Annotated in this window: 53 protein-coding genes (2 of these 53 cut by a window edge); 15 read left to right on the plus strand and 38 right to left on the minus strand. The window is 63.8% G+C overall.

Going from position 1 to position 56411, the window contains the following annotated elements; genetic code table 11:
- The 3 genes in view from SM753_RS18890 to SM753_RS18900 are tightly spaced (each overlapping or abutting the next) and all read right to left on the minus strand, a layout consistent with a single transcriptional unit that may run on beyond the window.
- A protein-coding gene (locus SM753_RS18890; protein ID WP_135535562.1) for an NADH-quinone oxidoreductase subunit D crosses the window boundary here: on the minus strand, window positions 1–1616 show its 5' portion. It extends 49 nt beyond the left edge of the window; only the first 1616 of its 1665 coding nucleotides appear in the window; the start codon lies at window positions 1614–1616; its stop codon lies off the left edge, out of view.
- Window positions 1613–2320 (minus strand): NADH-quinone oxidoreductase subunit B, encoded by a 708-nt coding sequence (locus tag SM753_RS18895; RefSeq protein WP_135535561.1) that lies wholly within the window; start codon window positions 2318–2320, stop codon window positions 1613–1615. Before SM753_RS18895 ends, SM753_RS18890 begins: the two co-directional genes overlap by 4 nt.
- Window positions 2307–2720: an NADH-quinone oxidoreductase subunit A gene (locus SM753_RS18900; RefSeq protein ID WP_135535560.1), complete on the minus strand. Its 414-nt coding sequence runs from the start codon at window positions 2718–2720 to the stop codon at window positions 2307–2309. The genes SM753_RS18895 and SM753_RS18900 overlap by 14 nt, the downstream gene beginning before the upstream one ends.
- 184 nt (window positions 2721–2904) lie before the next feature.
- Here SM753_RS18900 and SM753_RS18905 point away from each other — a divergent pair, with 184 nt between their 5' ends.
- Window positions 2905–3435 (plus strand): SRPBCC domain-containing protein, encoded by a 531-nt coding sequence (locus SM753_RS18905; protein WP_323192693.1) that lies wholly within the window; start codon window positions 2905–2907, stop codon window positions 3433–3435.
- On the opposite strand, the gene purE is transcribed toward SM753_RS18905, so the two are convergent.
- From purE to SM753_RS18920, 3 genes are all read right to left on the minus strand, one after another.
- Window positions 3432–4073: a 5-(carboxyamino)imidazole ribonucleotide mutase gene (gene purE / locus SM753_RS18910; protein WP_323192694.1), complete on the minus strand. Its 642-nt coding sequence runs from the start codon at window positions 4071–4073 to the stop codon at window positions 3432–3434. The two genes, SM753_RS18905 and purE, sit on opposite strands and share 4 nt — an antisense overlap.
- 30 nt (window positions 4074–4103) lie before the next feature.
- Window positions 4104–5273, minus strand: coding sequence for a 5-(carboxyamino)imidazole ribonucleotide synthase (locus SM753_RS18915; RefSeq protein ID WP_323192695.1), 1170 nt, complete (start codon window positions 5271–5273; stop codon window positions 4104–4106).
- Window positions 5274–5338: 65 nt separating this feature from the next.
- Window positions 5339–7261: a flippase activity-associated protein Agl23 gene (locus SM753_RS18920; RefSeq protein WP_323192696.1), complete on the minus strand. Its 1923-nt coding sequence runs from the start codon at window positions 7259–7261 to the stop codon at window positions 5339–5341.
- A gap of 228 nt (window positions 7262–7489) precedes the next feature.
- Between SM753_RS18920 and ribH the strand changes: the two genes are divergently transcribed.
- Window positions 7490–7897 (plus strand): 6,7-dimethyl-8-ribityllumazine synthase, encoded by a 408-nt coding sequence (gene ribH / locus SM753_RS18925; protein WP_138797213.1) that lies wholly within the window; start codon window positions 7490–7492, stop codon window positions 7895–7897.
- Entirely contained in the window at window positions 7894–9045 is a 1152-nt protein-coding gene (locus SM753_RS18930) for a pyridoxal phosphate-dependent aminotransferase (protein WP_323192697.1), read from the plus strand. The genes ribH and SM753_RS18930 overlap by 4 nt, the downstream gene beginning before the upstream one ends.
- 6 nt (window positions 9046–9051) lie before the next feature.
- Here the strand turns inward: SM753_RS18930 and SM753_RS18935 are convergent, their stop codons facing one another.
- From SM753_RS18935 to SM753_RS18955, 5 genes are all read right to left on the minus strand, one after another.
- The gene (locus SM753_RS18935) at window positions 9052–10641 is read right to left on the minus strand and encodes a PQQ-dependent sugar dehydrogenase (protein ID WP_323192698.1); all 1590 of its coding nucleotides are present in this window, start codon (window positions 10639–10641) and stop codon (window positions 9052–9054) included.
- Between the two features lie 47 nt (window positions 10642–10688).
- Window positions 10689–11393 carry a 5-formyltetrahydrofolate cyclo-ligase gene (locus SM753_RS18940; protein ID WP_323192699.1) on the minus strand — a complete coding sequence of 235 codons (705 nt, stop codon included), beginning with the start codon at window positions 11391–11393 and terminating at the stop codon, window positions 10689–10691.
- Between the two features lie 57 nt (window positions 11394–11450).
- Complete coding sequence (locus tag SM753_RS18945; protein ID WP_323192700.1) at window positions 11451–12182, minus strand: hypothetical protein; 732 nt, start codon at window positions 12180–12182, stop codon at window positions 11451–11453.
- Between the two features lie 90 nt (window positions 12183–12272).
- Window positions 12273–12701 carry an adenylyltransferase/cytidyltransferase family protein gene (locus SM753_RS18950; protein ID WP_135535550.1) on the minus strand — a complete coding sequence of 143 codons (429 nt, stop codon included), beginning with the start codon at window positions 12699–12701 and terminating at the stop codon, window positions 12273–12275.
- A gap of 2 nt (window positions 12702–12703) precedes the next feature.
- Window positions 12704–13222, minus strand: a complete 519-nt coding sequence (locus tag SM753_RS18955; protein WP_135535549.1) for a Mov34/MPN/PAD-1 family protein — start codon at window positions 13220–13222, stop codon at window positions 12704–12706.
- A gap of 111 nt (window positions 13223–13333) precedes the next feature.
- Between SM753_RS18955 and SM753_RS18960 the strand changes: the two genes are divergently transcribed.
- Complete coding sequence (locus SM753_RS18960) at window positions 13334–15226, plus strand: OB-fold nucleic acid binding domain-containing protein (protein ID WP_323192701.1); 1893 nt, start codon at window positions 13334–13336, stop codon at window positions 15224–15226.
- 111 nt (window positions 15227–15337) lie between these two features.
- On the opposite strand, the gene SM753_RS18965 is transcribed toward SM753_RS18960, so the two are convergent.
- From SM753_RS18965 to SM753_RS18975, 3 genes are all read right to left on the minus strand, one after another.
- Window positions 15338–17023: a phospholipase D-like domain-containing protein gene (locus tag SM753_RS18965; RefSeq protein WP_323192702.1), complete on the minus strand. Its 1686-nt coding sequence runs from the start codon at window positions 17021–17023 to the stop codon at window positions 15338–15340.
- A 51-nt stretch (window positions 17024–17074) separates the two neighbouring features.
- A complete protein-coding gene (locus SM753_RS18970; RefSeq protein ID WP_323192703.1) occupies window positions 17075–18373 on the minus strand; it encodes a HEAT repeat domain-containing protein in 1299 nt (432 codons plus the stop codon).
- Between the two features lie 89 nt (window positions 18374–18462).
- Entirely contained in the window at window positions 18463–19176 is a 714-nt protein-coding gene (locus SM753_RS18975) for a protein sorting system archaetidylserine synthase (RefSeq protein WP_135535546.1), read from the minus strand.
- Between the two features lie 112 nt (window positions 19177–19288).
- Between SM753_RS18975 and SM753_RS18980 the strand changes: the two genes are divergently transcribed.
- Window positions 19289–19720, plus strand: a complete 432-nt coding sequence (locus SM753_RS18980) for a plastocyanin/azurin family copper-binding protein (RefSeq protein ID WP_323192704.1) — start codon at window positions 19289–19291, stop codon at window positions 19718–19720.
- Window positions 19721–19800: 80 nt separating this feature from the next.
- On the opposite strand, the gene SM753_RS18985 is transcribed toward SM753_RS18980, so the two are convergent.
- The 5 genes from SM753_RS18985 to SM753_RS19005 all read right to left on the minus strand — a co-directional run bounded on the left by SM753_RS18985 (window position 19801) and on the right by SM753_RS19005 (window position 25894).
- Window positions 19801–22641 (minus strand): vWA domain-containing protein, encoded by a 2841-nt coding sequence (locus tag SM753_RS18985; RefSeq protein ID WP_323192705.1) that lies wholly within the window; start codon window positions 22639–22641, stop codon window positions 19801–19803.
- 170 nt (window positions 22642–22811) lie between these two features.
- The gene (locus tag SM753_RS18990) at window positions 22812–23804 is read right to left on the minus strand and encodes a glutathione S-transferase family protein (protein ID WP_323192706.1); all 993 of its coding nucleotides are present in this window, start codon (window positions 23802–23804) and stop codon (window positions 22812–22814) included.
- Between the two features lie 300 nt (window positions 23805–24104).
- The gene (locus SM753_RS18995) at window positions 24105–25277 is read right to left on the minus strand and encodes a hypothetical protein (protein WP_323192707.1); all 1173 of its coding nucleotides are present in this window, start codon (window positions 25275–25277) and stop codon (window positions 24105–24107) included.
- An 11-nt stretch (window positions 25278–25288) separates the two neighbouring features.
- On the minus strand, window positions 25289–25414 hold the full coding sequence (locus tag SM753_RS19000) for a hypothetical protein (RefSeq protein WP_259371292.1): 126 nt from the start codon (window positions 25412–25414) through the stop codon (window positions 25289–25291).
- Between the two features lie 105 nt (window positions 25415–25519).
- Complete coding sequence (locus SM753_RS19005) at window positions 25520–25894, minus strand: hypothetical protein (protein WP_323192708.1); 375 nt, start codon at window positions 25892–25894, stop codon at window positions 25520–25522.
- A gap of 222 nt (window positions 25895–26116) precedes the next feature.
- Between SM753_RS19005 and SM753_RS19010 the strand changes: the two genes are divergently transcribed.
- Window positions 26117–29206, plus strand: coding sequence for a methyl-accepting chemotaxis protein (locus SM753_RS19010; protein WP_323192709.1), 3090 nt, complete (start codon window positions 26117–26119; stop codon window positions 29204–29206).
- Here SM753_RS19010 and SM753_RS19015 read toward each other — a convergent pair.
- The 8 genes from SM753_RS19015 to SM753_RS19050 all read right to left on the minus strand — a co-directional run bounded on the left by SM753_RS19015 (window position 29203) and on the right by SM753_RS19050 (window position 38003).
- The gene (locus SM753_RS19015) at window positions 29203–30006 is read right to left on the minus strand and encodes a protein-glutamate O-methyltransferase CheR (protein ID WP_323192710.1); all 804 of its coding nucleotides are present in this window, start codon (window positions 30004–30006) and stop codon (window positions 29203–29205) included. The two genes, SM753_RS19010 and SM753_RS19015, sit on opposite strands and share 4 nt — an antisense overlap.
- Complete coding sequence (locus SM753_RS19020; protein WP_323192711.1) at window positions 30003–30524, minus strand: chemotaxis protein CheD; 522 nt, start codon at window positions 30522–30524, stop codon at window positions 30003–30005. Before SM753_RS19020 ends, SM753_RS19015 begins: the two co-directional genes overlap by 4 nt.
- Window positions 30521–31768, minus strand: a complete 1248-nt coding sequence (locus SM753_RS19025) for a chemotaxis protein CheC (RefSeq protein WP_369335382.1) — start codon at window positions 31766–31768, stop codon at window positions 30521–30523. The genes SM753_RS19020 and SM753_RS19025 overlap by 4 nt, the downstream gene beginning before the upstream one ends.
- Before the next feature lie 34 nt (window positions 31769–31802).
- A complete protein-coding gene (locus SM753_RS19030) occupies window positions 31803–32405 on the minus strand; it encodes a chemotaxis protein CheC (protein ID WP_135535537.1) in 603 nt (200 codons plus the stop codon).
- Between the two features lie 22 nt (window positions 32406–32427).
- A complete protein-coding gene (locus SM753_RS19035) occupies window positions 32428–35640 on the minus strand; it encodes an Hpt domain-containing protein (RefSeq protein ID WP_323192713.1) in 3213 nt (1070 codons plus the stop codon).
- Window positions 35633–36931, minus strand: coding sequence for a chemotaxis-specific protein-glutamate methyltransferase CheB (cheB, locus tag SM753_RS19040; protein ID WP_323192714.1), 1299 nt, complete (start codon window positions 36929–36931; stop codon window positions 35633–35635). Before cheB ends, SM753_RS19035 begins: the two co-directional genes overlap by 8 nt.
- On the minus strand, window positions 36928–37290 hold the full coding sequence (cheY, locus tag SM753_RS19045; protein ID WP_121816088.1) for a chemotaxis protein CheY: 363 nt from the start codon (window positions 37288–37290) through the stop codon (window positions 36928–36930). Before cheY ends, cheB begins: the two co-directional genes overlap by 4 nt.
- 143 nt (window positions 37291–37433) lie before the next feature.
- Complete coding sequence (locus SM753_RS19050) at window positions 37434–38003, minus strand: chemotaxis protein CheW (RefSeq protein WP_323192715.1); 570 nt, start codon at window positions 38001–38003, stop codon at window positions 37434–37436.
- Between the two features lie 117 nt (window positions 38004–38120).
- Here SM753_RS19050 and SM753_RS19055 point away from each other — a divergent pair, with 117 nt between their 5' ends.
- From SM753_RS19055 to queC, 5 genes are all read left to right on the plus strand, one after another.
- Window positions 38121–38552 (plus strand): chemotaxis protein CheW, encoded by a 432-nt coding sequence (locus SM753_RS19055; RefSeq protein WP_323192716.1) that lies wholly within the window; start codon window positions 38121–38123, stop codon window positions 38550–38552.
- Between the two features lie 66 nt (window positions 38553–38618).
- On the plus strand, window positions 38619–38978 hold the full coding sequence (locus SM753_RS19060) for a helix-turn-helix domain-containing protein (RefSeq protein WP_135535532.1): 360 nt from the start codon (window positions 38619–38621) through the stop codon (window positions 38976–38978).
- A 34-nt stretch (window positions 38979–39012) separates the two neighbouring features.
- Window positions 39013–39468: a 6-pyruvoyl tetrahydropterin synthase family protein gene (locus SM753_RS19065; protein ID WP_138797228.1), complete on the plus strand. Its 456-nt coding sequence runs from the start codon at window positions 39013–39015 to the stop codon at window positions 39466–39468.
- A 1-nt stretch (window position 39469) separates the two neighbouring features.
- Entirely contained in the window at window positions 39470–40234 is a 765-nt protein-coding gene (locus SM753_RS19070; RefSeq protein ID WP_323192717.1) for a 7-carboxy-7-deazaguanine synthase QueE, read from the plus strand.
- Window positions 40235–40259: 25 nt separating this feature from the next.
- A complete protein-coding gene (gene queC / locus SM753_RS19075; protein WP_138797229.1) occupies window positions 40260–41000 on the plus strand; it encodes a 7-cyano-7-deazaguanine synthase QueC in 741 nt (246 codons plus the stop codon).
- 15 nt (window positions 41001–41015) lie between these two features.
- Here the strand turns inward: queC and SM753_RS19080 are convergent, their stop codons facing one another.
- The 7 genes from SM753_RS19080 to SM753_RS19110 form a co-directional block, all read right to left on the minus strand.
- Window positions 41016–41915 carry a DMT family transporter gene (locus SM753_RS19080; RefSeq protein ID WP_323192718.1) on the minus strand — a complete coding sequence of 300 codons (900 nt, stop codon included), beginning with the start codon at window positions 41913–41915 and terminating at the stop codon, window positions 41016–41018.
- A gap of 156 nt (window positions 41916–42071) precedes the next feature.
- Window positions 42072–42617 (minus strand): FAD-dependent oxidoreductase, encoded by a 546-nt coding sequence (locus tag SM753_RS19085; protein WP_323192719.1) that lies wholly within the window; start codon window positions 42615–42617, stop codon window positions 42072–42074.
- Window positions 42618–42667: 50 nt separating this feature from the next.
- Complete coding sequence (locus tag SM753_RS19090; RefSeq protein ID WP_323192720.1) at window positions 42668–43507, minus strand: hypothetical protein; 840 nt, start codon at window positions 43505–43507, stop codon at window positions 42668–42670.
- A gap of 3 nt (window positions 43508–43510) precedes the next feature.
- Window positions 43511–43993 carry an SRPBCC family protein gene (locus SM753_RS19095; protein ID WP_138797233.1) on the minus strand — a complete coding sequence of 161 codons (483 nt, stop codon included), beginning with the start codon at window positions 43991–43993 and terminating at the stop codon, window positions 43511–43513.
- A gap of 146 nt (window positions 43994–44139) precedes the next feature.
- Entirely contained in the window at window positions 44140–44568 is a 429-nt protein-coding gene (lrpA1, locus tag SM753_RS19100; RefSeq protein WP_135535524.1) for an HTH-type transcriptional regulator LrpA1, read from the minus strand.
- A gap of 161 nt (window positions 44569–44729) precedes the next feature.
- Entirely contained in the window at window positions 44730–45665 is a 936-nt protein-coding gene (locus SM753_RS19105; RefSeq protein WP_135535523.1) for a thiamine pyrophosphate-dependent enzyme, read from the minus strand.
- 2 nt (window positions 45666–45667) lie between these two features.
- Window positions 45668–47563 carry a 2-oxoacid:acceptor oxidoreductase subunit alpha gene (locus SM753_RS19110; RefSeq protein ID WP_135535522.1) on the minus strand — a complete coding sequence of 632 codons (1896 nt, stop codon included), beginning with the start codon at window positions 47561–47563 and terminating at the stop codon, window positions 45668–45670.
- A 198-nt stretch (window positions 47564–47761) separates the two neighbouring features.
- Here SM753_RS19110 and SM753_RS19115 point away from each other — a divergent pair, with 198 nt between their 5' ends.
- The gene (locus tag SM753_RS19115; protein ID WP_323192721.1) at window positions 47762–48808 is read left to right on the plus strand and encodes a hypothetical protein; all 1047 of its coding nucleotides are present in this window, start codon (window positions 47762–47764) and stop codon (window positions 48806–48808) included.
- A 4-nt stretch (window positions 48809–48812) separates the two neighbouring features.
- Here SM753_RS19115 and aroC read toward each other — a convergent pair whose 3' ends face one another.
- From aroC to aroA, 3 genes are all read right to left on the minus strand, one after another.
- Window positions 48813–49961, minus strand: coding sequence for a chorismate synthase (aroC, locus tag SM753_RS19120; RefSeq protein ID WP_323192722.1), 1149 nt, complete (start codon window positions 49959–49961; stop codon window positions 48813–48815).
- Window positions 49962–50047: 86 nt separating this feature from the next.
- Window positions 50048–51295 (minus strand): alkaline phosphatase family protein, encoded by a 1248-nt coding sequence (locus SM753_RS19125; protein ID WP_323192723.1) that lies wholly within the window; start codon window positions 51293–51295, stop codon window positions 50048–50050.
- A 66-nt stretch (window positions 51296–51361) separates the two neighbouring features.
- Window positions 51362–52651, minus strand: a complete 1290-nt coding sequence (aroA, locus tag SM753_RS19130; protein ID WP_323192724.1) for a 3-phosphoshikimate 1-carboxyvinyltransferase — start codon at window positions 52649–52651, stop codon at window positions 51362–51364.
- Window positions 52652–52796: 145 nt separating this feature from the next.
- Here aroA and SM753_RS19135 point away from each other — a divergent pair, with 145 nt between their 5' ends.
- Complete coding sequence (locus SM753_RS19135; protein ID WP_323192725.1) at window positions 52797–53972, plus strand: Xaa-Pro peptidase family protein; 1176 nt, start codon at window positions 52797–52799, stop codon at window positions 53970–53972.
- Window positions 53973–53997: 25 nt separating this feature from the next.
- Here the strand turns inward: SM753_RS19135 and SM753_RS19140 are convergent, their stop codons facing one another.
- Window positions 53998–54798: a hypothetical protein gene (locus SM753_RS19140; RefSeq protein ID WP_323192726.1), complete on the minus strand. Its 801-nt coding sequence runs from the start codon at window positions 54796–54798 to the stop codon at window positions 53998–54000.
- 97 nt (window positions 54799–54895) lie between these two features.
- On the opposite strand from SM753_RS19140, the gene SM753_RS19145 reads away from it, so the two are divergent.
- Both SM753_RS19145 and SM753_RS19150 read left to right on the plus strand, forming a co-directional pair.
- On the plus strand, window positions 54896–55651 hold the full coding sequence (locus tag SM753_RS19145; RefSeq protein ID WP_323192727.1) for a prephenate dehydrogenase/arogenate dehydrogenase family protein: 756 nt from the start codon (window positions 54896–54898) through the stop codon (window positions 55649–55651).
- Window positions 55648–56411, plus strand: partial view of a methyltransferase gene (locus SM753_RS19150; protein WP_323192728.1) — the 5' portion only. The gene runs 643 nt beyond the window's last position; the window shows 764 of its 1407 coding nt (coding positions 1–764); the start codon lies at window positions 55648–55650; its stop codon lies off the right edge, out of view. The genes SM753_RS19145 and SM753_RS19150 overlap by 4 nt, the downstream gene beginning before the upstream one ends.

A 56411-nucleotide genomic window follows, 5' to 3' on the forward strand; every position in this document is an offset into this window, starting at 1 on the left:
ATCATGTCGGCGAGGAACTCGCCGTTTGCCATCTCCGGCAGGGTCGAGAGGTTGTGGAAACACGGGCTCCGGATCTTGAACCGGGCCGGTTTGTCCGTCCCGTCGCTCCGGATGTAGATGCCGAGTTCACCCTTCGCTCCCTCGACCGCTCGGTAGATCTCCGTGTCCGGGTCGGGTTTGAGCGTTCGCGGGACGTTGCTCTGGATGTCGCGGTCCTCTTCGGGCCAGTCCTCCAGCAGGTCGATACACTGCTGGATGATCTTCGCGGACTGCTCGACTTCCTGCAGTCGGACGAGGACGCGCGAGTAGTTGTCGCAACCGTCCTCGGTGACGACGTCCCAGTCGAGTTCATCGTAGTAGCCGTACGGGTCGTCCCGGCGCAGGTCGTAGTCGATGCCGGACCCGCGTGCGACCGGTCCGGTCGCGCCGAGGGACTTGGCGGCCTCGGGTTCGAGGATGCCGGTGTCGAGACAGCGCGACTGGAATATCTCGTTGCCGGTCATCAGGTCGTGGTACTCCTCCAGCGCCTCCGGCAGGTCGTCGAGGAAGTCCCGCGTCTTCTCGAAGAACTCGTCCCGTGGCTCGGGCAGGTCCCAGGCGACCCCGCCGAGTCGGAAGTAGTTGAACATCATGCGCTGGCCGGTCAGGTCCTCCAGGATGGTCTGTACCTTCTCCCGGTCGCGCATGGCGTACATGAAGATCGCGGTGAAGTCGCCGTACACGTCCAGCGCGAACGTTCCGACCGCGAGCATGTGACCCGCGATGCGACAGAGTTCCGCTCCCATGGTCCGGATGACCTGTGCGTACTCCGGCACGTCGAGGTCAGCCAGATCCTCCGCGGCGCGCGCGTAAGCCCACTCGTTGAGCAGGCCGGCCGAGGAGTAGTCCCAGCGGTCGGGGTACGGCATGATCTGGTGGCGGTAGGTCCCCTGCTGGGCCATCTGCTCCTCGCACCGGTGGAGATACCCGACGTCGGGGTCGACGTCGGCCACCGTCTCGCCGTCCAGCGTCGTTTCGAGGTGGAGCACGCCGTGTGTCGCCGGATGGTGCGGCCCGATGTTGACGAACATCGTGTCGGACTCGGCGTCCGCGTGGTCTTCCTGTAGCGGGTTGGCGTGCTCGTCGAAGGAGACGAGTTGCGGCTTGTCCTGGTCGTAATCCTTCCCGAGCGGGTGTCCCTGCCAAGTCTCGGGCAGGAGGATCCGACGAAGGTCCGGGTGACCGTCGTAGTCGATCCCGATCAGGTCGTACGCCTCGCGCTCGTGCCAGTCAGCCGTGCGGTAGACGGGTTCGGCCGTCTGGCTGACGGGCTCTTCTTTCGATGTCGGTACGACGACGCTGACCTCCTCGGTCGGGTCGTCGTACTTCTTCAGGTGGTAGATGGACTCGTAGCGGTCCTCGTACTCCTGAGCGGTGAGACAGGAGAGGTGGTCGAACCCCGCCTCGTCGCGGAGCGTAAAGAGCGCGTCCTGGACCTCGTCGGGACGGACGACGAACCCCTCTGCGTTGAGGTGGGATTCGCGGTCTATCACCGTCTCGCCGAGCAGGTCCTCTAGCGCATCGTAGTCGACGCCCTCGACGACCGGTTTGTCGGGGGTTTCCTTCTGCGTGCTCATGGCGAATCAGCCCAGTTGTAACGCATGACGAGCGTTTCCTCGTCGATCTCCTTTGCGAGTTCGTCGACGATCTCGTCCTGTTCGAGGTCGCCGAACTGCTCGAGTTCGTAGGGCTTGACCGTCACGGGTGCGGACTCGCCGTTTGCGATGCGCTCTTGAAGCTTGACGACGCCGTAGACCAGCGCCTCGGGTCGCGGCGGACAGCCGGGGACGTGAATGTCGACCGGGATGACCTCCTCGGCCCCCTTGACGACGTTGTACCCCTCCTGAAACGGACCGCCGGAGATGGTACACGAGCCCATGCCGACGACGAACTTCGGTTCGGGCATCTGGTCGTAGACGCGCTTCATCCGGGGAGAGAACTTCGAGACGATAGTTCCCGGAACGATCATCACGTCCGCCTGTCGCGGCGAGGCGCGCGGCACGCCGGAGCCGAAGCGGTCCAGGTCGTGTTTCACCGCGTACGTGTGCATCATCTCCAGACTACAGCAGGCGATGCCGAACTGGAGCATGAACATCGACGACCCCCGCACCCAGTTCATGAACTTGTCGAACTTCGTCAGGATGAACGGCGACGCGCCGAACGCCTCCCGAAGCTTCGAGTTGAAGCGGTCGTCGACGCCCTCGCCCATCCGAGCCTCTTGCGTATTTGTCTGTGCGGCTGTACTGTCGACGATCGACTCCCGCGGGTTATCGCTGCTCATTGGTGATATTCCGTGCTTGCTCGGGGCTTCGAGCCCACTCGACTGCGCCATTGCGCCAGGCCCACGCGAGTGCGACGACGAGGATACCGATGAACGCGAGCATCGGGGCAAGAACCTGCATCAGACTGGCCCCGTTCTCGAGTGCGTTCCGATACATGACCGTCCACGGGAAGATGAGGACGGTCTCTATGTCGAAGACGAGGAACAACAGTGCGACCATGTAGTACTGTATGTTGAATCGAACGTGTGTCGTCCCCGTCGGAATCTCGCCGCTCTCGTAGGTGGCGCGTTTACTGTCTTCCGGCACGGTCGGCCGGAGGAGACTCGACACCGCCATCATTCCGAGCGGAATGAGGAGCCCCACCAGACCTAGCGCGCCGACTGCTATCCACTGGTTCATACCGTATTCTCCGTAACGTCCTGAGGTTAGAAACGCACCCATATAAGGGTTGATTCTTGTGGTTTTGCGTCCGTTCGCGCCCGTCGCGGCGTCTACGCCGCCGATCGGCGTCTCGGGAGACGCGTATCACGCCACAGAGCGACGCTGACAGGGTACTATCACCCTGGCGTCCGTCAGTTCGCCCATGAGAACGATAGAGGCCGAAACGACAATCGACGCGCCGCCGGAGTCGGTTTGGGCCGTCCTGACCGACTTCCGGTCGTACCCGGCGTGGAACCCGTTCATCACGCGAGTCGAAGGCGAACCGCGTCCGGGGAAGCGATTCAAAGTCCGCGTCGAACCGCCGGGATCGCGGGGGATGACGTTCCGTCCGCGCGCGCTGGCACTGGACCAACCCGAACAGTTCGTTTGGAAGGGCTCGCTGCTGGTTCCAAACCTCTTCGACGGTCGACACGAGTTCGTGTTGTCCCCGGACGACGGCCGGACGCGGTTCGTCCAGCGCGAGACGTTCGGCGGTCTGCTCGTCCCGCTACTACTGGACGAGGAGAGCGTCCGCCGCGGGTTCGAGGCGATGAACGCGGCGTTGAAACTCCGCGTCGAGGAACGGGACGGGAAACCGGAGGAAGCGTCGAGCGACGGAACGGAACGCGACTCGGCGGACGAAGCGGAAGAAGAGCCGTCAGACGGGGCGGTATCGGGGGCGGGAGCGGTTTAGCGGTCCCGCTCGCGAAAGCGGGGCGTGCCGAGTTCGTGGAGGTCGCGGGACACCTCGCCCACGGACTGCTGGAGGCCGTCGTGGTACTCGACGAGTCGCTCGCGGAGTTCGTCGTACTCGCGGGCGAGCATCTGCGCCGCCGACAGCGCCGCGTTGAACGACTTGCCGGCGTCCACCGCGACCAGCGGCGCGCCGGTCGGCATGCCGATGACCGAGTCGACGGATTTCTCCTGGACCGGGACGCCGATGACGGGGACCGGGTACGCGATGGAGGCGGTCATGTTCGGGAGGTCGGCTGATTTCCCGCCTGCACCGGCGATGATCACGTCGACGCCCCGATCGGCGGCCGTCTCGGCGTAGGCGTACATCAGTTCGGGCGTCCGGTGGGCGGAGACGACGTACGTCTCGAACGTGAACCGGGCCTCCGGCGGGTCGTCGTAGTCGGTCAGTTCCTCGAAGCCGAGTTCCGTCAGCGCGTCGTACGCGCCGGCGTCGTCGTCGGTACCCATCATCACGTCGAGGTCCGAGTCGCTCCCCATCACGATGCCCACGTCGGGCGTGTCCGTGGGATCACGGTCCCGTTCGGCCTCGGCTTCCAGCGATGCGATCAGTTCTGAAACGGAGTCTGCCTGTGTCATAGTTTCGTCGAGTCCTCAGTCCGGTCGCGGTCAGGTGTCGAACGAGAGTTCGTCGCGTGCGTCGCGGGCTTTGCGAAGCAGTTCGTCGGGATCGCTGCTGCCCCCGAAGGCCGTCACGTGGCCCATCTTCCGGAGGGGGTACACCTCCTGCTTGCCGTACCAGTGGAAGCCGATTCCGGGCGTCGCGAGGGCGTCGTCGACGCCGTGGAGTTCGGCGGTCTGGCGCTCGTCGACATCCCCGAGGATATTCGCCATCGCCGTCGTCGACCGAAGGTCGGTCGCGCCGAGCGGCCGCCCGGTGACGGCGCGGACGTGTTGCTCGAACTGCGAGGTCGACGCCCCTTCGATTGTCCAGTGCCCGGAGTTGTGCGGCCGCGGGGCGATCTCGTTAACCTGGATGTCGCCTTCGCTCGTCTCGAACAGTTCGATCCCGTACACGCCGCGGCCGTCGAGAAACTCCAGTACGTCGCGGGCCACCGCCTCGGCGCGCTCTCGCACTGCGTCGCTCGTCCGCGCCGGGACGACCGTCTCGCGGAGGATCTCCGCCTCGTGGACGTTCTCGCCCACGGGGAACGTCGCGACCTCGTCGTCGCCTTTGACGCCGATGACCGAGACCTCGCGCTCGAAATCGACGAGTTCCTCGACCATCGCGCCGCCCACGTCTGCCCCGACGGCGTCGAGGACGGCCTCGGCCTCGTCCGGGCTCTCGACCGGCGCGTTGCCGCGACCGTCGTATCCGCCGGTCCGGGCCTTCACCATGGCAGGCGCGCCGAGTTCATCCAGCGCGTCTCGCAGGTCGTCGGCGTCGTCGGCGCGGCGGAACGCCGGCACCGGGATCCCGGCCTCGGCCAGTTCGCGCTTCTGGACGAGCTTGTCCTGAATCGTCCGGAGCGTGTCGGGTGAGGGATGGACGGGAACGTCCGCGGTCTCGCTGACCTCCTCCAGGAGGTCGGGGTCCGCGAGTTCGATCTCGAAGGTGAGGAAGTCGGCGCGGTCGGCCAGTTCACGCACCGCGTCCGGGTCGTCGAATTCGCCGACGATCTGTTCGCGGACGACTGGCGATGCGGGACAGTTCGGTGTCGGATCGAGAACGACGAGTTCGACGCCCAGCGGCGCGGCGGCCTCGGCCATCATTCGGCCCAACTGGCCGCCACCGACTACGCCGAGCGTCGGACCTGGCGTCGAAAGCGGCGGGTTCATCGTTGGGCGAGCGTTCCGGTCGCCGGCGCATAAGGGTTGTTACATCGGATCGCTGTGAGGCGCTCTTACGAGGACTCGACGGCCTCGGGATCGACGTATATCACTATCTCGGTCCCCGGTGACGTGAGCTCGTACGTCCGCGCCTCGTACCCGTCGGCGTGTGCCTCGACCAGATCCGCGTCTTCGGCCCGGGCGACCACGACCGGCGGCGACTCGTTCTCGATCGTCCGGGCCAACGCGGACTCGTTGTCGACGCTCGCCGTCTCCGCGCCGTGCGCTTCGAAATACCAGGGGAGCGGCAGGCGGTGATACCAGCCGGAGTTGTCCTCGGTCTGGATTCCGTTTTCGTCGGTGGCGTTTTCGACCGGTAAGCGGGCGGCTCGGCTCTCGTTGTCCACGTGGAAGAACTCGCCGTAGTACAGCACGTCCTGGCCCTCGTTGGCTTCGATGGCAACGCCGGCGTCGTCGAGCGCCGGCCGCATCTCGCCGGCCGGCTGTCCGTACTGTACCATCGGGTTGTCCGCGGACTGGGGAGCGAGAACGCCGAAGTAGACGCCGGAGCCGGCGGCCGCGACGATGACGGTGACGAGCAGGAGAGCGGTCAGTCCGGTGCTCACCGGGTCGTCGTCTGCGACGGCCTCCGCACCATAGCGGACGGCCGCGGCCAGACCGACCGCGGCCGGAATCGCTAGCGGGACGACGACGTGGACCAGCGTCCACGGGGCTTTCGTCGCGCTGACGATAGGGTAGAATATCAGGCTCGCGCCGGCCCAGTATGCGCCCAGTGCGACGAGGTCTCTGGGGCCGTCTTCGGCGTAGCGGTCGGCGAGAAAGCCGACGAGAGCGAACGCCGTCACTGGCGCGGCGGCGACCAGCAGCGTTTCGCCGTAGTAGATCAGCCAGGACGTGTAGGGGTGGCTGAGCTGGACGCCGCTGATCCAGAATCCGATCCGGTCCCACGTCCCGGCCAGCGCAACGTCGACGAGCGCCGGCAACAGCGCCGGGTCGTCGAAGACGGTTCCGAGTCCGGGTTCGCCGGCCTCGGCCCCCCGAGGCGCGTAGAACAGGACCAGCAGAACGACCACCTCGACGAACGCCAGTGCGATGTGGCCGCCCCAGTAGCGAACGTCGGCGGCGTACGTCGCCACGTACTCCCTGATCTTCGACACCGGATCCGTCGTCTGGCGGTCCGACGGGCCATCCTGGGCCGTCGCTGTCTCCGTCCCCTGCGGGTCCGTAGCGGACTCCGCCGTTTCGCCGCCGTCCGTCGATGCGGTTTCCGCGTCGCCGCCGTCGGCCGGTCCGTCACCCGCTCTGCCGTTGTCCGACGGCGCGTTTCGGGACCCGTCGTCAGCGGTGTCTGCGGGTTCGGTGGCTCGTAACAGGTGGTGGTCCAGCAGCAATAGGCCGCTGCCCGCCCACGCGAGGAGATACAGTAACGCGTTCTCCTTCGTCGTCAGGCCGAGCGCGAGCGCGCCAGCGCCGGCGTAGAGGTGCCACGGGGACTTCGCGTCGTACGCGCGGACGAAAAACCCGAGCGCGAACAGCATGAACGCCGCGACGAGAACGTCGTTTCGCATGAACCGCGAGTAGTACAGCAGGACCGGGTTCAGCGCGAGGAAGAACCCGAACGCGACGGTCTCGATGCCGTCGAGTCGCGCCCGAAACAGCAACGCCGCGAGCGGGAGCAGCCCGCCGACCAGCGCAACGATAAGGCGCGCGGTGAGATCAGTCGGGCCGAGCAGGCCGAAGAGGAACTCGTTGACGTGAAACAGAAACGGGCCGTGGAGCGACGGGTCGTACGTCCACGTCCCCGTGTCGCCGTACCGTAGTATCGCGTACCCGAGTCGCCCCTCGTCCCAGTGTGCGACGCGTGACCCCAGCGCGAAGAGCCGGACGGCCAGCGCGAGAACCGCGAAGCCGACGACTGCTAGAACCGTCCGGTCGCCGCGGAGGGAGCGGCCGCCGAGGGAGCGATCGTCTGCCATCGATCCTCCCAGCGTAGCCCTGGGTTGAAACTCTTTATCTTCCGGTCCGCTAGGGACGCGTTCGTTCGAAGCTGGAACAGTACGACGGAGAATACTTCGAATCCCCCGTTCGCGTACGGAGTTGTCATCGCCGTTCCGACGACAGCGAAACTGTACGGCTGACGATGACCGTCGCCAGTCTCGCCACGAACGGCAGTGCTTTTATCCGCGGTGCTACATCCGACGAGTATGGTAACGCTCGGACTGGTGGTCGCGGAGTTCAACGCTCCGGTCACCGAGAAGATGGAAGCGTCGGCCCGCGAGGCCGCTGCCGAGAGGGACGCGGAGATCGCGGAGACGATTCACGTCCCCGGCGCGTACGATACGCCGCTCGCCGCGGACCGACTGGCCCGCCGGGACGACGTGGACGGGGTCGCCGTCGTCGGCGCGATCATCACCGGAGACACCGACCACGACCAGAAGATCGCCGAGGCGTCGTACGGGCGGCTCACGGACGTGAGCCTCGACCGCGACACGCCCGTCGCTCTCGGCATCTCCGGCCCAGGAATGACGCCGGAGGAGGCCCGAGCGCGTACCGACAACGGCGCGAAAGCGGTCGAGAGCGCCGTTCAACTCGCCGAGGAGCTACAACCATGAGCATGGATTTCGCAGACCGCGTCGAACGAGTCGAACCGAGCGCGACGCTCGCCATCAGCAACAAGGCCTCCAAGCTTGAGGCCGAGGGCGTCGACGTCGTGGACCTGAGCGTCGGAGAACCGGACTTCGACACACCGGAAAACATCGTACAGGCCGGCAAGGACGCGATGGACGCGGGCCACACCGGCTACACGACATCGAACGGCATTCCCGCACTCCGCGACGCCATCGCGGAGTACCTCCAAGAGGACTGCGGCCTCCACTACGAGCGCGAGAACGTCATCGTCACGCCCGGCGGGAAGCAGGCGCTGTTCGAGACGTTCCAGGCCCTTATCGACGATGGGGACGAGGTCGTTCTGCTGGACCCGGCGTGGGTGTCCTACGAGGCGATGGTGAAGCTCTCGAACGGCAGCGTCTCCCGCGTCGACACCGCCGCCCACGACTTCCAGTTAGAGCCCGCACTGGACGACCTCGAATCGACCGTCTCCGACGAGACGGAACTGCTCGTCGTCAACTCGCCGGGCAACCCCCACGGTGCGGTGTACTCCGACGAGGCGATGGAGGGGGTCCGCGACCTGGCCGTCGAACACGACATCACCGTGATCTCCGACGAGATCTACCGCGAGATCACCTACGGCCCGGAGCCGACCAGCCTGGGGACGCTCGACGGCATGGCCGAGCGCACGGTCACTGTCAACGGCTTCTCCAAGGCCTACTCGATGACCGGGTGGCGGCTGGGCTACGTCGCCGCGCCCGAGGAGCTTATCGACCAGGCCGGCAAGCTCCACTCTCACTCGGTCTCCTGCGCCGTCAACTTCGTCCAACACGCCGGCGTCGAGGCCATCCGGAACACGGACGAGGCGATCGCCGAAATGGCCGAGGCGTTCGAGGAGCGCCGCGACATGCTCGTCGACCTCCTCGCCGACCACGGCGTCGACGTCGCCGTCCCCGACGGCGCGTTCTACATGATGCTGCCCGTCGACGACGACGACATCGCGTGGTGCGAGGACGCCATCGAGGACGCCCACGTCGCCACCGTCCCGGGGAGCGCATTCGGGACGCCGGGCTACGCTCGCATCTCCTATGCGGCCAGCAAGGAGCGCCTCCGAGAAGCCGTCGACCGTCTCGCCGAGGAAGGCTACCTCTAACGCCCTTTAGCGCTTTTTCCTCCCTCGAACCCACCCCACTCCGGCGAGCAGTCCCGCGACCGCCCCCATCGGGTCGAAGCCCGACTGTCCGCCGGACGCGGAACCCTCGTCGGCGTCTCCCGCCTCCGTCTCCTCGTCCCCTGTCGTTTCTCCACCGTCCGACGACGCCCCGTCACCCTCTGCCGAGTCGATCCGGTACACCACGCCGCTCTCGCCGTCCGGCGCGAGTTGCCGGGTCGTCAGGACGTAGAGGCGACCGTCGCGGTCGCGGCCGAACGAGAGGACGAACCGCTCCAGCGGCCCGTCCGCCGGTACCAGTCGCTTCATCGACCACTGCCCGCCGTCGTCCGGCGGCGTCGCGGCGAACAGCGACCCCGAAGGCTCGCCGAACGAGGCGCTGAAATCGCCGAACACGTACGTCCCCTCCAGTTCGGGAACGTGGTCAGTCTCGGCGACGTGTCCGCCCACGACGGAACTGCCGATCCGCTCGCCCGCCGCTTGATGTGGGTACTCGATTATCGGGTCGACCAGCGTCTCGCCGTCGCGGACCGCCTCGGGCGTCTCGTCCGGGCAGTCCTCGGGCGGATCGCCGGGACTGTCGGGGCTGAAACACCGGCTTCCCTCCCGGACGTTCCAGCCGTAGTTGCCGCCTCGCTCGACGAGGTTCACCTCCTCGATCAGTTCCTGGCCGGCGTCCGCGACGAACAGGCGGCCGTCGCCGTCGAACGAGAACCGCCATGGGTTACGAAGCCCCCACGCGAAATATTCGTCCAGTCCGTCCTCGCCGACGAGGGGGTTGTCGTCGGGAATCGCGTACGGGGCGTCGTCGCCCTCGCCGGCAGCGTCCGCGTCGTCGCCGCCGACTCCCGAGACGCGTAGCGCCTCGCTGTCGACATCGATCCGCAGTATCCCGCCCAGCAGGGTCTCCGTCACGTCCTGGCCGTTGCCGCCGGCGTTCTCGTCGTACCAGTCGTCGACGTGTCCCGTCCCGACGTCGTTCGCACCGCCGCCGTCCCCCGTCGCGACGTAGAGGAAGCCGTCGGGGCCGAACGCCACCGCGCCGGCGTTGTGGTTTCCCTGCGGTTGCGGGATCTCAAGCACCGTTCGCTCGCTCGCCGAGGCGGCCACTTTGCGGTTCTCGTCGGCCCGAAACTCCGAAAGGACGAACGTGTGGCTGTACTCATCAGGTGTCCCCTCCCGCGGCGGCGCGCTGTACCTGACGAACAGACGGCCGTTCTCGGCGAAGTTCGGATGAAACGCCAGTCCCAGCAGACCCCGCTCACCGAAGTCGGTTATCTCGTCGCGCAGGTCCAGAAACGGTTCTTCGCGGAGCCCGTCCGGGCCGTGTACGCGAACCAGACCGATCTGGTCCGCGACGAAGCGACGGTCGCGGTCCTCGTCCGCGACGGCGAAGCCGACGGGCGCTGTCAGGCCCTCTGCGACCGGTTCGAGCGCGACGGTCGGTCCCTCGGGTATCGGGCCGTTTTCCTGTTGGCTTCCGAAGTCCGGGAGGGAGCTACATCCGGCCAGCGGCCCGCCAGCACCTGCGAACGCGAGGCCGCGGAGGAGGGACCGACGGGTCGGTCTCGGAGCCATACCTGCGCTTCGACGGCCAGGCAGTTGTGCTTTAGCCGCAGTGCGAGTTACGGTCTGCGCTCCCGAAGAACCGGTATCTCGGCTATCTTCTCCTCGTCGAGCGTCTCCCAGTCGATCCCCGCAGGCCGGACGTTCTCGCCGGACGTCTCGACCGTTCGCTCCGGCGTCATGACGTAGTCCATCGGTACGTCGTGCGCCGAGGTCGGCAGGGGACCGTCAGCGACCTGAATCTCGTGGACGGTGGTGGCGACGGCCGTCGACGCGTCGACAAGTCCCACCTCTCGGAGGAGGGCGAACTCCAGGTCGCTGTACCCCTCGCCTTTCCCGATGCGCGCGCCGCGGTCGTCGACGACGACGCTCCCGCTCACGATGAAGTCGATACACTCCATCTCGTCCGGCCCGACCTGCACGCCGAGTTCCGACGAACCCGAAATCGTCGTCGCCGTGTCGTAGTCGTCGATGCAGTCGGGGTCGAGTTCGAGGAAACACTTCTCGTCGCGCAGGCGTGGGACCGCCATGTACACCGTCTTGCCCGCCTCGAGGGCGCGCCGGCGGACGGGGCGCTGGGGAGAGTCGGGATTGGCCTTGACGGCGTCGGCGGCCTGCCACACGTCCAGTTCAGCCAGGCGCGCTGCCGCCTCGTCAGCGCCGGCGAAGTTCGGAATGCGGCCGTGGGGAGGAAACGGAAAGCGCGCGTCCCCGCTCTCCTCGAGTCCGTCCCACGTCCGCTCGCGGAGTTCCTGCTTGTCCATACAGAGACGTTCAGAGGGCGGCCCCGTATCTCTGTCGTCACGGTGACGGGTCGTCTGTCACTCCGGCGGCGCTGTCCGCTCCGCGGCGTCGGCGAGTACGTCGAGAAACGCGGGGTCGTACGTCTCCTCGACGTGGTTCACGTTCCACAGGCCGGACGTACGGATCGCGTGGCTTCGGCTGTCCCGCCCGAGCCACCGTTCGTCGCGGGGATCTATCGTCTCCGTTCCGACGTTGCTGACGAGCGCTATCGCGTTGCGTTCGACGAACGCGCGGTCGCTGTCCGGTCCTGGTTCGTCGTCCAGGTCGACCCAGAGAAACGGCTGTTCGCGGATGTACGCGCTAACTCGGCGTTCGAGAACGTACTCCTCGTCGCGGACCGCGTCGCGGTCCCGTTCGATACCGGCCCAGCGCGCGTCCCACGAGGGGTAATCCTCGCGGAGACCGTACCGCTCGATGATCGCTTCGCCGACGCGCTTGCGGTACACCGACCCGCGGTGGTTCCCGCCGTGGGGATGGCCGCTACTGCGAGCGCCCGTCCCGTAATGCTGTTTCAGCCGGTCCCACAGCGTCGTCCCGCTTCCGGCAGAGACAGCGTGGGTCCCGACGCGGGTCAACCGCCGCTGGTCCCCCGCTTCTCGGCGCTCGCCCGGTTCGAAGAAGAAGTAGACGCCGCGGTCGGGCCAGTCCATACGGCCGTGACAGTCCTTCAGTTTCCGCGCTCCACCGACCGCCGCCTCGACTCGGTCGAGGATATCGTAGAACCGGTCGAGGTCGTCGCGTCGTGTCATCCGGCCGAGGCTGAGCTCGCTAGGCACTAAGTAGTATCCCAACTCGTCGGGACATCGAAATCCCGCGTCCACCACGCGACTGCGCCGCCGTCACCCGCGTTCGTTCAGGATCCGCTCGATTATCCGACCTGTCGAGAGGAGTTCGCCCTCGAACCGTGGCTCCCGCGCAGACGCGCGCTTGACCTCGCAGTCGATCCCCCGCCGTCGCAGTTCGTCCTCGATAGCCGCCTCGTCGTGGTGCTGGTCGTGGCCGAGCACGATGTAGTCGGGAGCTATCTCTTCGATGGGGACGAAGATGTCCTCGCGATGGCCCAGACGGGCGCTGTCGACGACTTCGAGAGCGTCGACCATGTCCCGGCGCTGGCGGTCCGGCAGAATCGGTTTCGCCTTGTGCGTCACGTTCTCACGTCGGGCGACGATCACCTGTAGTTCGTCGCCCAGTTCCGCCGCCTCCTGCAGGTAGTGAACGTGACCGGGGTGTAGTACGTCGAACGTCCCCTGTGCGATAACTGTTGTCATATTTATCGTCGTCGGCGTTCGTCGTCGCGGCGCAGTTCGTCGTCGATGTCCATCTGGGTGAAATCGAAGAAGTCCTCGGCGTCGGGAACCCTGACGTCGACGACCTCCAGGTCTCGCGGGTCGCCGTTCCGGTCGAAGGCTTGCCAGTCAGTCCGGCCGTACGGCGCGCCGATGATGATGTGAACGTCGCCAGAGCCGAACGTCCGAAGGTCAGCGTCGCTCGGGCGCAAAACGCCGTTGGGGTGCGAGTGGACTGACCCGATCGATTTGACGTCGTTCGGTTTCATGCTCGTCTTGACGGTCGCGCTGACGCTGTTCGATTCCGTGCCCGGGATCACGATGACGTCCGTGATGACGGTTCCGTCCCGGTTCAGCCCCAGTTCCCTGGCGTCGGTGCCGCGGAGAAATCCCATGTACTCGTCCGGGTGTGAGTCCTCCGAGGATTCGAGGACGAACTCCAGCGTCTCCTCGGCGATCCCCAGAATCTCGCCCGACCGGAACAACGACCCGAACAGGCCCATGTCCCTGACTCGGGGATTCCGGATGCTAAACGTTCCGGATGCGGGCCGGCCACGGGGATGCCGTGCGTCTTAACAAGCGTTAAACCCGGGCCCGCCGAAACGGCAAACAAGATGACTACAGACGATACCGGCGGGAGCGCCGGCGACACTACTGTCTACGATCTCACAGCGGACTGCACAATAGAGGATATCGAGGAGGGGAAAGCGTATCTCGCGACGGTAAACGGTGTCGTGGATTACGGCCTCTTCGTCGACCTCTCGGACAACGTCTCCGGTCTGGTCCACGAGTCGAATCTCTCGGGCACGTACGCCGTCGGCGACGAACTCGTCGTCGAACTCGGTCAGGTCCGCGAGAACGGTGACGTCGCATTCGAAACAGTCGACGTCGACGAATACGACACTACCCCGGTCGAACACGAGTACGAGATCGCGGACGCGGGCGACCTCGACGAGCGTGTCGGCGAGACGGTTACCCTGGAGGGCGAAGTCGTCCAGGTCAAACAGACCGGCGGGCCGACCATCTTCCACGTCCGCGACGAGACCGGGATCGTCTCCTGTGCCGCGTTCGAGGAGGCGGGCGTCCGCGCCCACCCCGAAGTCGACGTGGACGATGTCGTCCGAATTGGCGGCGGTGTCGAACGCCGCGAGGACGCGATCCAGGTCGAGGTCGACTCGCTGGAGGAACTCGAAGGCGACGACGCCACGTCGGTTCGCGAGCGACTCAGCGCGGCGATGGAGGAACGCGCCGAACCGCACGACGTCGACCCGCTCACCGATTGGCCCGAGTTCGAAAAGCTTCGCGACGACCTCCGCGAAGTCGCTCGGCTCCTGCGCGAGACGGTGCTGGAGAGTCGCCCCATCCGCGTCCGGCACCACGCGGACGGCGACGGGATGTGCGCCAGCGTCCCCGTCCAGTACGCGCTGGAGCAGTTCATCGAGGACACCCACGAAGACCCAGAAGCGCCGCGGCACCTCCTCAAGCGCCTGCCCAGCAAGGCCCCGTTCTACGAGATGGAGGACGCCACCCGCGACCTCAACTTCGCGCTGGAGGACCGCGCCCGCCACGGCCAGAAACTACCGCTCCTCCTGATGCTCGACAACGGTAGCACGGCCGAGGACGTTCCCGCCTACGAGAACCTCGCCCACTACGACATCCCGATCGCCGTCGTCGACCACCACCATCCCGACCCCGACGCGGTCGGAGACCTGCTCGACGCCCACGTCAATCCGTATCTCCACGACGAGGACTACCGCATTACGACGGGGATGATGTGCGTCGAACTCGCCCGGATGATCTACCCCGACATCGAGGACGAACTCCGGCACGTCCCCGCGGTCGCCGGTCTTTCGGACCGCTCGAAGGCCGACGCGATGAGCGACTACGTCGACCTCGCCCGCGAGGAGGGGTACGACGAGGAGACGCTTCGCGACATCAGCGAGGCGCTCGACTACGAGGCTCACTGGCTCCGCTACGACGACGGCCGCCACCTCATCAACGACGTGCTCAACGTGGACTGCGACGACGAGGAGCGCCACCGCGAACTCGTCGACTTCCTCGCCGACCGCGCCCGACAGGACGTCGAGGAGCAACTCGACGCCGCGATGTCTCACGTCGAACACGAAGCGCTCGACAACGGCGCACACCTCTACCGCATCGACGTGGAGAACTACGCGCACCGATTCACCTACCCCGCACCGGGCAAGACGACCGGCGAGATACACGACCGCAAGGTCGAGGAGACCGGTGACCCTGTCATCACCATCGGCTACGGACCGGACTTCGCCGTCCTCCGGTCCGACGGCGTCCGCCTCGACATTCCGACGATGGTCTCGGAACTCGACGAGGGTATCGTCGGCGGCGGCGTCAGCGGCGGGGGTCACCTCGTCGTCGGTTCGATCAAGTTCGTCCAGGGCCGCCGCGAGGAGGTCCTCGACTCCCTCGTCGAGAAGATGGCCGCCGCGGACATCGACGAGGAACTGTCGAGTACGGTCCAGCGGGACTGAGACTGTGGCTGTGATTGTGTAGATACGCACATAACGTACCGTGCTGTTTGCGACCGGTGAATCGAGCAGTTTTTCACTATCCTCACGTGCTTACAGCAGACAGGCTGACCGCTACTCGAACTCGATCTCTCTTCGTCCGTACGCCGCGGCCGAAAGCGTCACCAGAGCGAGCGCCGCTGCGACCCCAGCGGGCACCCGCGACGCCCCGCCGCGCCAGTCCGCACGGAACAGGCGGGCGTAGTAGTGTCCCACCTCGTCGCCTACGAGGACGAGGGCGACCTCGCGGTTCTCCCGGAGCGAGTTGTTGTTCCAGTTGACGCTCCCCAAGACGACCCGCCGCTCGTCTATCACGACGCCTTTCGCGTGGATCTTCTCGTACCGCGAGCGTGGGTCCGCGACGCGAGCCTCCAGATCCAACCCCTCGCGCTCGGCGAGCGCGTTCAGCCAACGGACGCGCTTCCGGTTTTCCTCTCGGGCATACCACGCGCCGGATAGCAGGACCCGCACGCGGACGCCGCGGCGCGCGGCGTCGACGGTCGCCCGCACGGGCGGCGTCTCCCGGCCGCCGAGCGTCACCTGCTCGACCAGGACCGACTCCTCGGCGTCGCGGATCTCTCCGACGATGCCCGCTTCGGCGTTGTCCGGCGCGGTTAGTAGGCGGACGCGCTCCACGGAGACGTTCTGCGGTGCGAACCGCTCGGGGTAGGTCTCCCGAGAGGCGTTCCCGTCGACCGGATCGACGTCTTTGCGATGTGTTTCCCAGGCAACAGTGTCGCCGGCCTCCCAGTCCCCGCGGAACACGGCGGCGAGGTCTTCGGCGACGGCGGCGTCCCGGACCAGCGCGCCCCACCCTCTGTTCGACCCGCCGCCGGTACCCGAGGGCTTCCAGTTCTCGGTGAGCACCAGCGCCCGGTCGTCGACGACGGCGTATTTCGGGTGGTGAAACCGGTACCGCTCGCGCTCGCCGCCGGCGACCCGCACGGTCGCGTTGCTCTCCGCGAGGCGGTTCAGCGCGTCGACCTGTCGCTCGCTCGTCCCGCCGACTGGGCTGTCGTCCACGAGGACGTGGACATCGACGCCGCGCGCGGCCGACCGTTCGAGTTCGCGGACCGCGCGTTCCGAGGACAGCGTGTATCCGGCGAGCAGTATCCTGTCGTCGGCACCCGAGAGCGCTCGGACGGGAACGTCCGGCGAGTCTGGCAACGTGAACACCTCGACGCCGACCTCGGCGGTAACCGCGGGTGAGTGGTTGCTCGCGCCCAGCGGGACCCACCCGTCGGCCGTCCAGCGTTCACCCTCTTTCGAGCGGTCGTAGGTTACCGCGTCGACCGTCGTATTCCCGCGTCGGAGTTCGACCGACTCCCCGCCGTTTGCGAGTTCGAGGCGGTCCCCAAGTGCCAGAACCCGACGGTCGGTGAGGTTGCGGGCCGCCGCGGGGTCAGGGCTGACGGCCACTTGTCCCTCGACAGTGCGATTCGGGAGGGGCACCGCCGTCTCGCCGTCAGTGATCGACCACCCCGCGAGGTTCGTCGGTTCGGGAAAATCGACTTCGACGAATTCGCCGCGGTCACCCTCGGCGATGGGATCGGGATAGACAGCGACGATCCGGGGGTCCTCACACTGCCGGCTGTAATCCCTTGAAGCATCGCGGACCACCGGAGGTCCGAGTATCGTTCCGAAGGTACAGCCGACAGTATCAGACGCGCGAACGGAAGCGGTCGCCGCCGGGACAGCGCCGCCGCTTGCGGGAACTGCAAGCGCGACCAGCACGAGGACGGCCACCGTACGCGAGAGCACGGCGGCGTTGGCCGCCCCTTCAGTGATAAACCTGTGGAGAGGAGAGTTCCGTCAGACTGCCTTCTCGGCTTCGTTCTGGACGCGGTAGGCCCGGTCGTCGGCGTAGTCGCCAAGCACTTCGAGCGCCCGTTCGGTGCCGATCTGGTTGAGCGCCCAGGCGGCGCTCGCGCGGACCGTGTTCGACTCGTCGTCGTCGAGCACGTCGGCGAGGGGGTCGATAGCGCGGGTGTCTCCGAGGAGACCGAGCGCGCGGGCGGCGTGGCTTCGGACTTCCTCGCTGTCGGCGTCGAGGGCGTTCGCGACCGCCTGCGTCGCGTCCTCGCTGCCGATCTCGCCAAGCGCTTTCATCGTCACTTTCCGGAGGCCCGGGTTTCCTTCGTCGCCGACGTATTCGACGAGCGTATCGACGGGCTCTTCGCTACCGATCTTTCCGAGGACCTCGATAGCGTCCTTGTCGCGCTTGTTCGCGCGCTGGAGCATCGGCTCAACCGCCTCCTCGGGGCCGAGGCGCTTCAGCGCGTCGAGGCAGTGGTCCTCCATGAAGTCGGACTCGAAACTATCGAGCGCAAGGAGGACCATGTCGGCGCGGCCGCGTTTGGTCCACACCTTCAGCGCGCCCCATTCGGGCGGGTAGTCCTTGCGGTGGTCGAGCACGTCATAGTATCCCTGGGCCTGTAGCTGTTCGCGGACGGAGAGGTCGTCCCACTCCTCGGCCTCGTCCAGATCGCTCTGGAGTTCGCCGGTCGCGTCGATCAGTGCCGCGATGGTTTCTGCGTCTGCGTCGGGGTCGAGGTCGGCCGTCTCGACGGCTGTCCCGGCGTCTTGGAGAGCGGCGGTCAGCTCCTCGATCGATTCGCCCGCGAGGGTGACGGACTCGTCGAGGATGTCGTCGACGCTCTCGACGAACGATTCGACGGCCTCCGCGACTTCGCTCTCGCCACGGTCGGTCCACTCGGTTTCGGCGACGGTCGTTTCGGCCGACTCGATGTCCGCGACCACGTCTTCGGCGTAGGGGCCGCGTGCTTCCTCTAGCTCCGACTCGAGGTCCTCTTTCTCGCTTTCTATCTCCTCGGCCGGCGCTTCCTCGTCCTCGTCGTCGGGTTCGGGAAGGTCGGCCGATTCGAGGTCAGATTCGAGCGATTCGATCTCGGCCTCGACGTCGTCCAGGTCGTCCTCCGTCTCGGCCTCGTCGAGTTGCGCCTCGATCGCGTCGAGTCGCTCGCGGAGTGACTCGACCGTGACCTCAGTGTCGGGGAGCGTCTCTTCGTCGGCGGGTCCGTCGTCCGCCGTCTCTTCTTCTGCCGGTTCTTCGTCCGGCGTCGCTTCGCTCTCGTCCTCTTCACCGCTCATGCCGACACCTCCAGCGCGTCCCTTCGGCGCGCGGCGACTGCCGACGGCGCACTCGTGTTCATATACCTGCAACTGTGTCTGTACGCCCCCTAAGCGTTTCCGTTCTCGGCCGACTCTACGTCGCGCCAGTAGAACCACGGACTGAGCGCGAGATACGCGATTCCGAGCGTTAGCAAGGCGTACGGGAACGTCCGGCCGAGAAACTCGGGAAAGAGGACGGCCAGCGAGTGGACGACGCCCATCAGGAGTGCGTCCCGGGCGAGGAGGTCGGGGTAACGGACCGTCGACACCATGAGGTAGACGAACACTGCCGTTCCGGCGAGCAACACCTGCGGTTGCGCGATGCCCGCGAGCACGGCCGACGCGAGGATCGTCGCCGCGAGCGTACTGGGGGCACCCTCCGTCGACGCCACGGCCGTGTCGTACGCCGTGTACATCCCCAGGCGCGTCACGGCCATGGCGACGAACAGGGCTGGGAGTCCGACTGCGAGTACCGTCTCCGCCGTGGGATCGACGAGCGAGAACGCCCACTCCGTCCGGACGGCAGCGACGACGACTGCGGCCGGCGCGACGGCAAAGGAGGCGACGTCCGCGAGCGAATCGAGATACTCCCCGGCCGCCGACCCGCCGGCCCAGCGGGCAACGACGCCGTCTAAACCGTCGGCGATAGCCGAGAGCAAGACGAGTCTCGCCGCAACCCGAGCGTTCACGGGCGCGACGATGACGGCGACGAAGCCGACGACTGCATTGAACACAGTGACGGCGTCGGCAGGACCGAGTCGCCCGACGAACCGCGGTTGCATACTGTCGGAGTTGCGTACCGCTCCCTTACGCTTTTATGTTCTACCCCGCAGGCGCTCCGGTCGGTCGTGCCGAACCGGCGAGCATATGTCGTCGCCGACCCGACACGGGAGTATGAACCGCCGCACGTACCTCGCTGGCCTGGCGGGCGGAGGCGCAACGGCCCTCTCCGGATGTCTCGCGTCGCTCGGCTCCGCCGGCGCGTCCTGCGACGGCGACTGCGATATCGGCATGACCGCCTCGGCGTTCGACCCGCAGCAGTACGAAGTTACTGTCGGCGAGACAGTCACCTGGAAGAACACGAGTTCGAAGGGCCACACTGTCACCGCCTACGGCGGCCAGATCCCCGAGGACGCGGCGTACTTCGCCTCCGGCGGCTTCGAATCGGAAGATGCCGCACGGGAGGGGTGGAGAGAGAGCAACGAGGGAGTTCTCACCACGGGCGACTCCTACGAACAGACGTTCGAAGTCGTGGGGGAGTACGACTACGTCTGTCTCCCCCACGAGGCTGGGAGAATGGTCGGTACTATCGTCGTGACGGAGTGATTCGTCCGGTCCGGACGCGACTCGGGAACTGAACCGCTACCCGTATTTCTTCGAAACGAAAGCCGCCCGGAACCGACTAATTAGCCGTCGTCGCCGACATCGACCTGAATCGGCGAGATGTCGATCACGTACTGATTGTCGTCGTCCGGATTCGCGTTGCTGTTCGATCCGCCGTTACTTCGGTCGCCCGCGTCGGCGTCGTACAGGAACACCGTGTAGTCGGTGTGGCTGGCGTTCGGATTGTCGAGTTCCATCACGATGATCGCCTGGTCGTCGCCGAGGTCGAACTCGCCGCCGCTGTGGTGGTCGTCGTCGAGAATGCTCTCGATGTCGGGTTGCCACCACGCGGTCGACAGAGTCGGCAGATCTTCGCCGTCAGTGTATATCTGGTGGTCAGACTTCGAACTGTTGTCGACGTCGTCTATCGTCCCGCTCGTCCCGTTACACGTCGTGTGTGCGTACGTGTCGCCGTTGTGATCCGATTCGAGTCCGGTGTCAGTCCCGTTGGTACAGTCGACCGACCGCGCCGAGAACGACAGCAGAGAGCCGACAGAGAGGTTGTCGACTCTGAACTTGACGGACCCGCTCCGCGTCGGGTCGTTGATGGCACCTCCGGGCCCGTCGGGGTCGACGGGACCGTCGGCCGCGGACGGGTCGAGGGAGTACGTCTTGCCACCGATCTGGACTTCCGTCTCTACCGTCTTGTGTTCGACTGCGCGAACGCGGTCTTGGGTCACGTTGCCGGCGATCTGGTCGAAGATCTCTTCGAGGTTGCTCGCTTCGTCGACGTAGTGGTACTCTCCGTCAGTTTTGTTCGAAACTTGCTTGAGTAGCGTCTCGTTCGCCCCATCTCCGAGACCGATCGTGTAGATCGTGATATTCTCGTCTGCGGCGTTATCCGCCTTTCTGAGGGTCTTTCTGTTTAACGGCCCTTCTGTTCCAGATCCTTCGTTGTTCTTCCCGTCGCTGAGTAGAACAACGACCTGATCGTCGTTCGAACTCGATTCCAGTTCAGACACCGATTGTTCAATACCGGAGCCGATGTCCGTACCGCTATTTGCGCGACCCCGAACTTCACCCTTGACGTATCCCAGATCGTGGTGGAGTCCGACGACGGTTTCGGCTTCTGTGTTGAACTCGACGAACCCCGCTCTGTCGCCCGCACTGGAGTTCAGCGCGTCGATGAAACTCCGGGTAGCGTCGACACGACGTTCGTTCGGGTCGCTCCCGACGGGCCCGTACTCGGCGTCTCGTACTTCGACTGTTGAATCAGGATCGGTTATCTCATCGCCCGGGGAATACGTCATCGAGCCTCCCCAGCCACCGTCGGTTCGTACTTGAATACCGTCCGGTACAGTGTACTTAGTCCCCCAGTAGTCCTTAGAGATACTTTCCCACTCGATGTCACTTCTGGCCGTTTCGGTCCAGTTACTCGTCCCCTGCCACGCGCTGTATCCCTGATCCATCGAACCGGATTTGTCAAGGACGAACATCACGTCGAGTGGCGGACGCTCACCGATGCTCTTGTTGACTGTCCGCTCTTCGGCGATCTCCGTCCCGAGGAGTTCGATCGTCCCGGACGAACTGTTCAGTCGGAGCGCGTTTTCGTCCTCGTCCTCGGAGATGACGCCGCAACCGTTCCGGCCCTCGCCGTCGACGTTCGGACACTCGTCGGCGTACTCCGGGACGCCGTCATCGTCGCCGATTCGCAGGTATCCCGTTCGTTTGCTGTCGTCGTCGTCGTTCAGTTTCACCGTCGCGTTGTAGTTGCCGGCGCTGCCGGGGTTCGTTACCTTCCCGTCTTTGCCGTTGCGGTTCTGGCTGCCGAATTCGAGGGCGATCGTGTCGTTAGCGTTGATCTGGACGCTATCGTCGAATTGGAACTCGATCGTGTTGTCACTCGTGTCCACGCTGTAGCTATCGATGTGGTTCTTCAGGTCTACGGTGCCGCCGTCGGCGCGATAGATCTTGGACCGGTTTTGGTTGATGTGTCCACGCACACCGGGGCCCTTGCCCTCAAGATCGGCCAGATCAGTCTCGCCGTCCTCGTACTTGATCTTGATACCTTCCAGTGTGTCCCCGGTGATCCCGTCCGATTCCTTGACGCCAAACGTTAGTTTGTGACTCGTATCCGCGCCTGCAGTGTTGTTCACTGCGACCAGCAGGTCGTCGTGGCCGGGAACTCCGATCGGACCGCCCTTGCCGAGTGGCAGGTCACGGACTACCACCGTCTGGTTGCCGTCGTAGACGGTGACGTTGCCGGAATCGCCCATCTTTGTCTCGAAGTATCGCCCCCACGCGTCGTAGTAAGTGCTGTTCTCGACCGTGATCTGGAGGCTCCGAACGCGGGTTACGTTCCCGTTGCCGTCGTCGCGGCAGAACATTTCGTTCGTTATCGTTTCTTGTCTCTCGCGCGTCCACGTCTTGTTCACCGCCGCGGTGGTTTCGCCCGAGTTGTCGATCCGACCCGTGAGGTTGGCGACGCTGAAGTCGAACGTTCGATACGTATCGCCGTCGATACGCTCGGACCGGTACGAGATCGACGGCGGCGACACCATCGTGCTCCCGCCGTTCGTTTGCTTCCAGACGCCGCCACCCTGATACGCGACGCGTTCCCCGTTGTCGTTTTCGTACTCGAACGAGTTGAGCGCCAGATTCGTCGTACAGTCGTCCCTGTACGTACCGGTTTCTGTCCACCCGTGGATAGTGAACGTCATCTCGCCGTCGGCGACGATCGAGACCTCGTCGTCAGCGTTCATACGCAGTTCAGTCGACCCTTCTCCGCGAGATGACAGCGAAGCAATGTCTGACCGAACTTCCTGCATCGACATCTCCGCGGACTGGACCTCGTTTTCCTGTTCTATCTGTTCAGTGGCCATTCCGCCGATGAGGAAGATAAGCGTGGCCCCCAGGAGAACCATTCCAAACAGTATGACGAGTCCGAGTGTGTTAGACGCACCTCGTTCGTCCTCCGATGATGGTAGATGTCGGTCCATAGCTACGTACCTTTTGAACTTCAAATATCTCCAACATAATAAATTTGCCTAATATAAACGTCGGAAAACAATAGATCAGTTGGAGAAAGAATCGACTACCGGTCGAGAGCGGCGGGCGGACCGCCGGGGAGGCGGTCCCGGTCGTGGTCCACGGTGAAGTCGATATCGGGACCCGCGGGAACGATCTGCTTCGGGTTCAGGTCAGTGTGACTGCGGTAATAATGCGTTTTGATCTGCTCCAGGTTCACTGTCTCCGCTACTCCCGGGAGTTGGTACAGTTCGCGCAGATAGCTCCAGAGATCGTCGTAATCGGCGATCTGCCTGACGTTACATTTGAAATGGGTGTGATACACGGCGTCGAACCGGATCAGCGTCGTAAACATCGCGATGTCGGCCTCGGTGAGGCGGTCCCCAGCGAGATATCGCCGATCCGCCAGCATCTCGTCCCAGTGGTCCAACGCGTCGAACAGTTCCCCGACTGCACGTTCGTACGCCTCCTGCGTGTCAGCGAACCCGGCGCGGTACACCCCGTTGTTGATCGGTTCGTATATCTCGTCGATGATCCGGTCGATATCGTCCCGATACCCCTCCGGGTACAGGTCCACGTCGTTGGTGGCAATATCGTCGAATGCCAGGTCGAACATCCGCATTATCTCTTCGGACTCGTTGTTGACGATAGTCTCTCGCTTACGGTCCCAGAGAACGGGAACGGTCACCCGGCCTGTGAACTCGGGGTCTGCCGCAGTGTACACCTCACGCAGGTAATCCGACCCGTGTATCGTATCCGACGTACAGTCCTCTTTCTCCGGCGAGAACTCCCAGCCGTCGTTCTGGCGATACGGATCGACGACGTCCACGGAGATAGCGTGGTCTAATCCCTTCAACGCCCGGGTTACGAGCGTACGATGCGCCCACGGGCACGCGAGAGAAACGTACAGATGGTATCGGCCCTCTTCCGGGGTGAATTTCGCGCCCGGGGCGTCCCGGACCCAGTCTCGAAACGAGGTCTCCTGACGTTCGAACTCACCCTCCTCGTTCGTCGATTCGTAGGCGTCGGTCCGCCACTCGCCGTCCACGAGCATGTTCATGGCTGACGATCAGCGTCCGACAGTGAAATGTTCAGTGCCTCCGGAACCGGGAAACCGCGTGACTAACGGTAAAATAACAGCATCCTCGCGTAAATTATCCGATTGTGAATAGTAAATAATAAATCAGTGGCGCTGAAACTCAATTTCGCTGAGGGGTGAAAGACGATGGCAGTCGAAGCGGTGATAGCGTCGGTGAGCGACTTCCGACGTTCGAACGACCGTCTTCGTGTCGGCTCGACGGGGATCCTCCGGGGCTTGATCGCCAGTTGGGTGTCAGGTGAGTGGGCGTACAGTCCCGTTCTACCAATCACCCTGAAACATTACACGAAGGCCCGACTGTCCCGCTAGTTCGCGAACTACCGCTTTTGCCGAGGATGCATCGAGCGTCGCGAGTAGACAGTAGCCGTTCGAGAGGCGTCGATGCGACCGCATCTCCGTTCCGTTCGGATGAACGGGAGTGCGAGCGAGCACCGCTCGACCCTTCTCGTCGCTGGCGTCCGGACGCCACGGTAAGGTGAGCCGAGAGTCCAGAGCGTATCGGTCCAACAGGAGTTCTATCGCGTTCGCCATCGCTCCGACGGGGTCTTCGGTACCGACAGCGCCGACCGATGTCCGCCCGTCGAAAACTCGGACGACGTACTCACCGCCTTCCGTCGTCGCGGACGAGGCGGACCTGCCGTCACCCGGGGAACTACCCGTCGGGCCATCGTCGCCCGGCGATGCGTCTTTTCGCCCCGTCGCGGCAGGGTCGCCGTCAGTCGAGTCCGCCGAGTTACCTGCCGTCGCTTTCGAGGGCCTCGCCGCGCCGCCGTCGTTCACGGCCGCGTCGTCCGGTCCGAGAGCGACGAGCAGGTCGTCGACGAACCCGTCGACGATGGCAGCGATCTCGTCCGTCGCCGCACCGTCGGCAGCCGCGACCAGAGTTTCGGTAAGAGTCTCTGCCACGGCCTCTCTCCGCTTGGCGATACGTTCGGCAGCTATGCGTCGGTCCGCAGCCGGCCGGCGGGATTCGACTGCCGCCTTCGTGTACATCGAAACGGCGTCTTCGTGCGAGGGAAATCGGTCGAGTCGACACTCCAACCGCTCTACGTCGTCACCGTTTCTGGCGAGGAAGACGAACGACCGGCCGTTAGTGAGGATTCCCCAGTCGACACCGCCGGCGGTCATTCCGACCTCCAGACGGTCAATATCCGCTTCGCGGAGCGAATCCTCACAGGGAACAACGTCTACGAAGACGGCGGGCCGGTCATCGACTCGAAGCGCGTAGTCTACCGGGTCGCGGTCCGGAACATTCACGTCCGCTTCGACTTCCGGAAGGCGAACGTCCCATCCGAGCGCTTCGAGAAAGGGCTGGACGAGGCGGAGTTCGGTGTTCCGCAGCGAGAGGTCGTCCGATTCCGTGACTGCGGTGTGGGCGCGTTCGACGTACTCCCGCATGTCCGTACCGGTCATCGACTCCTCGTTGTCAGTCATCGCAGTTGTACTTAGGGGTAAAAGAGGTCGGCGTGGTCGAACTGTCTGCCGCAGTCCGGGCACTCGTACTTCGTTCCGTTTTCAGTCTCCACGACGGTACCGCAGTCGGGGCAGTCTGATCCGTTGACGAACGTCATTCGCTCGTAGATGAACAGAGGGGTGACAAAACGTTACCGGTCAGACCACCTGTCGGCTGGACGGGACGCCCGTCGCCGCCACCGAGAAGTCGTTACTACCGAGTACTACGGATTGTCCTCGTTCTGGGCGTCCAGTCGATCACCGACCTGTAGTGCGTTCTCCGCTGGCGAGACGGCGGCCAGCAACGAGTCGAACTCCACGACCCGAAGAGCCGTTAGTTTCGGAAGGTGGTCGTCGTAGATCGTCCCCTTGATCGCTTCCGGATCGCCCGCGTCCGCGTTCCCCGAGCCATCATTGCCTTCCCGCAAAGCGATCTGCCGGGCGATATCGACGACCGGAACCGGATCCTCGGCCGCCAGAACGTGCGTTAGGAGCATACGCCGTCGCGGTGACTCGAGCACCTCGTCGACGACTGACTCCGGTAGCGGGCGGTCCGGACTGTTCGTCGGTTCGTCCGCGTCGGGCGTGTCGAGGGACATGTTCGAACGATCCGTCCCAGAGGGTAAATACGGTACCACGTATCAAATAACCTGTACGCGCCGAGTTCGGTCGCTTTTCTCCGGCCGTACACGAGTAGCACCCAGTTCGCTCGTACAGTCGTTTCGCGCGCGATTTCCCCGAAAGAACGACTACGCAACGGGATATCAGTCGTGATAATAGCCGGTGAGGATTTATGTGGTACTAGCGATGGTATGGACCATATGATAGGCGGCCTGCGATCACTAGTTCCGAAGTTTATAAGGCGAAGATACGCACTCAAGTTCGGAATCGTTCTGCTCATTCTCGGCCTGTCTGTCGGTACGATCGGGTACGTCGGTACCGCACAGATAGAGAATCAGGTGACCGAGGACGTGAACAATGACTACGCGGATCTCGCCCAACAAGAAGCGAACAACATCGAAAACTGGAACCAGCGAAACAAACTCCTGACCGAATCAGCCGCATCCTCCGCGACGGTGACGGGCGGCAACACGAGCGAGATTGACTCCGAGCTCAACAGACGTCAGGGGACGCTCGGGAGTGAAGCCCGAAGCATCGATTACGTCAATATGGTCGACGACGAGATCGTCGCGAGTTCCAACAGCGACCGCCAGGGAGTCGGAATTGATTCTCTCGACGAGCCGTGGACGGAGGACGTAAACGCCAGCATGGGGATGAACGTGTACGTCTCGGATATCTACAGTAAGGACGGCAGCGCGTATATTACGTACGTACAGGCAGTCCCCGAAAGCAGCAGTAACGCGATAGCCTACACGTTCAGCGCCGACCAGTTCTCGACTCGGTTCCAGAGCGAAGGGAACGACGAAGTCGTGACTATCGTCGCCGACCGTGACAACCGCATCCTCTTCGACGACGTCCCGATAACCAAAGAGGGCGACCAGTACGGCGCCACGTACTCGGCGAACAACTCTCTCGTCACCAGTGCCGCACCGAAAGGACAGGTGACTGTCATCGACGAGCCCACCGAAGGTCTCAGTGACAGCTACTACGAGATGGGCTCCGAAAAATACGTCGTGGGGTACGCGAGCGTCGAAGGAACCGATTGGGTCGTTCTCACCCACGAGTCGACCGACAACGCGTACGGTATCGTCGGCGACATCTCCCAATGGGGGATACTGGCGACGCTCGGCGGGGTTCTCCTGATCGGACTCGTCGGGGCCGTGGTCGGTCGTAGCACGTCGTCGGCGGTAGACCGCCTGACCTCCAAGACGGAGCAGATGGAGCAAGGGAACCTCAACGTCGAGTTCGAGACCGCTCGGATCGACAACATCGGTCGGCTGTACGAAGGGTTCGGGAGCATGCGTAACGCGCTCCGCGAACAGATTCAAGAGGCGCAGGCCGCCCGCGAGGAGGCCGAGCAGGCCCGCTCGCAGGCCGAGCAGATGAACCGGCATCTGGAGCTCAAAGCCGACCAGTACAGCGAGATCATGCAGGAGTGTGCGGACGGGAACCTCACCGCACGGCTCGACCCGGAAAGCGAGAGCGACGCGATGACGGACATCGCCGAGGAGTTCAACGAGATGGTCGACGAGATCGAAGAGACCACCGAGCAGGTCAAGAACTTCGCGAACGAGGTCGCAACCTCCAGCGAGGAGGTCACGGCGAGTTCCGAGGAAGTTCGCTCCGCGTCCGAGCAGGTGACCGAATCCATCCAGGAGATTTCGGACGGCGCGGAACAGCAAAACGACTCCCTGCAGTCCGTGTCACAGGAGATGTCCGGCCTCTCGACGACGGTCGAAGAGATCGCTTCGTCCTCGAACGAGGTCGCCGACATCGCGGAGCGGACCGCCGAAACCGGCCGCCAGGGTCGCCAGGCTGCCGAGGAGGCCATCGAGGGGATGCGCCAGATCGAAGACGAGTCCGAACAGGCCGTCGACGAGATCGAACAGCTCGAAGCCGAGATGGAGCAGATCGACGAACTGATCGACTTCATTACGGAGATCGCCGAACAGACCAACATGCTCGCGCTGAACGCCAACATCGAGGCCGCCCGGTCCGGCGAATCCGGTGAGGGTTTCTCCGTCGTCGCGAGCGAGGTCAAGGAACTGGCGGAAGACACGAAAGACGCCGCAGAGGAGATCGAGGAACGCCTAGAGCAGATCCAGGACCAGACCGAACGGACCGCGGAGGAGGTCCAGCGGACGAGCAGTCAGGTGGCCCAACACACCGACTCTGTCGAGAACGCGGTGGACGCGCTCGAAGAGATCGCCGGATACGCACAGGAGACTAACACCGGCGTTCAGGAGATCAGTGCCGCCACGGAGCAGCAGGCGGCCTCCACCCAGCAGGTCGTCGCGATGGTCGACGAGGCCGCGACGATCAGCGAGGACACGACGAGCGAGGCGGAGAACGTCGCCGCCGCCGCGGAGGAACAGACCACCGCACTGACCGAAGTGTCCCGAAGCGCAAGCGATCTGGCGGAACAGGCAAGCCGCCTGAGCGAAGCGTTGGACCGCTTCGATACCGACGCCGACGCCAGCATGGACTCGTTCGAACCGGACGACGACCGGCCGGACGACTCGGCAGACGTGTCCGACATCACTGCGGCGGCCGAAGCGGCCGCCAGAAGCTCGGAACCGACGCCGGAATCCGAGGACACCCCTGACGCCGAATCCGCTGACTCCGACGGTGACACGGAGGACGAGGTCGTCGCACAGTCGACGCCGCAGACCGACACCGGGCAGGGTGCCGTCGAGTTCTCGGCGGGCGAATCCGACGAACCGGACGCGTTGGCTGGCGAGAACGAGACGGCGGAACGCACCGAATCGAACGGTCACACCGACGAGAGCGCGGATATCGCACTCGGCGATGAGGGCTCCGATTCGCAGACCGCCGGGTCTGACGCGGCCACGGACTTCGACGACGAGTCCGACGACCCTCTCGTCACGTCCTCGGACGGGGAGAGCGACACCGCGGCGGACGCGGTGGCCGCTCCCGCACCTGACGACCAGGAGAGCCAGGATCCGCTCGCTGACGACAGCAACGGCACGCCGGACCCGCTTGCAGACGACACTGACGATACGTCGGACCCGCTGGCGAACGCCGGAGGGGCCGCCGACAGTGATGACACCAGTTCGCAAGCGGACGACGACGACGCTCTCGGCCTGGAGTTCGAGACGACTGACTCCGGAGTGGAGGACGAACCGGTCGAAGACGATGGGGCGGTCGACTCTGAAACGGACGATAGCGAGGCGGACACCGACGACGAGTCCGTAGACGACGCTGCGGAGAGTGATGACGACGAGAACGACGACATGTTCTCGTTCGTGCAGGACGAACCGGAGGATTAGTCGCGCCGGTATATCCGCAATCGGCCGTCGAGAACTTCGAACGCGCCTTTTAGATTCGGCGGGATCGTTTCCGCTTTACCGATGACCAGATAGCCACCGGGTCGGATCGATTCGGTGAGCGTCTCGAGGATCGGTTGCTTGTACTCGCTGTCGATGTAGATAAAGAGGTTCCGACAGATAACTAGGTCGAACCCGGCCTTTGGCTGGTCGTTGATCAGGTCGTGATGTTCGAATGTAACGTGTCGTTGGATCTGGTCCCGGACCGAGAACATGGTGTCCTGCTGCTCGACGAAGCGGTGAAAGTTCGACAGAAAGTTCAGTTGCTCTTGAATGTCGATAGTCCGTGTCGTCTCGTAGACGCCTGCTCTGGCGGAGCGAAGCGCCTTGTCGTTGATGTCCGTAGCGAGGACGTTCAGTTTTTCCTCGTCGGTCCGAGGGTCGTCGTGGGCCAGCATCGCCAGCGAGTACGGTTCGCGTCCGTCCGCACAGGCGGCGCTCCAGGCGTGTATCTGCTCTTTTTCCGCCGACAGTTCGCGGAGAACGGAACGGATGCCCTCCCAGACGTCCTCGTTCCGAAAGAACCCGGTGACGTTGATGCTCAGGGCGTCCAACAGGGCTTCCCGTTCGTCGGTGTCCGCTCGCAGGACCTCGAGATACTCGTCGTAATCGTCGGACCCCGTCCGCCGCATCCGGGATGCGAGGCGACGTTGGAGGTAGCTATCGTTGTAGTGACTCGTCGCGAAGTCCATCTCGTCTTCGATGAACCCGGCGAGTCGCGTGAACGACTCGTCGGTGCTCACAGTTCTGTCACTCCGCTCTCGTCCTCCGAGGAGTTGATCGATAGCGTCCCGTTACCTGCGTCGAACTCGACGGTGCGTCCGCGCTGTCCGCCGACTTCCTCTGCGACGATCGGGACGCCGAGTTTGTCGAGTTCCTCGCGGGCCGCGTCGACGTTGCGTTTGCCGACGGCCTCCCCGAAGCTCTCGAACTCGAACATGTCGCTCCCCCCGGCGATCTTCGCTTCGACGGACGTGTACGTCGCCCCCGCTTCGACCATCTGTCGAAGCATCGCCCGAATAGCAGTGTCCGCGAACTTTCCCGGATTGCCGTCGCTGTCCTCGTTCGAGTCGCCGTCCGGAAGCATCACGTGGGCGAGTCCGGCGACTCCGGAGTCGGCGTCGTACAAGGCGACGGCCAGACACGACCCCAGTCCGTACGACTTCAGCGTCACGTCTTCCGCGGTGATGTAGAACTCGGAGATGCCGACCTGAATCGGGTCCGGAGTCGGCGCTCCCGGTTCGCTGCCGTACGTTTTCATGTATCTGATTCGACCTCGTCGACCGGGAACTCCGCGGTCGTCTTCGCGTCCTCGACGCGGTCCACGTCGAGGTCGTTCAGCGCGCGCTCCAGGTCGTCTTCGTTCGGAATGGCGTAAATGTCGCAGTCGAACGCCCGGTCCGCGGCCTGGATCTGGGTGTCGAAGACGAACGCGTACTCCTGGTTCTCGCCGAGGTCGATCACGACGGGGTCGATGACCGCCGCGCCCATGTCGTGGATGAACTCCGGCGGCGAGTGGTCGATGGTCGTGTCGAGCACGTTCGCCCACCCGTCGAGGAAGCCGCTGGCCATGATATTGCCCAGTTCTTTGATGGCGCTCGTTCCCATCTCTCCGAACTCGTCGTCGGGCGGCGACGGCACCGTCGCCTCGACTATCTCCCGCGCCGACGCCTCGTCGAACAGGAACAGGAGATAGCCGCTCGGCGTTCCGTCGAAGGAGAACGCGACGCCGACTTTCTTCTCGTTCGCTATCTCCTCGGGGATCGTCTCCAACGAGACGAAGTTGAGTCGACGGATCTCGACTACCGTCTCGATGCCGGTCAGCGTCGTCACCGCGCTCGCGACTTCCGTCGCCCCCTGCTGGGCGAGTTTGTCGAATCCGACCAGTTTGTCGTACTCGATGCCGTCGCTGCCGTCGACGCGTTGGCGCTCTAGGATTTCCGACATCGAGTCGTGTTCGGGAAGCAGGTAATGCTTGTATCCGATCTCTCTGCCCACCGCCTCGATCTGGCTTCGGAACAGGAGCGCGAGGTCCTCGTCGCTGGGGGCGGTTTCGAGGTCGCCGAAGAACGGCTCGGCCGTCTCGCCCTCGATGAAATCGGGCGTGGAGACGTCGATCACCGTTCCGAGAACGTCGGCCCACCCGTCGATGAACCCGTTGGTCATGATCTGACCGACCTCCGTGACAGCGCTCTGGTCCATCTCGTCGAACTCTTCCGACGCGGCCTCCTTGACCAGCGTCTGTACGACCTGAAGGGCGGCGTCGCGGTCGAAGATGATGATCGAGTGCCCCTCCAGGCCGGCGCTCAGTTCGACTCTGACGCCGACTTTCTCGGAGCCGTCGTCGATCTCGGCGCGGATCTCGGAGCCGCGCATGAAGTTGAGTTTCGTCACGCCGACGCGAGTCTGGGCCCCGGTCATACTCGTGAGACGACCGGCGGCCAGGCCCGCGCCTTCGCGAGCCATACGGTAGAACGTACCCAGCGCATTGACATCTAATTTCATCTGAATTCCCTCGTAGCGTTATCTCTTCCGTCGCTCATGCGGTTGCCTCTAACGCATTCACCATCTCTACGAACTCCTCCAGGTCGGGGAACGCGTAGATCTCGGCCTCGATCTCGTAACTCGGGACGTTCATCTGCGAGTCGAAAAACAGCGCGAGGTCCTCTCCCCCGAGTCCCGCCGTCCGTTCGACGACTTCGCCCGCCGGCGCGTAGACGAGTTGCGGCGTGGCGATGTCTATCGTTCGGCCGAGTACGTCGGCCCACCCGTCGATGAACCCGCTCGCCATCATGTTACCGAGTTCTTCGACGGCGCTTCGGGCCATCTCCCCCGAAACCGAGGACAGGTCGTCGACCATGTCAGAGAGCATGAGCGCCGTGATCTTCTTGGCGCTCGCCTCGGGAAAGAGGATGAGAATGTGCCCGTGGGGCGGTTCCATGAGGCGGACGCGGACGCCGACGCGCTTCCCGTCGTCGAGTTGCGCTTTGATGTCCTCGATGTCGATGAAGTTCGTCTTCGTCACCTCCATCTGAGCGTCCTCGCCCGTGAGTTTGCTCATGTTGTCGGCGACGCCGTTCGTGCCGACTTTGGCCATTTCGTTGATGAAACTCAGCTTTCGGATGTCGACCTTCAGACTCATAGTTGCCTCCGTTGGTGTTCTATCATAGTGACTCCACGTCCAGGATGTTCACAACGTCTCCTTCTCCGAGCACTGTCGCACCGCTCAACCCCGGAATACCGCCCAGAACGCCCTCGTAGGGCTTCACCACGACTTCCTGCTGGCCGCGGACCTGATCGCATTTGATCGCGACGGGCCTGATCTCGTCGCGGATGCGAACTATCATCCCGTCGTTGTTCCGATGGCTGCTCGGCGTGTCGAGCGCCTCGCTCAGGCGGATCAACGGGTACTCTGTCTCGTCCCGGCGGACGATCTCTTCGCCGTCGACCGTCTCTATCTCGCCGACGGGACCGATCTCCTGGACGTTTTTGATCGGGATCCCGTACTCCTCCTCGCCGGACTGGACGAACAGAACGTCGGCGATGGCGACGGTGACCGGCAGACGAAGTCTGACTGTCGTCCCCTCGCCGGGGTCGCTCTCGACGTCGACGCTGCCGTCCAGGTCGGAGACTGTGGTAGCGACGACGTCCATGCCGACGCCGCGGCCGCTAACGTCCGTGACCGTCTCGGTCGTTGAGAACCCGGAGTGGAAGATGAGGTCGTACACCTCGTCGTCGTCCATCTCGGCGAGTTCCTGTTCGTCCGCAACGCCTTCCTCGGCGGCCGACCGGCGGATCCGGTCGACGTCGAGCCCACGCCCGTCGTCCTCTATCTCGATGACGACTTCGTCGCGTTCGCGCCGCGCCCGAAGCTCTATCGATCCCTCTGGGTCCTTCCCGGCGGTTTCCCGCTCTTCCGGGGGTTCGATGCCGTGGTCGACCGCGTTGCGAACCAGGTGGACGAGCGGGTCGCCGATGTCGTTGAGGATGCTCCGGTCTATCTCCACGTCGCCGCCGGTCGTTTCGAACTCGACCTGCTTGTCCTGCTCGCGGGAGATATCCCGGACGACGCGCGGCAGCCTGTTCGTCACGCTGGAAAGCGGAACGAGTCGGATGTCCATCACCGTATCCTGCAGTTCGCCGGTGATGTCTTCCAGTTCGTCGAGTTCGTCGTCGAGCACCGCGAGCGACTCGCCGCGTTCGATCGCCCGGCGGAGGCGGACGCGACTCGTGACCATCCCCTCGACGAGGTTCATCAGGTTGTCGATGTCCTCGACGTCGACCCGGACGGACTGCACGTCGTCGGTGCCGGACGACGACCCGCTCTGGTCGATCGCGGCGCGCGAACTGTCGTCCCGTTCGTCGCCACCGGCGCTCGACCCGCCTTTCGCGTTCTCGTCGCCGGCCGCGGTCGACGCCTCGGCGACGCCGGAGTCGGCCGCACCGCTCGCGTCGGCGTCGGTTTCGGGGGAATCGAACCCTTCGAACTGTTCGTCCGCGACCGATCCCGTGTCGACTACGGATCCGGAGTCGTCGATGTCCACGTCGCCGAATCCGCCGGTGTCGACGGCGTCACCCGCCGCGCTGTCGTCGTCGCTCGCCGAGCCGTCCTCGGGGACCGACGCGTCCGCGGCGTCATCAGTCGTGGTCGCGGCGGTCGTCGTTTCCGTCTCTTCGAGGGCGTCTGAGAGCGCGGATTCGCCGGAACTCGACCCGGCGTCCGCGTCCCCAGTCCCGTCGTCGCTCTCGGCCGCTCCGCCGAAGTCGATATCCCCGAGGGCGTCGTCGGGGTCTGTCTCGTCGGCGTGTTTGTCTCCGTCCCCGCTTTCTTCCCCGTCGCCGAGGCCGAGGTCGCCCAGCGAGGGTTCGTCGGAACTCGTCCCGGCGGCGTCCGCGCTCAGGCCGCTGTCGTCACCGCTCGCCTCCGCATCGTCGCTTGCGGTCACGCCGTCAGCGGCGGAGTCGTCAGTACCGCCGCTTGCGGTCACGTCGTCGGTCGCGTCCTCCTCACCGAACGCAACGTCGCCGAACGCGTCCCCCGCCTCGGAGGTCGCGTCGTCGTCTAACAGGTCGCCCTCCACGTCGACGTTGCCGGCGAGGCCATCCTCGATGCCGTCGGAGATGTCTTCGTCGCCGTCGAACGGTTCGAAGTCGTCGTCGTCCGCCTCCTCCCCGATCAGTTCGTCGAAGCCCACTTCGTCGTCTTCGTCCAGTTCGTCGAACTCCAGTTCGTCGAGTTCGTCCTGCAGTTCGTCGAAGCCGACCGGGTCGACTTCCTCCTGCAGTTCGGCGAACGTACTCGACGCGTCTTCGACCTCGTCGTCCGCTTCAGGGGACGACTCGGCCTCGTCGGCGTCGGCGGCTTCGACCGTCGTCTCGGTGTCGTCGACGAGCGAGTCGTCGGCGCTGTCGTCCGCGCCCGACGATATCTCTGGGTCGGCGTCGATATCGGCGAACGACCCGGCTTCGCCGAGGTCGTCTAACCCCTCCATGTCGTCTACCTCGTCGACCATGTCGTCCAGGTCGTCGAACTGGTCGACTTCGTCGTCCTCCAGCAGTTCGTCGACGGACATATCGTCCGCCGCCTCGTCGTCCGCGGGTTCGTCGTCCGCATCCGCGTCGACCGCGGCGGCCGCATCCGATTCGTCCGCCGCTGCGGCCGAGGCGGCGACCTCCGTCGCGCCCGTGATGATCGCGTCGTCGACGGCGTCGACGGGTTCGAGCGCCGCGCTAATCGCTGTCTCGCCGACGGGGCTCGCGAACGCGGCGTCGAAGACGCCGCCGTAGTCGCCGCCCTCGATGTCTGGCTCCGGCGGGTCGGTCCCGAGCAGGTCGAACGCGTCCCGGAGCGCTTCGACGACGCGCACGCCGTTGCTGTCCCCGCCGTCCTCGGCGATGTCGAGGCGCACGTGGTAAACGTCGTGGGCGCTGTCTGCGGGCGTGTTCACCGCCGACAACAGGTCCTCGACCGTGGACTCGGTGGGAGCCGTTATCCCGGCGGTAGCGCCGTCCGCCTCGGCGCGGAGTTCGTCGATGACGGCCGACGGGTCGGTCTGCGGTTCGCCGTGGCGGCGCACCTCGTCGACCATCTCTTCGAGGAGGTCGACCCCGTCGAACACCTGGTCCATCAGGGCCGGCGTGACCGGTTCGCCTCCGCTCCGGACTGTTTCGAGGAGGTCCTCCAACGCGTGCGCGAGGTTGCTCGCGTCGGTGAAACCCATTGCGCCGCTGTTGCCCTTGAGTGTGTGGGCGGTTCGGAATATCTCCTCCATCGCCGCCTCGTCGTCGGGATCGTTTTCGAGGCGCAACAACGCGTTGTTCAGTGCCGTAATGTTCTCTTCGCTTTCCTGAACGAAGTCTCGGACGTACTCATCCATCGGTATCACTCTCCGCGGTAGCGGCGTCGACAATGCCCTGCGAGATGTCGTCCGCCCCGAGGACACTGTCGACGCATCCTGTTTTGATGGCCTGCTGCGGGATGCCGAACACCGGACTCGACGCTTCGTCCTGAGCGATCGTCTTCCCACCCGCCTGCTGTATCGCCTCGATGCCGGCGGCACCGTCGCTGCCCATGCCGGTCAGGGCGACGCCGACGAGCGGGGTCGTGACGACGTTGGCCGCCGACTCCATCGTCACGTCGATAGCGGGACGGACACCGTGGCGGCGGTCGCTTCGCGTCAACCGAAGCCGCAGTTCGTCACCGTCCTCCTCGGCCACGCGCATGTGGTATTCGCCCTTAGCGATGACCGCCTCGCCGGGTCCGACGCGGGTCCCGTGGGTCGCCTCCCGGACGTCGTACGCGGAAAGCGGGTCCAGTCGAGCGGCGAGACGGTCGGTGAAACTCGCCGGCATGTGCTGGACGACGAGCACCCGCGCCTTCAGGTCCGCCGGGAGTTCGTAGAGTATCCGTTCGACGATTTTCGGGCCGCCCGTCGACGCCCCGACGACGATCGTGGGGTACTCTGGCGCGATACGATCGCCACTGGTAGTGACCCGGTCGGCGTTGGCCGGTTCTGTCGTCGAGATGGTGGGTCCGCCCGCCGAATCGGTTGTCGTCGGGCCGGTGGCCGCGGTTTCGGTCGTCGTATCCGACGGCGCTTTCCGCTCGGTCGACCCCGTCGTCGCCGTGCCGGTGGAAGCCGTCTCGGCGGCCGCCGCCTCAGCAGAGACCGCGTCCGCAGTCGCTGCTTCGGCGGTCGTTGCGTCGTCGTTCGTCGTCTCCCGACCGGACACCGCGGCCGTCCGAGTCGATAGCCGCTGGGCGATCACGGAGGAGATGTCGGCGCGCTCGACGGCGTCGAGCGCTTCGATCAGGCGCTCCTCCAGTTCGGCGATGTCCGTCTTCGTTCCGTCGCCGGCTTTCGCCATGAAGTCGACGGCACCTTTCGACAGCGCTTCGAACGTCGCGTCAGCGCCGTCATCAGTGTGTGCAGACAGCATCAGGATACGCGTCGGGTTCGACGACATAATGCAATCTACGGCCTCGATGCCGTCCATCCCCGGCATCTCGACGTCCATCGTGACGAGGTCGGGGTCGTGTTCCTCGACGGCGTCTACGGCAGTCTCGCCGTCCGCTGCTCGGTGGACCTCGTAGCCGTGTTTCGACAGGATGTTGCCGATCACAGTCCGCATGAACTGCGAGTCATCGACAACGAGGACGCTGGTCATGCCGGGACGACGTCTTTGAGAGCCTTTCTGACGCTCGGCTCCTCGAACGGCTTCGTTACGTACCCGTCTGCGCCCGCCTTCACGGCGAGTTTCATCTTCTCGCGCTGGCCGACGCTAGTACACATGATGACGCGTGAATCGGGATCGAGTTTCTTGATGGCGGCCGTCGCCTTGATCCCGTTACATTTCGGCATCACGATGTCCATCATGACGATGTCCGGATTCTGTTCTTTGTACAGTTTCACCGCTTCGGCACCGTTGGACGCCTCTCCGACGATGTGGTAATCGTCTTCTAGTATCTGTCTGAGTAGATTCCGCATAAAATGAGAGTCGTCCACGATGAGTACCCCAGTCGACATTCAGTTGATACACCAGAAATCGCTTATCCCAGTGGAACCATAAATGCTGTCGCCCCATTATCGGGACTGATAATGCCCGCAACGGCCGGGACGCCCGAAGTAACGCGGCGAGAACAGGGAGAACGTATCCGGCACTGCCGCGGTCAATTCGCGTTGTCGAGGAGGCGGTCGGGGTTGAGAATAGAGATCCGCTCGACTGTGGCCGGGTCGTCCTCGCTCCCGTCGTCGTCCGGTATCTCGACGACTGCCTTGACGAGGTCACCAGCAGGCATTCCGAACTCGGCGTCGTCCCGGCGGATCTGACTGACGGGGAACGACTCGACGCCCTCCACGGTGTCGATGCGGACGCTCGCGCTCTGTTTGTCAGCCGATCGGTCGAACACCACGATCCGCTGGTTCGCTTCGCTCTCGACCGGTTCCGAGACGGGCAGAAGCTTTCGCGGGTCGATGACGGCCGTGATGTCGCCGCGCATGTCCATGATACCGTCGACCGCTTCCCCGGAACGGGGGACGCGGGTCCGTTCTCCCACTTCGACGATGTTTCGAACGTCGCCGACATCGAGCCCGTATCGCTGTTCGCCGAGGCTGAAAACGAGAACGCGTTCGTGCTCTTCCTGCTCTTCGTCTCCCCCGTCGCCGTCCCGCTCCGTGTTCTCTTCCTCCAACCCGATGTCGTCGACGCCGAGTAGTTCTTCCGGGAGATCGGTAGACATTGAGTGTAACGTATTCGCGGACAGATACAAAAACGTTGACCTCGACCCGTCCGGACAGTTCCACGAACCGATCGACAGAAGAGAAAGTTCACGTACCGCCCAAACGACGGGAATCGTATGAGCGAGGACCGCCAAATGCTTCTCTTCGAACTCGGCGACGACCGCTACTGCGTGGAACTAAAGCGGGTGACGAACGTCGTCGAATGTGGTTCCTTACAGTCGGTCGATTCCGACCCGGAGTTCCTGGCCGGCCGAATGGACGTCCGTAGCGAGACGCTCCGCGTGATCGACCTGAAACATCTGTTCGGCGTCACCGCGGCCGTCAGACACACCGGGGAGATCGACGACGCCGAACACGTCGTTGTCTTTAACTCCCGGTCCGGCGGTGATGTCGACGCCTGGCTCGTCGACGAGGTACGGAACTCTGTCTCCGTCGACGACGACACCGTCCTGTCGGCGTCCGGTCCGATGGCGCACGTCGAGGGGACCGTCCAAACTGACCACGGGGAAACAGTGTGGGTCGACGCCGACGCGATCAACGGGATCTGACGGTCTTCGTAACCTATCTCGCGGCCGGAAGATTCAACTATGATAATTTAATACTTTCCCGAAAGGATGGCCGCTACGAAACTCGGAACCGACGAAACGGACTCGCACGTTCTTCTCTCCGCGCTAGGGAGCAAATACAGCGTCGAGATCCTCCACGCCACCCAATCACCGACCTCCGCTCAGAAACTAAGCGACGAGTTGGACGTCCCTATCGCGACATGTTACCGACGCATCGAGGAACTCGTCGACGCCGGCCTGCTCGAATGCGAGGGTCGGAAACTATCCGAGGAGGGCCGTCGAACGAACGTCTATCGCCGGACACTCGACGAACTCTCGATCGACCTCACGCCCGATGCTCCGACGATCACTCGCGAGGAACGGTCGGAGGCGAAAAACCACATTCAGGACCAGATCGACAGGGAGTAGGAAGTCCTAAGTATTCTCTGAATAAACTCGGGGTATGACTCAGCCGACCGACGAGCCCCCGGCCCGCGACCTCGACGCGGGCGAACGCGTCCTGTACGTCGGGCGTGATCGGCCGATCAGGATCAGTACTGGCCATCGGATTCTCCACCACGACGGCAAATGTAGCCGGCCCCACGGCCACAACTACGAGGTCACCGTTCGCGTCGTCGGGGAGGTGACCGCCGAGGGGTGGGTCGTCGACAAAGGAGATATTACTGAGGTAATATCAGAGTGGGACCATCGGTTTCTGGTCGAGGAGGGCGACCCGCTCGTCGAAGCGTTCGCATCGTCGGGTGACGACGACGGCGTGGTCGTTCTCGACCACCCGCCGACCGCCGAGGTGATGAGCCTCGTTCTCGAACGACGCCTCGTCGACCGCTTGCCCGACAACGTAAGCGAAGTTTCGGTGCGAGTCCGCGAAACGGCGGAACTCTGCGGCGGAGGCTTCTGACGTGCCCGTAAGCAGCGACCCCGGATCTGATTCCGACGCCGCGGGGGACCTCCCAGTCAACGAACTGTTCTACTCGCTTCAGGGCGAGGGGAAACTCGCCGGTGTCCCCACGGTGTTCATCCGGACCAGCGGCTGTAACCTCAGGTGCTGGTACTGCGACTCCTATCACACGTCCTGGGAGCCGACCCACGCCGCGATGGACGTAGACGGGGTCCTCGACGACGTGCGCTCGCACGGCGACGCGGACCACGTCGTTCTCACCGGCGGCGAACCGATGATGCACGAGGCGTCCGTCCACCTGCTCGAACGACTCGACGACGCCGGCTACCACGTCACCGTGGAGACGAACGGAACGATCTACCGCGACGCACCGATCGACCTGGCAAGCATCAGTCCGAAACTGCAAAACAGCACGCCCACGGCCGACCGGGACCCGAAGGGCGAGGGCGAGTGGGCCGAACGACACGAAGACCGGCGGATCGATACGGATGCGCTCGCGGACCTCGTGGAAACCTACGACTTCCAGTTGAAGTTCGTCGTCACCGAAGCGTCGGACATGCCGGAGGTGAACGACCTGGTCGCCCGGATACGGGAGGTCGCTGACGCTCCCGTCCGGGACGATGACGTACTCCTCATGCCGGAAGGCGCGACGCGGAAGCGCCTGAACGAGACTCGCGAGCGCGTCGCCGAACTCGCTATGGACCACGGCTACCGCTACACTCCGCGGCTTCACGTCGACCTCTGGAACGACGCGCCGGAGACGTAACGACCGTTTTCTCGCTTCCCCAAACATGACCGACAACTCACCGACCACGACCGACGAATCGACCGACAAACGCGCCGTCGTCCTCGCCTCCGGCGGCATGGATAGCGCCACCGCCGCGTACGTAGCGCTGGAGCGCGGATACGACCTCTACCTCCTGCACACCTCATACGGACAGCAGACGGAAGACAGGGAGCTAGAGTGCGCGCGTAAACTGGCGGAGACGACCGACGCCGCTGACTTTCTCCACGTCGAGACGGGCCACCTCTCGCAGATCGGCGCTTCGAGTCTCACCGACGAGGAGATGGCCGTCGCCGACGCGGACCTCGGAGACGACGAGGTTCCGTCGTCGTACGTCCCGTTCCGCAACGCCAACCTGCTGTCGATGGCCGTCTCCTACGCGGAGGCGAACGACTGCGACGCCGTTTTCATCGGCGCGCACAGCGAGGACTTCTCGGGCTACCCCGACTGTCGGCCCGAGTTCTTCGACGCCTTCCAGAGCGTGGTCGACGTGGGGACGAAATCCGAGACGAGTATCGACCTCGTCGCGCCGTTCGTCGAATGGTCAAAGACAGACATCGCCGAACGCGGCGTCTCGCTCGACGTTCCCTACGCGTACACCTGGAGTTGCTACCGCGACAACGAACCCGCCTGCGGCACCTGCGACGCCTGCGCGTACCGCTTGCAGGCGTTCCAGCGTGTCGGCGTCCGCGACCCTATCGAGTACGCCGAACGGCCGGACTACGCCGACGGGCCTCCGCGTTCGTAGACCCCTCTCCGACCACTACGACGTGGGCTTGCCATCCCTCGCGGTCGTCGTCACGTAGATACCGCCGAGGACAACGGCACCGGCGACGACCGTCGTGGCGGAGGGGACCTCCGCGAGCAACACCAGCGCGAGTAGCGTACTCCCGACGGGTTCGCCGAGCAGAGAGACGCTGACGACGCTCGATTCGACGTGTTCGAGCGTCCAGTTTATCACAGTGTGGCCGAACACGCCCGGGCCGATAGCCATGCCGAGAAAGAGCGCCCACTCCCGGGGCGGGTAGTCGAACAGGGGGTACCCGTTCGCGACGACGAAGCCGAGCAGAACGACGGCGCAGGCCGCATAGACGACGGTGACGTAGGGGAAGAGCCGAACGCGCTGACGGATCGACCGGCCCGCGAGGACGTAGCCCGCTGCCATCACGCCGCCGAGGACAGCAAGCGCGTTACCGAGGACCAATCGACCCGTCGTCGCGGGCGATCCGGCGTCGCCGAGCGTCATGACGGCCATGCCGACGACAGCTATCACGATGCCTGCGACGGTGCGGTGAGTCACACGTTCGTCGAGAAGGAGATACGCTCCGACGGCGACGAACAGTGGTTGCAGTTGGACGAGCGTCACAGACGCCGCGACGCTCGTGTGGTTCAGGCTCTCGAACCACGCCGCGAAGTGGACGGCGAGCGCGACGCCCGCAACCACAGCGGCGGCGGCGTCTCTGCCCGAAAACCGCCGAAAGTCACCGGGGTTCCGGACGGCGGCGACCGGTGCCACGAGAGCCGTCGTGAAGAGGACGCGGTAAAAGGCCTTGACTCCGCTCGGTGCGACGCTCCAGCGGACGAAGATGGCGCTCGTGCTGACGGCGAGCACGGCGACGATAATCGCACCCAGCGGCGAGACGCGACTGCTGATCCCTCCCATCACCCGAACGTTCCCTCCTCGCCGCTTGGTCGTTACGGTTTCGGATAACTGACACTGACTGACGGGCGTCGTCGAAGGCCCTCGCAGGAACGTTTCCAAGAGGTGGTTGAAACGCTCCCGTCCGACAGTGTGAAACCTCGGCCGCGAACCGTTACCTCACGACGGCGTGTCGAAATCGTGGAACGGTTCGCCCGCTTCCTTGCTGAGAATATCGACCGCCGCCACCGCACCGTCGCCGGCCGAGATGACGGCCTCCATCTTCTGGCCGCGTATCATACGCCCCGCCGCGTAGGCGTCGTCGATAGTCGTCTCGTTGTCGTTGTCGGTGACGACCGTGCCGTCGTCGTTCACGCCGCAACCGAGTCCTTCGGCCAGTTCCACTGACCCGCCCGCCGCGATGACGACGTAGTCCGCGTTGTACTCCCCGTCCTCCGTTCGAAGCGAGAACCCCGCTTCCGTCTCTTCGACAGCCGTCACCTCGGCCTGCTGTCGGTCCGCCTCGAAATCGTCGACCTGACCCCGAGCGACCTCCATGAACTCCGATCCCCCTATCTCCTCGATACCAAGATAGTTGTACAGGTGGGCCTTGTGCATCCACGTCTCGTCAGTGTCGAACACGACGGTGTCGAGGCCGTTTTTCGCCGTGAAAAGCGCAGCGCTCAATCCTGCCGGTCCTCCGCCGATAACTGCTACGTCGACCATATCGGATCCATCAACGCTCACGTCGATAACGCTTTCCCGGGTCGGGTTCGCTACGACAGATCGTTTTCCAGTTCCGCTAATTGCGATCCGACGCTGTCCCAGGCGGCGTCGGCGACGACGGTCGTGTGAGTTCTCACCGCGGTGGCTTGCGCGAAGTTGTCCGTACCGTTCGAGAAGGTGTCGGGAACGGTCCCCGACCCCGGCCAGGCCGTGTCCGAACAGGAGTCTCGGAAGGGACCGTCGCACTCCTCGCCGACGTACCGAACGTAGGCGGTCGACATCGGAGAGACGTTCGTGTAAACGCCCGCCTCTCCCCGGTCGCGAGAGACGTAGGTCACTTCGCCATCGGCGTGGTCGGCACCGAGTGCGTGGAGCACCTCGTGGATGATCAGGTTCGCGGCGACGCGGTTCCCGTCCCAGAACCGTGCGGCGCCGACGTTCGCCACGGTCGCCCCGTCAGCGTCGGCGGTCACCCGGTCGATCCGGTGGCCGTAGCCGTTATCAAACTGCCAGGAACCGCGCAACAGGAACGCGTGGATCCCCGGCCCGTCAGTATCGCCTTCGGGGATACCCTCCCACTCGGACTCCAGATGAGTCCGATCGGTCGACCAGTCCGACTCGGCCGTTATCGTCCACGATAGCGAGAACTCGTCGAATCGCTCGTTGAACTGCCGAGACAGGAGTGTCGCCGCCCTTGACGCGCACTCGATGTCCTCGCTCGTACAGTCCTCGTGGACGTGCAGGTGCAGTGTGAGCGTCTGTTCGGCCGCATCAGTCGTCGCTCCTGCTACCTGGGCGAACGGTCCTGCCGCCACGGCCGTCCCGAGGGCAGCGAGCATCGTCCGGCGGCGCGTTTCAGATCCGCCTCCGTGTTGCTTCCGTTCGGTCATTGCCTATCCTTCGAACTGCTCCTTCGTTTTCCGATGTCGGAACCGAAACATCGGTTCGAACCCGACGATAGCAACGGGACTTGCCGCATTCCCGAGGCTGCCGCCGGGCAGTCGATACTCCACGTTGTCGCTAACTATCGTTTCGCCCCCGTCCGCGAAAAACCGGTGAGTGTGTACCCAGCGGTCGAAGGGACCGTCCTCCATGGTATCCCGGAACACCGCTGTTCCGTCACCGTACTCGCGTTCGACGATAACCGAGGTCCACGACTGCCGGGGACCGACGCCGAACGGTTGCATCGACAGGGAGATCGCCGCGCCGACCTCCAGCACGTCGGGGTCGAACTCCCCGTCCGGACCAGTGACTGAGTCCACGCGAAGGTTCAGGAAATCCGGCGTGAGCGCCTGGAGGCCCGAGACGTTCGAGTGAAAGTCCCACACCTCCGAAAGCGGCGCGCCGACCCGGGTTTCGCGCTGATAAACGGCCATGCACCATATTGGGTCGACGCGAGTATAACACCCGGGGGTACGCGGAACTACCGTTCGTCAGATCGAGTAGCGCGTTTTACACGGCCGCAGGGACGTTCGCGCTCTCCGCGAGCACGTCGCGGCGTCTCGCCGAAAGGGAGCGTTCGTTACTTGAGGCGTTCTTGCAGAAACGACGGGTGAGCGGCGGTCACGCCGTCGATATCGAGGATAGATTCACTGATGATCTCGCCGAGTTCGTCCCCGTCAGCGGCGCGGACTTCGGCCATAAGCATGTGGTCGCCGCTGGAGGTAAACAGCGCCTCGACCGCCGGCAGTCCCTTCAGGTTCTGGGTCGCTTCGACGTACCGCTCGCTCTCGACGTCGATGCCGACCATCGCGATGCTCTGACTCGACAACTTCTTCGGGTCAATGTCGGCGGAGTAGCCGACGATAACGCCCTCGGATTCGAGTTTGTCGATGTACTTTCGGACCGTCGGTTTCGATACGTCGGCCCGGTTTGCTATCTCCGCGTAGGAGGCTTGCGCGTCTTCCTCCAGCACAGAGAGAATACGGTCTTCCGTGGACTGCGTACTCATAAGGATATATTTTGCTCCGACGGAAAAATATCTTTTGAACACGTAAACAGTCAGTGACCGAACCGGTTCGCGCACGTTGACGGTGGAAACGGACACTAGACGGGCCAGATGTGGAAAAATCGCGTCGGGGGTGAGTCAGCTTTCGGTCAGTGGCCGGCCGATCACTTGTGGCGGTCGATCAGGTCCGCGCTCCGCTCCCACTCGTAGTCGTCGTCGAAGTACCGCTCCGCCAGCGGTTCCTCGGGCATCTCGCCTATGGCCCGCTTCTCCTCCTGATAGGAGGGGCGCTCGTCGTCGACGTAGAAGCGGCCGGTGAGAACCTCCCCCTCGTAGAGGGCGTCCTCCGCCTCGTACATCATCTCGGAGGCTTCGCGACGGTCGTGGATGTCGAAGTCGTACTCGTCGTTCTCCTGAATGTCGATGTACGGGACGTACTGCTTCGCGTCCTTGTTCCAGGTCGGACACTGGGTCAGGAAGTCGATATGCGCGAAGCCGTCGTGTTCGATGGCCTCCATGATGATCTCCTTGGCCTGGTTCGGGTTGACTGCGGCCGTCCGGGCGATGTAGGACGCCCCGGACGTCAGGCTCTGGGACAGCGGCCGGATCGGCGTCTTGGCGCTGCCCGAAGGCTGGGTCTTCGACTTGTGACCCTTCGGACTGGTGGGCGACGTCTGGCCCTTCGTCAGCCCGAATATCTCGTTATTGAACACGATGTAGGTCATGTCGTGGTTCTCCCGGGCGGTGTGGACGAAGTGGTTCCCGCCGATACCGTAGCCGTCACCGTCACCGCCGGCGGCGATGACTTCGACGCCGGGGTTCGCGAGTTTGGCCGCGCGAGCGACCGGGAGCGAACGGCCGTGGATCGTGTGGAAGCCGTACGTTTCCAGGTAGCTGTTCAGTTTGCCGGAACAGCCGATCCCCGTCACCGTCAGTACTTCTTCCGGCGTTCGGCCGACTTCCGGAAGGGCTTGCTTCAACGCCTTGAGGACGCCGAAGTCGCCGCATCCCGGACACCAGGTCGGCTGCGGTTCGATACCGGGCGTGAATTCGTCTCGTTCGATGTCGCGTTCCTCACCGATTGCGTTGAATGCGCTCATGATTAGTCACCTGCCGCAGGTTCGATCCGGGTACCAGTCGCCAGGTTTTCGGTACTGTCGTCGATCTGGGCCTCGAAGCCCTTGACGACTTCGCCCGGTTCGAACGGGTTTCCGTTGTACTTGAGGAGGCTGGTCATCTTGTCGCCGTACAGTCCCAGTTCCTTCTGAGTCAGTCCGCGGAACTGGGCCGTCGCGTTCATCTCGACGACCAGCGCCTCCTCGACACTCTCTAAGAACTCCGTCATCTCCTGTTCGGGGAACGGCATCATGTCACTGACGCCGATAGATCTGACGGAGTGGCCCGCATCGTTCAGTCGGTCGACTGCTTCCTCGACAGCACCCTGCTGGCTCCCCCACGTGATGAGCCCGTATTCGGCGTCTTCCGGGCCGTAATACGTCTGCTGGGTTTCGTACTCCTCGTTTAGCTCCTCGCGGATGGAATCGAGCTTCTGCATCCGCCTGTCCATCTGGTAGACGCGGTTTTCCGGGTCTTCGCTGATGTGTCCGGACTGATTGTGCTCGTTCCCCGTCGCGAGGTAGCGCCCGCCCTTCTGTCCCGGCAGGGACCGCGGGCTGACGCCGTTTTCGGTCTCGTGAAGGAAGCGGTGGAACTTGCCCGACTCGTCGTGAGCAGCTTCCGCGATCTCCTCTTCGGTCAGTACGCTCCCCGGGTCCGCATTGGGCTCCCGGTCGAAGAAACTCGCCGGAAGATTCGTGTTCTCGCCGGAGAGCTTCTGGTCGAAGATGACGATAGACGGGATCTGGTAGTCGTACGCCATCTTGAACGCCATCCGCGTCTGGTCGTACGCCTCGCCGACGGTGCCCGGCGCGAAGACGACGCGGTTCGAGTCGCCCTGGCTGGAGTACAGGACGTGTTCGAGGTCACCCTGTTCCGGCTTGGTCGGCATCCCTGTCGACGGGCCAGCCCGCATCGCTTCGACGAGGACGACCGGCGTCTCGGTCATCTCGGCCAGGCCGAGCGGTTCGCTCATCAGCGCGAAGCCGCCACCCGACGATCCGGACATCGACTTGACGCCGGCGTGGCTTGCGCCGACCGCGAGCGCTGCCGCCGCGATCTCGTCCTCGACCTGCTCTGAGATGCCGCCGAACTTCGGCAGGTTCTGGGACATGATAGTGAACACGTCTGTCCACGGCGTCATGGGGTAACCGGCGATAAACCGGCATCCCTCGTCCAGCGCACCGTAGGCGATGGAGTTCGACCCCGACAGCAGCACCTGTTCCTCGTCGTGGTCGCCGGTAGGCACGCGCAGGTCGTGTTCGAAGTCGTATTCGTCTTTGACCGTTTCGTAGGACTCCTGAAGGATCGTGAGGTTCGCCTCCAGGATGTCGCCGCCCATCGCGTCCTCCATCAGGTCCTCGATGTGTTCGAGGTCCATATCGAGCAACGCGGCGGTGGCACCGACACCGGCCGTGTTCCGCATAACCTCGCGGCCGTGTTCCTTGGCCAGTCCGCGCAGGTCGAGGTCGAACACGTGCCAGTTGTTCTCCTCGGCGCGCTCCTCGAAGTTCGGGATGTCCTCGGCGTCAAGCAGTCCCGAATCGTAGACGATGATGCCACCCTCGCGGAGTTCGTCGAGGTTCTCCGACAGCGGCTTCGTCTCCTCGTTTCCGTAGTACGCGTTCTCCTTCGGATTTCGAGCGAACGAGTCGCCCAGAGCCAGCAGGAAGTTGTACCCGTCTCCGCGTGATTTCACCTCGTGCTCGGCGGCACGGATCTCCACGTACGTGTGGCCGCCGCGGATACGCGAGGGGTAGTGGCGATGCGTGAATACGTGTAGCCCCGCTCGCATCAGGGCCTTCGCAAAGTTCTGACTCGTCGAGTCGATTCCGTCACCGGAACCTCCTGCGACGCGCCAGATGAGTTCGTTGTCAGTCATAGTTGTAGGTCCCGGGCCCGCGTGGGCCACGACTAGTTACTTTCTTGGCCACACCCGGACTAAAGGCTTTGCTATACATTAACAAGGAACTATTGTGTAGGTTCCCACCACATCAGCAAGTCACGTGATGATAGTAGATTATGATATCTTTTGTACACTACCGTTGTTTTTATTAGGAGGAGTGGTTTCATTATCACTATGCATCTCACCCAGATAGTGATGGAAGCGACCGCAGGTCCGAAGGGAGAGCAAGTTTCTCGGACTTTCTTTTTAGATAGGATACTAGAAAGGAATACTACAGATTTCGAGCAAGTGAGACCAGATCCGCCATTCTTTCCCAGACTAGAGGGCTTGATAGAAGAATATCGTGATGAGATTAGAGAACAACTATCTGAATTTGGAGAAATAGTTGCCGAGGCGGGACAGGATATTGTTTTTTCTGCGGGGGCAAGATTCCCCTCAAAACTACAAGCGTCTGAACCTGATAACGCGGCATGGAAATACACTGGAAACAAAACTGATGAAGATGTGTTGATTTTCTTATCAGATAGTGACAACAAAAGTATTCCTCCTCATTTTCGTGATGAAGCTACTAGCAAAGTGAAATTGTATGTAGTAGCCTCGCATGTAGAAGACTCGAAAAACTTCCTTGGATTCTTTGGTGATGAAATTGAACAAATATCCAACACTGTCGGACAGTTTGTGAAGATGGAGGAATATAATAAAGGAGGAGAAATAGCCCGAAAATACTTCAATAAGAAAATCGAAGGTACGACACTAAGTGATTGGTATTCTGAAAGGCCTGTTAATGAATTTGAAGAAGAAGTTCTGGAGTCTGTTCAAAACAAGATAGGAGTCTGTCTATCTAACGTAAATATTGAAATGGAGATGGGTGAAAACCCAGAATATGATGTAGTTGCTCTACCTCTTGGTGACCAAAGTTATCGGTTTGCTATTGAAGTGAAAAACTACAAACAGGAAGACAATGAGGAAGTAGAAGAAGCTCCTGCTGTTGCAATGGACTCTGGAGAGTTGAGAAATGAATTGATCACTAAGCCAAAAGAAGAAGCCGATCGCGCGGACTTGAGTCTTATTACCATAGTAAAAGGACTAAAAGAAGATCAATATGAGAATCTCCGACGCCACGCAGACACATCTAACGTACTTTTGTTAAATGAAGAAAATTACGACGAGGAGTTGGAAGAACATCTACTAAAAGAACCACTCAGGAATCTATCTGAGTAGTTCTCTAATTGTCATTGCGACTGGGGTGGTACTCCGTATCGTACTCGCCGGGCCGGTCGTCGACGCGGTCGGGATTGATCCGGCCACCGAGAAGCATGAAATCGACGAGCGTCAGCGCGAGCATCGCCTCCACCACGGGGACGCCCCGCGGCGGGAGGACGGGGTCGTGGCGGCCGATGACTTTCTCCTCTTTCTCCTCGCCGGTCTCCCAGTCGACGGTCTGCTGTGACTTCGGGATAGACGTCGGCGCGTGCAGGGTCACCTCGCCGTAGATGGGTTCGCCACTGGTGATACCACCCTGTAGGCCGCCGTGGTCGTTCTCGGCCGGGACGGGGTCACCGTCGTCATTAAATTCCCAGTGGTCGTTGCGCTCGTACCCGGTGTACTCACGGGCGTCTTTGCCGAGGCCGAACTCGAAGGCAGTCGTCGCGGGCACGGACATCATCGCCTGACCGAGTCGTGACTCGACGGAGTCGAACCGCGGTGCACCGAGGCCGCGCGGGACGCCGCGGGCCTCGAAGTAGATGCTGCCACCGATGGAGTCTCCTTCTTCCTGATATTGCTCGATCAGTTCCTGCATCTCCACGGCTGTCTCGGGGTGGGCACAGCGGACATCGTTCTCCTCGGAGTGTGCTTTGATCTGTTCGAAGGATAGTTCGGGCGCTTCGACGTCGCCGATCTGATTGACGTGGGCTTTGAGTTCGACCCCTTCCTGTGCGAGGAGTTTCTTCGCAATGGCACCCGCCGCGACCCAGTTGACCGTCTCGCGGGCCGAGGAGCGACCGCCACCGCCCCAGTTTCGGGTGCCGAACTTGGCGGAGTAGGTGAAGTCGCCGTGGCTTGGCCGCGGCGCGGTGATAAACGGTTCGTACTTACCGGAGCGGGCGTCCTTGTTCTGGATGATCATCCCGATCGGGGTGCCCGTAGTGTAGCCGTCCTGTACGCCGCTTTTGATCGAGACGTCGTCGGGTTCACCGCGGCTCGTCGAGATCATCGACTGGCCGGGTTTGCGTCGGTCCAAGTCCGCCTGAATGTCCTCCTCGGAGAGTTCGATACCGGCGGGACAGCCGCTGACCGTCACGCCCATCGCCTCGCCGTGGCTCTCGCCGAAGGTGGTCACCTGAAAGAGGTGACCGAAGCTGTTGCCGTTCATTACGCATCCGTGGGGCCGCCTGGCATTTAGATGTTGTAGTACGCGCAAGAAGCGGCGTAGCAGGGCCCATCGAGAACACTGTCGAGTTACTCCCGTACGTCCGACAGCCGAGCGGCGGCGAACGGAACGAGCATCTCGTGGGGATGCAGGCCGCCGTGCATTCCGACCAGATCGAGTTCTTCGGGTTCAGCGTCGCCGAACCAGGTGCCGAGGTTCCGGTGGGTGAGCACGATATCGCCCAGTCGTCTGCGGAACGTCTCGGACGGGTCGACGTCGCCGAACAGGTCGCTGTCGAGGACTTCCTCTCGGCGGAAGACGCGACCGTCGAGTTCGTCGAGCAGGCGTTCGCGGAGCGGTTCGACGCGGTCCGGCCGGAACTGAAGATGGACGTTTCGCGGGCTTCCGGAGAACCGGATCGGCGTGCCATCGGCGCGCTGGCGGAGGCTCTCAGTCAGACCGTCGACCCCGGACAGTTCGACGTTTCGCTCGGGGTCGGTGTCGACGTGGCCGTGGTCCGCGGTGACCACGACCAGTGTGTCCTCTGCCGCCGCGTCGTCGACTCCGTCGAGCGCGTTCGCGACCGTTTCGTCGACGGCCGACAGCGCCTCTTGGTACTCGTCGGATTCGGTCCCGGATCCGTGGGACGCGTGGTCGACGTGCGGGAAGTAGGCGAACACGTACGACGGCGGTTCCGCGGCGTCGACGGCGTCCCGGAGCGTCGATTCCGTGTCAGCAGCGTCCCCGTACTCGTACGTGTGTGGTATCGTTCCGGCGTAGGCTTTGTCGAGTGGGTCGACGTGGTGCGATTCGACGCCGCGTTCGCCGAGTGCAGGATAGAGCGCTTCGGCATCGAACACGTCCTCGCGAGTCAGTCCCGCGGGCGCTTCGCCGTCTTTCGTCCGAAACGGTAACGCCTCGAACTCCGCGTCGACGGTCGGTTCGTACACGTTCCATCCGATGACTCCGTGTTGCGCCGGGAGAACGCCGGTGTGAAAGGTGGTGATGGCGGCGGCCGTCTCTGAGGGGTAGATCGACGTCAGCGGCGTCACGGTGCCGTGTTCGGTAACGCGACTGAGGAACTCGTGGTTCCCGTGGTCTCGTTTCCACTGTTCGAGGCCGAACCCGTCGATCAGGACGACGATAACGGTGTCGATGCCGTCAGTGTCGACGCCCTCGAAAACGTCATCGGGGAGCGTTCGTCCGGTGTCCGCGCCGAGCAGCGAGGTGACCGTGTGAGGAACGTTGGCGAAGCAGTAGTCCTCGTAGGCCGGAAAAACGTAGCCGTCGTCCCCGTGGTCGTCGCGCAGGCGGCGTTCGACGGACTCGCGGATCATGGCTGACATCTCCGGTGGACTGAGCAAAAAGTTACCGGGCGTGTGTGTGCTATTAGCGAACGTTTCTCACTCCTTCTCGCGGTGTACGTCAGCCCCGAGGTCGTACAGCACGTCGAAGAAGTCGGGGAAGGAAACGTCGACGTGTTCGCCGCCTTCGATGGTCGTCTCACCGTCAGCGACGAGGCCGGCGACGGCCAGCGACATGACGACGCGGTGGTCGGCCCGGCCGTCGACGCGGGCACCGGTGAGCGTGGAGTCGCCGCCGTGGATAGTGAGCGTGTCCGCCTCTTCGCTCACGTCCGCACCCATCTTCTCCAGTTCCTCGGCCATCGCGCTGACGCGGTCGGTCTCCTTGTAGCGGACGTGTTCGCAGTTGACGATCTCGGTGACGCCGTCCGCGGCGGCACCGACGGCGGCCACCGTCGGCAGTAGGTCGGGCGTGTCGCCCACGTCGACTGTCGTTCCGACGAGTGGGGACTCCTCGACGGTGATGACGCCGGCGTCGCGGTCCCAGTCGATCATCGCGCCCATGTCTTCGAGGATGTCGACGACGGCGCTGTCGCCCTGTGCACTGGGGTAGGCGCCTTCGACACGGAGTTCGTCGGCGGCGACCGCCCCGGCGGCGAGGAGATACGACATCGACGAGAAGTCCCCGGGAACGTGGTACTCGCCGGATTCCGCCGCGTAGGACTGTCCACCGTCGACGCTGAATCCGTCATCTGTCTTCCGGGCATCGACACCGAAGTCGTCGAGAACTTCGAGCGTGATATCGACGTACGGCGCGGACTTGAGTTCCGTCTCCAGTTCCACGTCGACCCCGCCGTCCGTGACCGCACCGGCCATCAGCAGTGCGGTGATGTACTGCGACGATACGTCGCCGGGGATCGAGACGTCGCCGCCCGAGACGGCCCCGCCGACGACGAGCGGCGCTTGCCCGTTCGACCGGGTGCTCTCGGCGCGACCGCCGAGTTGCTCGACGGCGTCGAGAAGCGCCCCTTGCGGGCGCGACCGGAGCGAGCCGTCGCCGGTGAGGACGCTGAGTCCGTCTCCGAGGGCGGCCGCGGCGGTGACGAGACGCATCGTCGTACCGCTGTTCGCGCAGTCGATGACGTCGTCGGGGACGAACGGTCGGCCGCCGAACCCGGTGACCGCCAGCCCTTCGTCGGTGTTTTCGACCGTGCCGCCGAACGCCTCGACGGCGCGCATCGTCGCGCGGGTGTCGGCGCTCCGAAGCGGGTCGGTGACCACTGCGCCGTCCGCGTACCCCGCGGCGAGGATAGCGCGGTGCGTGTAACTCTTCGACGGCGGAGCGCGCGCGTTACCCCTGACCGTCGACTTCGAGACGGTGACGTTCATGCCTGACTCCTGTCGTTGCACCGCAATCAGACTACCGGAACCCGTCGTGTTCCGTCCGGGCCGCAGATGCCCGACGTGGGCATTCCGTGGCCACTGTCGGCGTAGATCCGCACGTATTTTGGTGGCACCCGACGGAGCAAACCCCATGGAGCCAGACTTCTCCCAACTGGACGCCCACCTCTCGAACGTCGACGCCGACGGATACATGATACACGCCGACGACACCGACTCCGACCAGTTGTATCTCGCCGAGTTCGGCGCACCCGACCCGTTTACGTCGCTTTACACTCCCGACGGGATCCACCTGCTCGTCTCCGGGTTGGAGTACGGGCGAGCGAAATCGGAGAGCCGTGCGGACACGGTCAGTCGGCCCGCCGACTACGACGGACGGGCGAAAGTAGAAGAGTACGGCTCCCACGAGGGGAACTGCCGCACGTTCAAGGCGTTTCTCGACGACTACGACGTGGACACCATTGCCGTGCCGGGGGATTTCCCCGTCGCCCTCGCTGACACCCTGCGGGACCTGGGCGTCGAAGTCCTGCCGGAGACGGACGACGTGATAACGGAGATCCGTTCGGTCAAAACCGACGAGGAGATCGACCACGTTCGCGCGGCCCAACGCGCGAACGAGGCGGCGATGGACGCCGCGGAGTCGCTGATCGCGGCGGCAGATATCGAGGACGGAACCCTCGTCTACGAAGGCGAGCCGTTGACGAGCGAACGGGTCACGGAGGAGATAGAGGTGACGTTGCTCCGGAACGGATGCGCACTGGACGAAACGATCGTCGCTTGCGGGTCTTCGGCCGCCGACCCGCACGACCGCGGGAGCGGACCGCTCGCCGCGGGCGAAAGTATCGTCATCGACATCTTCCCCCGGGACAAGACGACGAACTACCACGCTGACATGACCCGGACGTTCGTCAAGGGAGAGGCGTCCGACGCCGTACGCGAGTACTACGACGTGACCCAGAAGGCGAAACGGGCCGCCTTCGACGCTATCGAACCCGGGGTGACCGGGGAATCGGTCCACGACGCCGTGTGTGACGTGTACGAGGAGGCCGGCTATCCGACGTTGCGTAGCGACGAGGCGGCGGAGACGGGGTTCATTCACGGTACCGGCCACGGCGTCGGACTGGACGTCCACGAACTCCCCCACGTCAGTCCACGGGGAGGGGAACTCGAACCGGGTCACGTCATCACGATCGAGCCCGGGCTATACGACCCCGAAGTCGGTGGCGTTCGGCTCGAAGACCTCGTGGTCGTCACCCAGGACGGCTACGAAAACCTCACGCAGTACGAAGAACAGTTAGAAATCGAGTGAGCGACAGGGCAGTCGTAAAAGCCTATCAGGCGTCGTCGACCCACGACGGCCGCTCGACCGTCACGTCACCGACCTGCGTCACCTCGAACTCGATGGCGGAGGAGAGTTCAGTCCCTCCGCTGGTGCCCTCGATGGACACCTGTGCCTCGTAGACGACGCCGGCCTCGCTAACGAGGATGTAGCCCTCGGCGTTCGAGACGTTCAGATCGCTTCCTGCAGTCCCGTTGAACTCGTTCAGCTCGTACCGGACGAGCGTGGTACCGTTGCGCTGGACTGCTTCAGTCGCAGAGTAGTTACCGGCCGCGATCAGGTTCTGAACCAGATTAGCGTTCGTCTGGGACTCGTGTGACGCCGCGAAGGGAGTTCGTGACTCCCGAACGGACACCTGTGGAGACCCACCGTTTCTCGTCACGTTCCTGTGCTGGTGAGTGTCGTTTTCGTACAGGACGCTCCGGATCTCGAAGGGGTCGTTCGAACCCTCCATCTCCTGAACGGAGGTGGTCGAGCCGACCATCCTCTTGCTCTCGTTGTTACTCCGGACAGTGTAGTCGTACTGCTGGGACTGATTGCCCTCGGCGGACTCCTGACTTAGCTCCAGCGCATAAGACGCGTTCGAGAGCGCCGACCGATGCGTGTCTGCCACCGCTGTCGCGTTGTCGAACCCGTCTTCCGCCGCCCCGTCAGGATACGTGACGTCGTCGAGGCCCACCGTCTTCTGGGTCGTTTCGTCGTCGCCGTCGTCGTCGTCGGAACCGAGAACCCCCGCACAGCCTGCCGTACTGACGAGGACAACAACTGCCAGTATTCCGAGTATGCGTTTATTCACACGTATCCGAACCAAGCACGGACGGATAAAACTGACGAGAGTACCGAGAATCCCCCGATCGAACTCCTTTAGGAACGTGCAGGAGAATCACTCACCAATGGAGATCCTGGTCGTTGGAGCCGGCGCGATGGGGCGCTGGTTCGCCGGAGCAGTCAACGCCGCGGTGGCCTTTACTGACGCCGACCCCGAGACGGCCGTCGAAGCAGCGGACGATCTCGGCGGCCGCGCAGTTCCGCTGGACGCCGACGAAACGTTCGACGCCGTCTGTATCGCGGTCCCTATCTCGGCGGCCGAGGCAGCTATCGCTGACCACGCCGAGCGGGCGGAACGGGCGATACTCGACGTGACGGGCGTCATGTCCGACCCCGTCGCGGCCATGGAAAAGAACGCCCCCGACGTTGAGCGCGCGAGCCTTCACCCCCTGTTCGCCCCGGGGAACGCGCCCGGGAACGTCGCAGTCGTCCTCGACGTCGACGGTCCCGTGATGGCCGCGATACTGGACGACATCGCGGCCGCCGGCAACGAACTGGTCGAAACGACGCCCGAGGAACACGACGATGCAATGGAGACCGTTCAGGCCGGGACGCACGCTGCTGTCCTCGCATTCGCGCTGGCGACGGACGACGTTCCGGACGGTCTCCGGACGCCTGTGTACGATGGCCTCGACCGCCTCGTCGACCAGGTGACGGGGGACGACCCGCGAGTGTACGCCGAGATACAGGAGCGGTTCGACGGCGCGGACGCGGTGGCCGACGCTGCGAGACGCCTCGCCGACGCGGACCTACCGGAAACCGAAGCACTGTACCGAGAGGCGAGCGAGCGACGGTCGTCCAACGGGGTGGACGACCAGTGACGGATCAGCGAGAGGCGATCCGGTCGAACGCGAAGTACCTCCGCAACGTCAGACCCGTCGACCCGGAGGAGATCTGCGAGTACGTCGAAAGCCAACCACATCCGGCGGTCGTCGCCCGCGTCCTTCGCGAGGAAGCGGTCGACCTCGGCCTGATAGAGCGCGAAGACGGGACGTTCGTTCCCGTCGACGAGGAGCCGCTCCAACCGACGTTCCGCGGCGTGACCGAGTTTCCGGATGCGTACGCCCGCGCGCTCGAAGACTTGCTGGTCGAACAGTTCGGTCCGGGCTGGCCCGACGGCGAGAGCGGCGACGAACTCAGGGAAACGATCCGGCGCCTGAAAGACGCCTACTACCGTCAAAACCCCGTCGAGTACGACGAGACGGCGGCGCTCGGCTACGCGGTGTATCATCTGCCGGACTACTACGCCGTTTTCCAGTACGTGCTCGCGGAACTGGCGGATGAGGGCCTGCTCCCGCGGTCGCTTCGCGTTCTCGACGTCGGTGCGGGCGTCGGCGGCCCGGCGCTCGGACTGTGCGATTTCCTCCCCGACGACGCGCTGGTGGAGTACCACGCCCTCGAACCCAGCGCCTCGGCCGACGTGTTAGAGCGCATGCTTGCGGAGACGGGACGGAACTTCCACGCGACGGTCCACCGCGAGCGGGCGGAGGCGTTCTCCCCCGAGAGCGAGTACGACCTCGTCCTCTTCGCAAACGTCCTCAACGAACTCGACGAACCCGAAGCGACCGCGCGGCGGTATCT

This window comes from Halostella sp. PRR32 (assembly GCF_034808085.1).
Taxonomy (GTDB): Archaea; Halobacteriota; Halobacteria; order Halobacteriales; family Natronoarchaeaceae; genus Halostella; species Halostella pelagica.

What these genes read in the sequence shown, in the direction of transcription:
- SM753_RS19035 (WP_323192713.1), bottom strand. Translation starts at nt 35,640, where the DNA reads ATGGATGAGTACGTCCGAGACTTCGTTCAGGAAAGCGAAGAGAACATT.
- SM753_RS18900 (WP_135535560.1), bottom strand. Translation starts at nt 2,720, where the DNA reads ATGAACCAGTGGATAGCAGTCGGCGCGCTAGGTCTGGTGGGGCTCCTC.
- SM753_RS19025 (WP_369335382.1), bottom strand. Translation starts at nt 31,768, where the DNA reads ATGAAATTAGATGTCAATGCGCTGGGTACGTTCTACCGTATGGCTCGC.
- SM753_RS19115 (WP_323192721.1), top strand. Translation starts at nt 47,762, where the DNA reads ATGCATCTCACCCAGATAGTGATGGAAGCGACCGCAGGTCCGAAGGGA.
- SM753_RS18915 (WP_323192695.1), bottom strand. Translation starts at nt 5,273, where the DNA reads ATGAACCCGCCGCTTTCGACGCCAGGTCCGACGCTCGGCGTAGTCGGT.
- SM753_RS19005 (WP_323192708.1), bottom strand. Translation starts at nt 25,894, where the DNA reads ATGTCCCTCGACACGCCCGACGCGGACGAACCGACGAACAGTCCGGAC.
- SM753_RS18935 (WP_323192698.1), bottom strand. Translation starts at nt 10,641, where the DNA reads ATGGCTCCGAGACCGACCCGTCGGTCCCTCCTCCGCGGCCTCGCGTTC.
- SM753_RS18980 (WP_323192704.1), top strand. Translation starts at nt 19,289, where the DNA reads ATGAACCGCCGCACGTACCTCGCTGGCCTGGCGGGCGGAGGCGCAACG.
- SM753_RS18940 (WP_323192699.1), bottom strand. Translation starts at nt 11,393, where the DNA reads ATGGACAAGCAGGAACTCCGCGAGCGGACGTGGGACGGACTCGAGGAG.
- SM753_RS18990 (WP_323192706.1), bottom strand. Translation starts at nt 23,804, where the DNA reads ATGAACATGCTCGTGGACGGCGAGTGGCGGACCGACGCCTACGAATCG.
- SM753_RS18985 (WP_323192705.1), bottom strand. Translation starts at nt 22,641, where the DNA reads ATGGTTCTCCTGGGGGCCACGCTTATCTTCCTCATCGGCGGAATGGCC.
- SM753_RS19105 (WP_135535523.1), bottom strand. Translation starts at nt 45,665, where the DNA reads ATGAGCGCATTCAACGCAATCGGTGAGGAACGCGACATCGAACGAGAC.
- SM753_RS18975 (WP_135535546.1), bottom strand. Translation starts at nt 19,176, where the DNA reads ATGCAACCGCGGTTCGTCGGGCGACTCGGTCCTGCCGACGCCGTCACT.
- SM753_RS19125 (WP_323192723.1), bottom strand. Translation starts at nt 51,295, where the DNA reads ATGATCCGCGAGTCCGTCGAACGCCGCCTGCGCGACGACCACGGGGAC.
- cheY (WP_121816088.1), bottom strand. Translation starts at nt 37,290, where the DNA reads ATGTCGACTGGGGTACTCATCGTGGACGACTCTCATTTTATGCGGAAT.
- SM753_RS19135 (WP_323192725.1), top strand. Translation starts at nt 52,797, where the DNA reads ATGGAGCCAGACTTCTCCCAACTGGACGCCCACCTCTCGAACGTCGAC.
- SM753_RS19080 (WP_323192718.1), bottom strand. Translation starts at nt 41,915, where the DNA reads ATGGGAGGGATCAGCAGTCGCGTCTCGCCGCTGGGTGCGATTATCGTC.
- SM753_RS19020 (WP_323192711.1), bottom strand. Translation starts at nt 30,524, where the DNA reads ATGAAAACGTACGGCAGCGAACCGGGAGCGCCGACTCCGGACCCGATT.
- SM753_RS19095 (WP_138797233.1), bottom strand. Translation starts at nt 43,993, where the DNA reads ATGGCCGTTTATCAGCGCGAAACCCGGGTCGGCGCGCCGCTTTCGGAG.
- SM753_RS19060 (WP_135535532.1), top strand. Translation starts at nt 38,619, where the DNA reads ATGGCCGCTACGAAACTCGGAACCGACGAAACGGACTCGCACGTTCTT.
- cheB (WP_323192714.1), bottom strand. Translation starts at nt 36,931, where the DNA reads ATGACCAGCGTCCTCGTTGTCGATGACTCGCAGTTCATGCGGACTGTG.
- SM753_RS19000 (WP_259371292.1), bottom strand. Translation starts at nt 25,414, where the DNA reads ATGACGTTCGTCAACGGATCAGACTGCCCCGACTGCGGTACCGTCGTG.
- aroA (WP_323192724.1), bottom strand. Translation starts at nt 52,651, where the DNA reads ATGAACGTCACCGTCTCGAAGTCGACGGTCAGGGGTAACGCGCGCGCT.
- SM753_RS18970 (WP_323192703.1), bottom strand. Translation starts at nt 18,373, where the DNA reads ATGAGCGGTGAAGAGGACGAGAGCGAAGCGACGCCGGACGAAGAACCG.
- SM753_RS19065 (WP_138797228.1), top strand. Translation starts at nt 39,013, where the DNA reads ATGACTCAGCCGACCGACGAGCCCCCGGCCCGCGACCTCGACGCGGGC.
- queC (WP_138797229.1), top strand. Translation starts at nt 40,260, where the DNA reads ATGACCGACAACTCACCGACCACGACCGACGAATCGACCGACAAACGC.
- SM753_RS19030 (WP_135535537.1), bottom strand. Translation starts at nt 32,405, where the DNA reads ATGAGTCTGAAGGTCGACATCCGAAAGCTGAGTTTCATCAACGAAATG.
- SM753_RS18895 (WP_135535561.1), bottom strand. Translation starts at nt 2,320, where the DNA reads ATGAGCAGCGATAACCCGCGGGAGTCGATCGTCGACAGTACAGCCGCA.
- SM753_RS19110 (WP_135535522.1), bottom strand. Translation starts at nt 47,563, where the DNA reads ATGACTGACAACGAACTCATCTGGCGCGTCGCAGGAGGTTCCGGTGAC.
- SM753_RS18920 (WP_323192696.1), bottom strand. Translation starts at nt 7,261, where the DNA reads ATGGCAGACGATCGCTCCCTCGGCGGCCGCTCCCTCCGCGGCGACCGG.
- SM753_RS18955 (WP_135535549.1), bottom strand. Translation starts at nt 13,222, where the DNA reads ATGGGCCTGTTCGGGTCGTTGTTCCGGTCGGGCGAGATTCTGGGGATC.
- lrpA1 (WP_135535524.1), bottom strand. Translation starts at nt 44,568, where the DNA reads ATGAGTACGCAGTCCACGGAAGACCGTATTCTCTCTGTGCTGGAGGAA.
- SM753_RS18905 (WP_323192693.1), top strand. Translation starts at nt 2,905, where the DNA reads ATGAGAACGATAGAGGCCGAAACGACAATCGACGCGCCGCCGGAGTCG.
- SM753_RS18945 (WP_323192700.1), bottom strand. Translation starts at nt 12,182, where the DNA reads ATGACACGACGCGACGACCTCGACCGGTTCTACGATATCCTCGACCGA.
- SM753_RS18930 (WP_323192697.1), top strand. Translation starts at nt 7,894, where the DNA reads ATGAGCATGGATTTCGCAGACCGCGTCGAACGAGTCGAACCGAGCGCG.
- SM753_RS19055 (WP_323192716.1), top strand. Translation starts at nt 38,121, where the DNA reads ATGAGCGAGGACCGCCAAATGCTTCTCTTCGAACTCGGCGACGACCGC.
- SM753_RS18960 (WP_323192701.1), top strand. Translation starts at nt 13,334, where the DNA reads ATGACTACAGACGATACCGGCGGGAGCGCCGGCGACACTACTGTCTAC.
- SM753_RS19010 (WP_323192709.1), top strand. Translation starts at nt 26,117, where the DNA reads ATGATAGGCGGCCTGCGATCACTAGTTCCGAAGTTTATAAGGCGAAGA.
- SM753_RS19145 (WP_323192727.1), top strand. Translation starts at nt 54,896, where the DNA reads ATGGAGATCCTGGTCGTTGGAGCCGGCGCGATGGGGCGCTGGTTCGCC.
- ribH (WP_138797213.1), top strand. Translation starts at nt 7,490, where the DNA reads ATGGTAACGCTCGGACTGGTGGTCGCGGAGTTCAACGCTCCGGTCACC.
- aroC (WP_323192722.1), bottom strand. Translation starts at nt 49,961, where the DNA reads ATGAACGGCAACAGCTTCGGTCACCTCTTTCAGGTGACCACCTTCGGC.
- SM753_RS18995 (WP_323192707.1), bottom strand. Translation starts at nt 25,277, where the DNA reads ATGACTGACAACGAGGAGTCGATGACCGGTACGGACATGCGGGAGTAC.
- SM753_RS19050 (WP_323192715.1), bottom strand. Translation starts at nt 38,003, where the DNA reads ATGTCTACCGATCTCCCGGAAGAACTACTCGGCGTCGACGACATCGGG.
- SM753_RS19085 (WP_323192719.1), bottom strand. Translation starts at nt 42,617, where the DNA reads ATGGTCGACGTAGCAGTTATCGGCGGAGGACCGGCAGGATTGAGCGCT.
- purE (WP_323192694.1), bottom strand. Translation starts at nt 4,073, where the DNA reads ATGACACAGGCAGACTCCGTTTCAGAACTGATCGCATCGCTGGAAGCC.
- SM753_RS19090 (WP_323192720.1), bottom strand. Translation starts at nt 43,507, where the DNA reads ATGACCGAACGGAAGCAACACGGAGGCGGATCTGAAACGCGCCGCCGG.
- SM753_RS18950 (WP_135535550.1), bottom strand. Translation starts at nt 12,701, where the DNA reads ATGACAACAGTTATCGCACAGGGGACGTTCGACGTACTACACCCCGGT.